The sequence below is a fragment of the Cobetia sp. 29-18-1 genome (assembly GCF_029846405.1).
Lineage (GTDB): Bacteria > Pseudomonadota > Gammaproteobacteria > Pseudomonadales > Halomonadaceae > Cobetia > Cobetia amphilecti.
The window spans coordinates 1-57671 of record NZ_JARWKS010000017.1 but is presented as its reverse complement, the minus strand read 5'-3'; the positions used below and the strand labels follow the sequence as shown (position 1 = coordinate 57671).

51 protein-coding genes and 1 pseudogene (1 of these 52 running past the window's edge) are annotated in these 57671 nt (G+C 62.4%); 16 read left to right on the top strand and 36 right to left on the bottom strand.

The window, feature by feature from the left end; all coding sequences use genetic code 11:
- The 11 genes from flgL to flgB form a co-directional block, all read right to left on the bottom strand.
- A protein-coding gene (flgL, locus tag QD208_RS13450) for a flagellar hook-associated protein FlgL (RefSeq protein WP_279837100.1) crosses the window boundary here: on the bottom strand, positions 1 to 545 show its 5' portion. The gene continues 715 nt to the left of window position 1, outside the view; only the first 545 of its 1260 coding nucleotides appear in the window; its start codon is at positions 543 to 545; its stop codon lies beyond the left edge, outside the window.
- Between the two features lie 10 nt (positions 546 to 555).
- Positions 556 to 2187: a flagellar hook-associated protein FlgK gene (gene flgK, locus QD208_RS13445; RefSeq protein ID WP_279837099.1), complete on the bottom strand. Its 1632-nt coding sequence runs from the start codon at positions 2185 to 2187 to the stop codon at positions 556 to 558.
- Between the two features lie 158 nt (positions 2188 to 2345).
- Positions 2346 to 3788, bottom strand: coding sequence for a flagellar assembly peptidoglycan hydrolase FlgJ (gene flgJ / locus QD208_RS13440; RefSeq protein WP_279837098.1), 1443 nt, complete (start codon positions 3786 to 3788; stop codon positions 2346 to 2348).
- Complete coding sequence (locus QD208_RS13435) at positions 3788 to 4873, bottom strand: flagellar basal body P-ring protein FlgI (RefSeq protein WP_176678373.1); 1086 nt, start codon at positions 4871 to 4873, stop codon at positions 3788 to 3790. The genes flgJ and QD208_RS13435 overlap by 1 nt, the downstream gene beginning before the upstream one ends.
- A 206-nt stretch (positions 4874 to 5079) precedes the next feature.
- Positions 5080 to 5757 carry a flagellar basal body L-ring protein FlgH gene (locus QD208_RS13430; RefSeq protein ID WP_279837128.1) on the bottom strand — a complete coding sequence of 226 codons (678 nt, stop codon included), beginning with the start codon at positions 5755 to 5757 and terminating at the stop codon, positions 5080 to 5082.
- A gap of 121 nt (positions 5758 to 5878) precedes the next feature.
- Positions 5879 to 6661 (bottom strand): flagellar basal-body rod protein FlgG, encoded by a 783-nt coding sequence (gene flgG, locus QD208_RS13425; protein ID WP_054556613.1) that lies wholly within the window; start codon positions 6659 to 6661, stop codon positions 5879 to 5881.
- 26 nt (positions 6662 to 6687) lie between these two features.
- Positions 6688 to 7455 carry a flagellar basal body rod protein FlgF gene (locus QD208_RS13420; RefSeq protein ID WP_279837096.1) on the bottom strand — a complete coding sequence of 256 codons (768 nt, stop codon included), beginning with the start codon at positions 7453 to 7455 and terminating at the stop codon, positions 6688 to 6690.
- A gap of 75 nt (positions 7456 to 7530) precedes the next feature.
- A complete protein-coding gene (gene flgE, locus QD208_RS13415) occupies positions 7531 to 8790 on the bottom strand; it encodes a flagellar hook protein FlgE (protein ID WP_279837095.1) in 1260 nt (419 codons plus the stop codon).
- A gap of 133 nt (positions 8791 to 8923) precedes the next feature.
- Entirely contained in the window at positions 8924 to 9613 is a 690-nt protein-coding gene (locus QD208_RS13410; protein WP_131432086.1) for a flagellar hook assembly protein FlgD, read from the bottom strand.
- Between the two features lie 54 nt (positions 9614 to 9667).
- A complete protein-coding gene (gene flgC, locus QD208_RS13405) occupies positions 9668 to 10144 on the bottom strand; it encodes a flagellar basal body rod protein FlgC (protein ID WP_279837094.1) in 477 nt (158 codons plus the stop codon).
- Positions 10144 to 10539 carry a flagellar basal body rod protein FlgB gene (gene flgB / locus QD208_RS13400; RefSeq protein WP_318833290.1) on the bottom strand — a complete coding sequence of 132 codons (396 nt, stop codon included), beginning with the start codon at positions 10537 to 10539 and terminating at the stop codon, positions 10144 to 10146. Before flgB ends, flgC begins: the two co-directional genes overlap by 1 nt.
- 578 nt (positions 10540 to 11117) lie before the next feature.
- Here flgB and flgA point away from each other — a divergent pair.
- The 3 genes from flgA (at position 11118) to QD208_RS13385 (ending at position 12801) form a co-directional block, all read left to right on the top strand.
- Entirely contained in the window at positions 11118 to 11747 is a 630-nt protein-coding gene (gene flgA, locus QD208_RS13395; RefSeq protein ID WP_279837093.1) for a flagellar basal body P-ring formation chaperone FlgA, read from the top strand.
- A gap of 305 nt (positions 11748 to 12052) precedes the next feature.
- The gene (gene flgM, locus QD208_RS13390; protein ID WP_279837092.1) at positions 12053 to 12331 is read left to right on the top strand and encodes a flagellar biosynthesis anti-sigma factor FlgM; all 279 of its coding nucleotides are present in this window, start codon (positions 12053 to 12055) and stop codon (positions 12329 to 12331) included.
- Positions 12328 to 12801, top strand: a complete 474-nt coding sequence (locus QD208_RS13385) for a flagellar protein FlgN (RefSeq protein ID WP_279837091.1) — start codon at positions 12328 to 12330, stop codon at positions 12799 to 12801. The genes flgM and QD208_RS13385 overlap by 4 nt, the downstream gene beginning before the upstream one ends.
- A gap of 227 nt (positions 12802 to 13028) precedes the next feature.
- On the opposite strand, the gene QD208_RS13380 is transcribed toward QD208_RS13385, so the two are convergent.
- The 18 genes from QD208_RS13380 to fliD form a co-directional block, all read right to left on the bottom strand.
- Entirely contained in the window at positions 13029 to 13469 is a 441-nt protein-coding gene (locus QD208_RS13380; protein ID WP_279837090.1) for a flagellar protein FlhE, read from the bottom strand.
- 232 nt (positions 13470 to 13701) lie between these two features.
- Positions 13702 to 15798: a flagellar biosynthesis protein FlhA gene (gene flhA / locus QD208_RS13375; protein WP_131432092.1), complete on the bottom strand. Its 2097-nt coding sequence runs from the start codon at positions 15796 to 15798 to the stop codon at positions 13702 to 13704.
- A gap of 185 nt (positions 15799 to 15983) precedes the next feature.
- Complete coding sequence (flhB, locus tag QD208_RS13370) at positions 15984 to 17327, bottom strand: flagellar biosynthesis protein FlhB (RefSeq protein ID WP_279837089.1); 1344 nt, start codon at positions 17325 to 17327, stop codon at positions 15984 to 15986.
- A 235-nt stretch (positions 17328 to 17562) separates the two neighbouring features.
- Positions 17563 to 18369 (bottom strand): protein phosphatase CheZ, encoded by an 807-nt coding sequence (gene cheZ / locus QD208_RS13365; protein ID WP_279837088.1) that lies wholly within the window; start codon positions 18367 to 18369, stop codon positions 17563 to 17565.
- A 111-nt stretch (positions 18370 to 18480) separates the two neighbouring features.
- On the bottom strand, positions 18481 to 18870 hold the full coding sequence (cheY, locus tag QD208_RS13360; protein ID WP_279837087.1) for a chemotaxis response regulator CheY: 390 nt from the start codon (positions 18868 to 18870) through the stop codon (positions 18481 to 18483).
- 167 nt (positions 18871 to 19037) lie between these two features.
- Entirely contained in the window at positions 19038 to 20213 is a 1176-nt protein-coding gene (locus QD208_RS13355) for a chemotaxis response regulator protein-glutamate methylesterase (protein WP_279837086.1), read from the bottom strand.
- A gap of 176 nt (positions 20214 to 20389) precedes the next feature.
- Positions 20390 to 21235: a CheR family methyltransferase gene (locus tag QD208_RS13350; RefSeq protein WP_279837085.1), complete on the bottom strand. Its 846-nt coding sequence runs from the start codon at positions 21233 to 21235 to the stop codon at positions 20390 to 20392.
- Positions 21236 to 21306: 71 nt separating this feature from the next.
- Positions 21307 to 23103, bottom strand: coding sequence for a PAS domain-containing methyl-accepting chemotaxis protein (locus tag QD208_RS13345; RefSeq protein ID WP_279837084.1), 1797 nt, complete (start codon positions 23101 to 23103; stop codon positions 21307 to 21309).
- Between the two features lie 280 nt (positions 23104 to 23383).
- On the bottom strand, positions 23384 to 23917 hold the full coding sequence (locus tag QD208_RS13340; RefSeq protein WP_279837083.1) for a chemotaxis protein CheW: 534 nt from the start codon (positions 23915 to 23917) through the stop codon (positions 23384 to 23386).
- Between the two features lie 81 nt (positions 23918 to 23998).
- On the bottom strand, positions 23999 to 26302 hold the full coding sequence (gene cheA / locus QD208_RS13335; RefSeq protein WP_279837082.1) for a chemotaxis protein CheA: 2304 nt from the start codon (positions 26300 to 26302) through the stop codon (positions 23999 to 24001).
- Between the two features lie 82 nt (positions 26303 to 26384).
- Positions 26385 to 27359: a flagellar motor protein MotB gene (motB, locus tag QD208_RS13330; protein WP_279837081.1), complete on the bottom strand. Its 975-nt coding sequence runs from the start codon at positions 27357 to 27359 to the stop codon at positions 26385 to 26387.
- 131 nt (positions 27360 to 27490) lie between these two features.
- The gene (motA, locus tag QD208_RS13325; protein ID WP_279837080.1) at positions 27491 to 28360 is read right to left on the bottom strand and encodes a flagellar motor stator protein MotA; all 870 of its coding nucleotides are present in this window, start codon (positions 28358 to 28360) and stop codon (positions 27491 to 27493) included.
- A gap of 269 nt (positions 28361 to 28629) precedes the next feature.
- Positions 28630 to 29196: a flagellar transcriptional regulator FlhC gene (gene flhC, locus QD208_RS13320; protein WP_054556600.1), complete on the bottom strand. Its 567-nt coding sequence runs from the start codon at positions 29194 to 29196 to the stop codon at positions 28630 to 28632.
- Positions 29193 to 29525: a flagellar transcriptional regulator FlhD gene (gene flhD, locus QD208_RS13315; protein ID WP_166018115.1), complete on the bottom strand. Its 333-nt coding sequence runs from the start codon at positions 29523 to 29525 to the stop codon at positions 29193 to 29195. The genes flhC and flhD overlap by 4 nt, the downstream gene beginning before the upstream one ends.
- A 927-nt stretch (positions 29526 to 30452) precedes the next feature.
- Positions 30453 to 32363: a hypothetical protein gene (locus tag QD208_RS13310; protein WP_279837079.1), complete on the bottom strand. Its 1911-nt coding sequence runs from the start codon at positions 32361 to 32363 to the stop codon at positions 30453 to 30455.
- 146 nt (positions 32364 to 32509) lie between these two features.
- Positions 32510 to 32845, bottom strand: a complete 336-nt coding sequence (locus QD208_RS13305) for a flagellar protein FliT (protein ID WP_279837078.1) — start codon at positions 32843 to 32845, stop codon at positions 32510 to 32512.
- A 2-nt stretch (positions 32846 to 32847) separates the two neighbouring features.
- The gene (fliS, locus tag QD208_RS13300) at positions 32848 to 33249 is read right to left on the bottom strand and encodes a flagellar export chaperone FliS (RefSeq protein ID WP_279837077.1); all 402 of its coding nucleotides are present in this window, start codon (positions 33247 to 33249) and stop codon (positions 32848 to 32850) included.
- A gap of 178 nt (positions 33250 to 33427) precedes the next feature.
- On the bottom strand, positions 33428 to 34885 hold the full coding sequence (fliD, locus tag QD208_RS13295; protein ID WP_279837076.1) for a flagellar filament capping protein FliD: 1458 nt from the start codon (positions 34883 to 34885) through the stop codon (positions 33428 to 33430).
- Between the two features lie 158 nt (positions 34886 to 35043).
- On the opposite strand from fliD, the gene rbsD reads away from it, so the two are divergent.
- The 8 genes from rbsD (at position 35044) to QD208_RS13255 (ending at position 44681) form a co-directional block, all read left to right on the top strand.
- A complete protein-coding gene (gene rbsD, locus QD208_RS13290; RefSeq protein WP_347882001.1) occupies positions 35044 to 35679 on the top strand; it encodes a D-ribose pyranase in 636 nt (211 codons plus the stop codon).
- Positions 35679 to 37310 carry a sugar ABC transporter ATP-binding protein gene (locus QD208_RS13285; protein ID WP_279837074.1) on the top strand — a complete coding sequence of 544 codons (1632 nt, stop codon included), beginning with the start codon at positions 35679 to 35681 and terminating at the stop codon, positions 37308 to 37310. Before rbsD ends, QD208_RS13285 begins: the two co-directional genes overlap by 1 nt.
- Entirely contained in the window at positions 37310 to 38287 is a 978-nt protein-coding gene (gene rbsC, locus QD208_RS13280) for a ribose ABC transporter permease (protein ID WP_107334720.1), read from the top strand. The genes QD208_RS13285 and rbsC overlap by 1 nt, the downstream gene beginning before the upstream one ends.
- Before the next feature lie 146 nt (positions 38288 to 38433).
- Positions 38434 to 39327: a ribose ABC transporter substrate-binding protein RbsB gene (rbsB, locus tag QD208_RS13275; protein ID WP_279837073.1), complete on the top strand. Its 894-nt coding sequence runs from the start codon at positions 38434 to 38436 to the stop codon at positions 39325 to 39327.
- Between the two features lie 166 nt (positions 39328 to 39493).
- Positions 39494 to 40519 carry a LacI family DNA-binding transcriptional regulator gene (locus tag QD208_RS13270; RefSeq protein WP_279837072.1) on the top strand — a complete coding sequence of 342 codons (1026 nt, stop codon included), beginning with the start codon at positions 39494 to 39496 and terminating at the stop codon, positions 40517 to 40519.
- A gap of 279 nt (positions 40520 to 40798) precedes the next feature.
- Positions 40799 to 41947: an MFS transporter gene (locus QD208_RS13265; RefSeq protein ID WP_279837071.1), complete on the top strand. Its 1149-nt coding sequence runs from the start codon at positions 40799 to 40801 to the stop codon at positions 41945 to 41947.
- Positions 41948 to 42187: 240 nt separating this feature from the next.
- Positions 42188 to 43405 carry a dicarboxylate/amino acid:cation symporter gene (locus tag QD208_RS13260; protein WP_279837070.1) on the top strand — a complete coding sequence of 406 codons (1218 nt, stop codon included), beginning with the start codon at positions 42188 to 42190 and terminating at the stop codon, positions 43403 to 43405.
- Positions 43406 to 43712: 307 nt separating this feature from the next.
- A complete protein-coding gene (locus QD208_RS13255) occupies positions 43713 to 44681 on the top strand; it encodes a hypothetical protein (RefSeq protein WP_279837069.1) in 969 nt (322 codons plus the stop codon).
- Between the two features lie 97 nt (positions 44682 to 44778).
- Here the strand turns inward: QD208_RS13255 and QD208_RS13250 are convergent, their stop codons facing one another.
- The 4 genes from QD208_RS13250 to QD208_RS13235 form a co-directional block, all read right to left on the bottom strand.
- On the bottom strand, positions 44779 to 45312 hold the full coding sequence (locus tag QD208_RS13250; protein ID WP_279837068.1) for a hypothetical protein: 534 nt from the start codon (positions 45310 to 45312) through the stop codon (positions 44779 to 44781).
- Between the two features lie 338 nt (positions 45313 to 45650).
- A complete protein-coding gene (locus QD208_RS13245; protein WP_279837067.1) occupies positions 45651 to 47180 on the bottom strand; it encodes a cytochrome c in 1530 nt (509 codons plus the stop codon).
- A 2-nt stretch (positions 47181 to 47182) separates the two neighbouring features.
- Complete coding sequence (locus QD208_RS13240) at positions 47183 to 48796, bottom strand: GMC family oxidoreductase (RefSeq protein ID WP_279837066.1); 1614 nt, start codon at positions 48794 to 48796, stop codon at positions 47183 to 47185.
- Positions 48797 to 48976: 180 nt separating this feature from the next.
- Complete coding sequence (locus QD208_RS13235) at positions 48977 to 49525, bottom strand: sugar dehydrogenase complex small subunit (protein WP_279837065.1); 549 nt, start codon at positions 49523 to 49525, stop codon at positions 48977 to 48979.
- A 582-nt stretch (positions 49526 to 50107) separates the two neighbouring features.
- On the opposite strand from QD208_RS13235, the gene QD208_RS13230 reads away from it, so the two are divergent.
- From QD208_RS13230 to QD208_RS13215, 4 genes are all read left to right on the top strand, one after another.
- Complete coding sequence (locus QD208_RS13230) at positions 50108 to 50572, top strand: carboxypeptidase regulatory-like domain-containing protein (RefSeq protein WP_279837064.1); 465 nt, start codon at positions 50108 to 50110, stop codon at positions 50570 to 50572.
- A 55-nt stretch (positions 50573 to 50627) separates the two neighbouring features.
- Entirely contained in the window at positions 50628 to 51362 is a 735-nt protein-coding gene (locus tag QD208_RS13225) for an AraC family transcriptional regulator (protein ID WP_279837063.1), read from the top strand.
- 202 nt (positions 51363 to 51564) lie between these two features.
- The gene (locus QD208_RS13220) at positions 51565 to 52722 is read left to right on the top strand and encodes a DMT family transporter (RefSeq protein ID WP_279837061.1); all 1158 of its coding nucleotides are present in this window, start codon (positions 51565 to 51567) and stop codon (positions 52720 to 52722) included.
- Positions 52723 to 52933: 211 nt separating this feature from the next.
- Positions 52934 to 53878, top strand: coding sequence for an EamA family transporter (locus tag QD208_RS13215; RefSeq protein ID WP_279837060.1), 945 nt, complete (start codon positions 52934 to 52936; stop codon positions 53876 to 53878).
- A 144-nt stretch (positions 53879 to 54022) separates the two neighbouring features.
- Here QD208_RS13215 and QD208_RS13210 read toward each other — a convergent pair whose 3' ends face one another.
- The 3 genes and pseudogenes from QD208_RS13210 to QD208_RS13200 all read right to left on the bottom strand — a co-directional run bounded on the left by QD208_RS13210 (position 54023) and on the right by QD208_RS13200 (position 56059).
- Positions 54023 to 54352, bottom strand: a complete 330-nt coding sequence (locus QD208_RS13210; protein WP_279837059.1) for a HigA family addiction module antitoxin — start codon at positions 54350 to 54352, stop codon at positions 54023 to 54025.
- Positions 54353 to 54366: 14 nt separating this feature from the next.
- A complete protein-coding gene (locus tag QD208_RS13205; RefSeq protein WP_279837127.1) occupies positions 54367 to 54516 on the bottom strand; it encodes a type II toxin-antitoxin system RelE/ParE family toxin in 150 nt (49 codons plus the stop codon).
- Between the two features lie 402 nt (positions 54517 to 54918).
- Positions 54919 to 56059: pseudogene (locus QD208_RS13200) on the bottom strand (IS3 family transposase).
- A 188-nt stretch (positions 56060 to 56247) separates the two neighbouring features.
- Here QD208_RS13200 and QD208_RS13195 point away from each other — a divergent pair.
- Positions 56248 to 57246 carry a hypothetical protein gene (locus tag QD208_RS13195; protein ID WP_279837058.1) on the top strand — a complete coding sequence of 333 codons (999 nt, stop codon included), beginning with the start codon at positions 56248 to 56250 and terminating at the stop codon, positions 57244 to 57246.
- Positions 57247 to 57671: the final 425 nt, after the last annotated feature.

Sequence of the window (57671 nt, the reverse complement as noted above, 5' to 3'; positions counted from 1 at the left end):
ACGCCGCCAAAGATCTGGCTGCCGGTATGATTGACCTCCATCAGGCGCGAGCTGTCGACGCGTTGCTGACGCTGCTCATCATCGCCGCGATAGCTGCCATCCTCGCCAAAGGGCGCCGTATCACCGCTCATGCCGCCGAACAGATAATTGCCGTTGCCGTCGGTGCTGTTGGCCAGCCCCAGCAACACTTCGCGACTGCCTTCAAGCTCGGTGGCCAGCGCATCACGGTCACTGTCACTGAGAGTACCGTTGCCCGCCTGCACGATCAGGCTCTGGACACGCGTGATGGTATCGGTGACCTGATTGAGTGCGCTTTCCTCGATGGAGAGATTGTTGCGCGCCGTGGTGCGGCTGTCGCTGAACTGTTCATTGACGGCCTGGGACTGCGAGATCGTCACCGCCTGGCTGGCCGCGCTCGGGTCATCCGAGGGATTGACCACGCGCTTGCCGGTGGCCAGCTGCTCGGACACCTTGGAGAACGCCGCCTGCTGATCCAGCATCGAGGTGACGCCCTGGGCATAGAGGGTTTGGGTACTGATGCGCATCACGGCCTCGTTAGCGGATGTTCAGAATGGTATCCAGCACCGTCGACGCGGTCTGGATGACCTGGGCGTTGGCCTGGTAATACTGCTGATAACGGATCAGGTCCGCGGCCTCTTCATCCAGATTGACCCCCGAGATCGACTGGTCTGCCGCCGACAGCTGCTCGGTCAGGCCCTGCTGAGCCTCCAGGTTGACCTGCACCTGACGGGTCTGGTTGCCGACCTGGCTGACCAGCGACGCGTAGTGATCATTGAAGCTGCCGGCGCTGCCCAGGGCGTCGCTGCTCTGCAGTGACTGCAGGGCGAGAATGTTGCGGTTGTCGAGACTGGCATCGCTTGAACCCGCCGCGATCTCGGCACCCTCGTCGATCGCGACCCCGAAGGTGTCGGCGATATTGCGTGTCGGCTGGATGGTGAAGCTGTCGCCGTCCGCCATGCCGGTGGCGGTGAACTCCAGGCCGTCCTGGCGCATCACGCCTTCGCTGTCCGGGGTCAGGGTCTGCACGGCGCCGCTGCTGAGGTTTTCCAGCTGATAGGTGCCGCCCTCAAGACTCAGGCGGTAGTCATCGCCGGTCAGCGCGACGCTGTAGAAATCGTCACCGTCCTGCTGGGTGGCGGGGGCGAATGTCACCTCAAGGTCCGCTCCGGCGGCATTGCCGCTGGCCGGCAGCACTTCCGGATCGCCGAGAGTGAAGAAGTCGCCCCCCGCGTTGCCATTGGCGTCGACACCGTCGGCGTGCTGGGCATTGAAGGTCAACGCCAGCCCCGCGGCCAACTGGCCGAGCTGATTCTGGGTCGGCTCGAGGCTGTCGGCGCGGAAGCTCAACAGCCCGCCCAGGGTGCCGCCTTCGAGCTGCGCCTCATCGATGGCGCTGGTCACGCCCGGCGCCACGCTGTAGGTGACCACCGAACGGCTCATGTCCTGCGGGTCTGGCTCCACGGCCAGTTCATAATTGCTGCTGCCGTTGACCAGCAGCTGGCCATTGCCGAGGCTGACGCTCAGCCGACCATCCTGCTCCTGCACCTCGACGCCGACCAGCGTCTGCAGGTCGGTCACCGCCTGATCGCGCTGGTCCAGCAGGCCCAGTGGTTCTTCGCCGGTACGCGCACGCGTCAGGGATATCTGTTCGTTGAGCGAGGCGATCTGGCTGGTGGCAGTGTTGATATCGCCGACCACATCGCCGAGCTGTGAATTGACCGCAGCGTCCATGTCATCCAGATAGGCGGAGAAGGCATTGAACTGCCCGGCCAGGCTCTCGGCGCTACCCAGCAGGCTCTCGCGCGCCGCCGGGTCACTCGGCTGACTGGCCACGCCTTCAATGGCGCCGAAGAACTCCTGCATCAACGGCGCCAGGCCCGCCTCGTCATCGGCGAGCAGATTGTCGATCTGACTGATGTTGGCTTCGTGGGTCTCAAGCGCCGTGCTGGCGCTCATGGCGCTGTCCAGCTGGGCCGAGAGATAGCTGTCGGTCTGACGGCTGATCGACGCCACGCTGACACCGCCACCACTGTTGCCATTCAACTCGACCGTTTCACGGCTATAGCCAGGCGTGTAGACGTTGGCGATGTTGTTGCTGTTGGTGGCAAGCGCCGTCTGGGCGGCTTGCAGACCACTGACACCGATACTCAACATGCTGCTGGCCATGGCGTTTACCTGAAAGGAACAATGGGAAAAGGGAGAAGATGAATGACGCCACACCGGCGTACGGATGCTGTAATTATCGGCGCGTCAGACGCCAACTTGAGGCCGCAGGCAGCAATAGTTGCCAGCAATTCATCAACAGTGAATCGTCATCAGCGGCTCTAGCGGAAGAGTGGCTCTGAACGGCCCATCGCCAACTGGATGGCACCTGATGCAGCGCCTTCACTGCCAGTACCGATCTCTTTATTCGTCGCAGACGCCACATCCGTCGCAGACGCCAGCTCGACCAGCGGAGCATCGCGCGCATCGAGGGCAAACAGCGGCGCGGAGGCCTCAAGCAGCCCGCGCGAGGAGCTGGAGTTGGCGGTTGCGACAGGCGCTGACGCAGGCACGGCATCGCGTGACGCCAGGCGGGTCTCCGCTGTCTCGAGCGGCCCGCTGGCCTTCAGCGGGCCGACACGACTCATGATCGAGATCAGCTTGTCGGCATAGTGCGGGTCAGTGGCGTAGCCCGCCTCCTGCAAGGCACGCGCCGCACTCTCGGCGTCCGGCGACCGGGTCACGTGGGCATAACGCTGGGCGCCGGTCAGCAGCGCGGCATGATCGCGCAGCGCACTGGCCTGATCGGGATAGACGCGGAAGCTGTCTTCGAGACGCATGCGGCGCCCATCGCGGTATTCGGTGGTCAGCACCGTGGTGCTGTCGCCCTGCCAGCTGCTGCCGGCCTTGATGCCGAACAGGTTATGGCTGTCGGTGCCGACCTCGGTGTGAATGCGGCGCTGACCCCAGCCCGTCTCCAGCGCGGCCTGCGCCAGAATCAATTCTGCGGGCAGCCCGCTTTCACGACTGGCCGCCTGAGCGGCGGGGCCAAATTCCGCCACGAAGCGCTGCACATTCTCGGGCTGACGACGTTGTTGCTCGCTGAGCGCTGCCATTTCGGTCACTGCCACCGGGCTGACGGTGTCAGACACGTCTTCCTTGCCTGTCGTCGCCATCGGCAGCTCGGCATAGACACCTCGCGCCGTGTCGCCGGGCGCCAGCGTATCGAGCATCGCCATGAAGCCGGCCACCTCATCTGCGGCGCGTGTCTCCACCGCCGCCTGCCAGTCACCTTCGCGAGCCGCGCCCCCCTCCAGGGTCAGACCCACCGCCGACAACCAGCCGTCGGCACCCTGTTCAGCGACCGACTCCCCATCGGCTGCTTCGCTGGGGGAGATTGCCCCAGGAAACGTCGTGTTGCTGTCAGTGCTCATCTTCGTGTCCGTGCCCGTCGCCGTGCTGGAGGACAACTGCTGAATCAGGATCTTCGACAGGCCGATACCGTCACCGACACTGGCCAGCTGCTGGGAAAGCTGCTGGTCCAGCATCGAGGTCATCATCTCTTGCTGCTGGGAGCCGGTCAGCGCTGATTTCTCGGTCGCCGAGCGCATCTGCTTGAGCATCATGTTGAGCATCAAGGCCTCGAATTGGCGCGCACTCTCCTCCAGCGCCTCCTGCTGGCGCTCGCCGCCACTGCTGGCCGCCCCCTTGAGGCTCGCCAGACCCTGGGTATCGAAGGCCAGACGACCGGCATCCACGTTGGCACCGCTACCAAGCACACTCATCAGATCACCTCGAGATCAGCACGCAGCGCACCGGCTGCCTTGAGCGCTTCCAGAATCGAGACCAGGTCCTGCGGCGTGGCGCCCAGCGCATTCAGCCCATCGACGACCTCCTGCAGGCTGGCAGTCCCCTCGACCATGCGCAGCGCACCGCCCTGCTGGTTCACGCTGATATCGGGGTCATTGACCACTGCCGTCTGCCCCTGGGACAGCGGCGCAGGCTGACTGATCACCGGATTGGCGTCGATCACCACCGACAGGTTGCCGTGGGTGACCGCAGCGCGCGCCAGGCGCACTTCGGAATTCATCACCACCGAGCCGGTCCGCGCATTGACCACCACACGCGCACGCGGCACGCCCAGGGCGACCTCGATGTTCTCGAGTCTGGCGATGAACCCGACACGCTGACTGAGATCACGCGGTGCCTGCACCACGATATCGCGACTGCTGAGCGGCGAGGCCAGCGAGCCCCCGAAGTTGCGGTTGATGGCGCTGGCGACGTTCTGGGCATGATTGAAATCGCCCTCGAACAGATCGAGATGGATCACGCCATTTTCATCCCCGAGACGCGTCGGCACGCCGCGTTCCACCGTCGCGCCACTGGGAATGCGCCCGGCGGTCAGCTGGTTGACCTGCACACTGGAACCGCCGGCCGAGGCACCGGCGCCACCGATGATCAGATTGCCCTGCGCCAGGGCATAGACCTGGCCATCCACGCCCTTGAGCGGCGTCATCAACAGGGTGCCACCGCGCAGACTCTTGGCATTGCCCAGCGACGACACCACGACATCGATGGGCTGACCGGAGCTTGCGAAGGCCGGCAGGCTGGCGGTGACCATGACCGCCGCCACGTTCTTGAGCTGCATGTTGGTACCCGACGGCACCGTCACGCCCAGCTGGGAGAGCATGTTGGTCAAGCTCTGGCCGGTGAAAGGCGCCTGGGTGGTCTGGTCCCCACTGCCATCCAGCCCCACCACCAGGCCGTAGCCGACCAGCGGGTTGTCGCGCACGCCGCGCACCTGGGCGAGGTCCTTGATGCGATCGGCCTGCGCCGATTGCAGCGTCAAGGTCAGGCAGCTCACCAGCATCAGGCAGGCGGCTAGCGCAGCGCGCCAGCGGGGATAAGGGAGCATCTCAGGCATCGGATAGCGACTCATGATGGGACAGCATGGTGAGAAATCGGGACGGGCCATTCAGGGCGGGGCAACTCGCGGCAGAACTCTTTACAGAACAAGCCTTTGCAGAACAGGTCTCTGCAGAACAAGGACATTGTGCGGCAATCAGCACGCCAGACTCAGAACGGCGCCAGATTGAGGAAGAAGCGCTGCATCCAGCCCATGTTCTGCGCCTCGTTGATATAGCCATCACCGACATATTCGATGCGTGCACTGGCCACCTGGGTGGATTGCACCGTATTGGCCGAGGAAATCGTGCGCGGATTGACCACTCCGGAGAAGCGAATCGACTCGGTGCCCTGATTGATCGCGATGCGCTTCTCGCCGCGCACCTCCAGATTGCCGTTGGGTTGCACCTGACTGACCGTCACGGTGATGGTGCCGGTGAAACTGTTGTTGGCATTCGAGCCACCGCTGCCGGTGAAATCATTCTCGCCCTCGATATCGGCATCGGTGCCATCCAGCAGCCCCGTCATGAAATCGGGGATGGCGGTCAGCGAGAAACCGAGGCTGCCGTCGCGGCTGGCATTGCTGGCCGAGCTCTTGCTGGCGCTGACATTCTCGTCGAGCAGGATGGTGATGATGTCGCCGATGGCACGTGGGCGGCGATCCTCGAACAGCGGCTGGTTGCCATACAGCGGCTGGAAGATGGCACCATTGGCCATCGGTTCCGGACGCGGCTGCATCGTCGATTCCATCGGCGTGGTATCGACCAGCGGCTCGCTGGGGATATGGGCACACCCGGCGCCTACCAGCGTCATGGTCAGCATCGCCAATCCGACCAGCGCGCGGCACATGCGACGCCAGCCAGGCAATGCCAATCCAGGCATCGCCAAGCCAATCTGGCGTGGGCAAACAGCTGACAGGGATGGCAGTGCCACCACCGGGAGATCACGCGAAAGCGACATGCGACAACCCTTACATCTGAACCAGACGCTCCAGCATCTGATCGGTGGTGGTCACGGCCTTGGAATTGATCTCGTAGGCACGCTGGTTCTGGATCATGCCCACCATCTCTTCCACCACGTTGACGTTGGAAGTCTCGACGAAGCCCTGATAGAGAGTGCCCGCACCATTGAAGCCCGGCACGTTGTCACTGCGCGGCCCGGAGGCATCGGTCTCGGAATACAGATTCTCGCCGCGACTGAACAGGCCCGTCGGGTTGATGAAGGTGGACAGCTGCAGCTGACCGACCTCGGTGCTGTTGGTGGAGCCGGGCTGGGTGACACTGACCACGCCATCGGAGGCGATATCGACACTCAGGGCATTGGCCGGAATGACGATCGCCGGGTCCAGCGGGTAGCCACTGGCGGTGACCATCTGGCCGGTGCTGTCGAGCTGGAAGGAGCCATCGCGGGTATAGGCATTGGTGCCATCCGGCAGCATCACCGCGAAGAAGCCCTGGCCATTGATCGCGACATCCTTGGAGTTCTCGGTCTGCTCCAGATTGCCCTGGATGTGCAGACGCTCGGTGGCCACGGTGCGCACCCCGGTCCCCACCTGCAGCCCCGAGGGCAGCTCGGTGGTGGCTGAGGAGGCAGCGCCGGGCTGGCGCATGTTCTGGTAGAGCAGATCTTCAAACACCGCGCGCGACTGCTTGAAACCATTGGTCGAGACGTTGGCCAGGTTGTTGGCCGTGACGTCCATCTGCATCTGCTGAGCTTCAAGGCCGCTCTTGGCTGTCCATAGGGCACGAATCATCAGGGGGCTCCGCCGTGATTACGGGGTCAGTCGGTACCAAGCAGGCTGTTGCCACGCTCGGCCATGCGCTCTGCCGTATCGATGCTCTTCATCTGCATCTCGAAACTGCGCGCGTTGTTGATCATGGCGACCATCGCGTCGGTCGCCGAGACGTTGCTGCTCTCCAGGGCGCCGGAGACGACCCGCACCAGCGGGTCGGCAGCCAGCGGTGGCGCGGCCTCCCCCGCAGCAGTCGGCGGCTGACGGAAATAGCCGTCCTCGCCGCGCACAAGCGCCGGACTGCCGGGAATGGCCTCGGGATTGACCAGCTTGAGCTGGGCCTGCAGCACCATGGTGTCAGGTGCATCCGCCGCCGAGCGCGCACTCACGCTGCCATCGGCGGAGATATGCACGATGGCGTTGAGCGGCAGTTCGATCGGCCCGCCATCGCCCATTACCGGCAAGCCGCCGGAGGTCAGGACACCATCGGCATCGATCTGCAGCGCGCCGTTGCGCGTGTAGAGCTCCTCGCCATTCGCGCCTTGCACGGCCAGCATGCCGGGGCCGTCCAGCGCGACATCCATCGCGCGATCCGTGGTCTGGATGGTGCCCTGGGCCATCGAGGCTCCCGCGGTGGTCAGCTGACTGGAGACGCGTGTCGCCAGCCCTTCGCCCTGCACATCCACCGCCCGCGACAGTGTCAGCATCTCGCGAAAGCCGATGGTCGAGAGGTTGGCCAGGTTATGACTGGCGACATCCTGAGCCGCCAGGCTGCGCTGGGCGCCGCTCATGGCGGTGTAGAGCATTCTGTCCATCAGCCGACTCCGATCTGGTCAGATAACACGCGCAGCGCTGGCGCTGTCAGGCGACATGGCATCAGTCAGTCCGGATCAACGCAGGTTGATCACGGTCTGCTGGACTTCGTCCTGCACCGAGATGGTCTGGGCATTCGACTGGTAGTTGCGCTGGGCGATGATCAGATCGACCAGCTCAGTGGTCAGGTCGACGTTGGAGGCTTCCACCGCCCCCGAGACCACATCACCGAATACCCCCTCGCCCGGCACGCCGACCAGCGGCTCACCGGATTCCGCAGTCGCCAGCCAGCTGTTGTCACCGTTGGGCTTGAGGCCCTGATCGTTGGCGAAGTTGGCCAGCGCGATGGTGCCCAGCGTCTGGGTCAGTTCATTGGAGTAACTGCCGATCACCCGCCCGTCACCGTCGATGGAGATGCCCACCAGGCTGCCCGAGGTGTAGCCGTTCTGGGATAGCGAGGTGACTTCGTAGTCGTTGGCGTACTGGGTGCTGCCCGTCAGATCGATGCTGAAGTTCATGTCTTCGGCACCGTTCGTGAGGGTGTAGGTCTTGGCTGTCTGGGTATAGTCGCCGCTCAGCTGGCCATTGGTGGCGAAGCTGATCTGCTCCACCTGGACATCGAAATCCACCGTCGGGGTGATGCCGGCATTCACATCCGACTGGTATTCGGCCGACTTGCCGGCGAAGTCCATCACATGTTGAACATCCCAGGTGTTGCTGCCTGTCTTGGTATAGAACGATGTCACGACATGCTCGCTGCCCAGGCTGTCATACACGGTCATCGACGACGCGTAGTCATAGCTAGTCGGATCCATCGGATCGAAGGTCGTGGTGGTCGGCTCGGCTTCGGAATCCAGATTGATGGATATCTGCGCGCCATAGATGCTGTTGGCGAGGTTGTCCTGGGTCGCACTGGCCGCCAGGGGCGCGGTCGGTACCTGCAGCACCACGGGCTCGCCAGTGACCCGCTCGCCGGCATAGCCCGTCAGCTGGGCACCCTGCGTATTGACGATATAGCCATCGGCATCGACATTGAGCTGGCCATTGCGCGAATAGACCACCTGACCGGAGCTGTCGGCAAAACGTAAAAATCCTTCGCCGGAAATCGCGATATCGAGATCACGCCCAGTGGTTTCCAGCGAACCGGTCGAGAAGTCCTGGGAGATGGAGGCAACCTGGACCCCGATACCCGCCGCCTGAGAACTGGCATAAAGATCCGCGAACTGGGTCTCGGAAGACTTGAAACCCACCGTTTCCGAGTTGGCGATGTTGTTGCCGATCACATCCAGATTGGTTGCCGCCGCACTCAAGCCGCTCAATGCCTGTGAAAACGCCATGGTCTGTCCCTTTGATCGCGATGAAGATGAAAGCCCGAGACCTGTCAGCGAGCTCGGGGGGCGGCCAAACGGCCTGAAACTGGTGGCCCGTCCGGCGGGCTCGTTGGCGCTATCTCGCCGCCATGGGCTCAGGTCAAAGCACCTGACGCACGGCGTCCAGACTGACGACACCCAACACCGGACCCAGGTCCAGCTGAGCCCCGCTGTCGGTCTGATTGACGCCGCTGACTACGCCATAGCTCAGCGTCTGCAAGTCGTCATAGCTCTCGCCTGCCCGCTCGGCCGTCACGGCCAGCTGGTAGGAGCCATCGGCGGCTTCAGTGCCATCATCCAGCAAACCGTCCCAGACGAAGCCATGAATACCCGCCTCCAATGCGCCCAACTCGAAGGTCTTGACCACACTGCCATCCGCACCCAGCACCTCGACGGTGGCGTTGTCGACGTCATCGGCCAGCTCAAGACCGAAGGGTGTCGAGGTCGCGTTGCCCACCAGCACCGCATTGCCGCCGACCAGCACACCCTGATCGAGCAGACTGGCCGCCTGCAGTGCTTCACTGCTGGAAATCTGTGCCGTGATGCCTTCAAGCGTGGTGTTGAGCTCTTCGATACCGCTGACGGTGCTGATCTGGGCCAGCTGCGCGGTCAGGTCGGAATTCGACACCGGGTCCATCGGGTCCTGGTTCTGCATCTGCGCCACCAGCAGGGTCATGAACTGATCATTGAGCTCCTCGGTACTGCTCACCGACTGCGTGCTGTCGGTGACGCCGGAGGTCGTGGTGGTCTGGTTGATGCTGTTGAGCACACTGGTGTCTAGCGTCGCCATGCGGTTACCCGAAATCAGAAGAAGCGGTCAGAAGGCCAAAGCTCTGAGCGAGGGTCATTCCCCCAGCGTCAGCGTCTTGCGCAGCAGGGACTTGGAGGTATTGAAGACCTCGACATTGGCCTCGTAGGACTTGGAAGCCGCGATCATGTCGACCATCTCGGCAACCGGATCGACATTGGAGAAGGTCACATAGCCCTGCTCGTCGGCGAGGGGATGCCCGGGGCGATACTCCTGGCGCGCCGGGGCATCGCTCAGCTCCACCGAGCTGACCCTGACACCCCCGAGGCCTGCACTGCGCGACGCCATCTGTGTCGCCAGACCGCCACCGGCCAGGTTGGCCGTCGCCAGCGAGGCATTGGCCTGACGCGCGAGAGGCGCATACTCGAACACCACCTGACGCGCCTGATAGGGCTTGCCATCCGGGCCCGCCACGCTGTCGGCGTTGGCCATGTTGCTGGCCACGGCATTGATGCGCTGCGACTGGGCCGCCATCGCGGAACCCGCGACGTTGAAGATGCTGAACGCTGCCATCAACTGTTCTCCGATTGCATGGCCAGACGCAGGCCCTGGATCTTGCCGGTCAGAAGCTCAAGGCTGGCCTCGTAATGCAGACTGTTGTCCGCGAAATTGACCCGCTCCACATCCATGTCGACGGTATTGCCGTCCAGACTCGGCTGTGTGGGCACGCGATAGAGCAGGTCCGCGCCCAGCGAGAGACCCGCCCCGCTGGCAGCCTGGTGGCCGGCCTGGGTCGTATTCAGCGCAAGCGGCCCCGGCGCGGCATTGCCCGCCGTCGCCTTGGCCAGGGTGGCGGAGAAGTCGATATCGCGCGCCAGATAGCCCGGCGTGTCGGCATTGGCGATATTGGTGGCCAGCACCTGCTGACGCTCGGCGCGAAGGCCCAGCGCCTGCTGGTGAAAGCTCATGAGGGAATCAAGTCGATCAAACATGGAAGTGCCCCGCTGTCGGCACCTCGCCCTGATGTGAGCGAGGGAACATCCATCGATCAGCTCACGCGTAGGGGAGCATGACGGAAAGCAGGACTGAGAATAGTCAGCCAGCGCCAGGATGAAGGTAAGAACAAGCCACTTTATCGCGGCTATTTCTGGCCATGCCGGTGTCGGGGGCGGCTTACAATCTCTCGCGGCACTGATCCAGCGCCCTGAACCTTGTGCCCTGAACCAGGGGCGCTTGACCCCGCCTTCCGCCCCGGACGCCACTCGCGATGAGAGACAGCATGCCGAAAATCAGCGTAGCAAAAGGCCTGTCTGTGGCTAGAGGACTGGCGACGATAAAAGGCCTTTGGCGCACCATTGCAAGCACCGGGCTATTGGCCCTGCTGCCCGTGGGCACCGCTGTGCATGCCAACACTTCAGACGCGATCGGCTCTGCCATTCAGCTGTCTGCCGCCCAGGCATCAGCATCAGTCTCAACAACAGCCTCAACAACAGCGCCATCAACCAAAGACGCGCAGACACGCGCCGTCGAGGCCCTGCGCTGGCAATTGAGCGACTTCTTCACCGCCGAGGACAGCGGCCCCGTCAGAGTGCGCATGCCCGGAGAGCCACCACTGGGCGCGCCCAGCGAGGCCTCCGTACAACTCGAGCTACGTCGCCTGCCCGCCCGCCTGAAAGATTGCTCGGCACCCCAGCTGAGTCTCAACGCCGCGCGCAGTGACCGCCATGCACCGGGCCTCAAACGTCTGCAGCTGCTGTGCGCCAACGGCCAGCAAGATATCGTCAGCGTTCGCATGGAACGCTACGCTTGGCGCCAGAGCACGCCACAGCCGCTTGCCAGCGGCACGCCGCTGGCACCCGCGAGATTGACGCCGGTACTGACGCCACTGGGCAAGTTGCGTGGCAATGGTTTCGAGAGCGCCGCGGCACTGTCAGGCTTCGAGGTACGCCGCCGCCTACGCGCCGGCGAGGTCATCACCCGCAACAGCGTGCGCGCCATCCCGCTGGTAAACTTCGGCGATACCGTGACCTATCAGGTCAGCGGCACAGGCTTCAGCATGCAGCGCAGTGCGCGGGCACTGGAGGCTGGGGGGCTCGATGAGCGCATCCGCATCGAACTCGCTCCGGGCGACTGGGTGCGCGCCCGCGTCATCGGGCCGCGGCGGGTAGCGCCATGATGACTTCAGTTGAGTTGAGATGAGTCGCGCCGAGCCAACTCGAATCATCCTGTTAACTGCGCAAGTCCAGCCACGACACGCTGACGCGCCGGAACGAGACGCTGACGCTCAAAGGCCGAAATGCTTGATACTGACAAGCCGCCACCCGCACCAGATACCTCATTCCTGAGGAACCATATTGCCTGTGTGGGGTAAAGCTTGTGCTGGCATGGCCGATAGTCGATTCAAGCGCGCAGATGACGCACGCAACCCATCCATGACAGGCTCGTCGTCGAGCCCGGCCCGACGGCCAGAGAGGACAGTCAATGAAGATTGAACATGGCGGCCCGATACAGCGCAGCGACACTCAAGCCCCGCGCGAACTGCGCCCCGAGACGGCCAAGGACACTACCGCCACCACGGCGGCGACCTCCACGTCTGACTCGACCCAGGTCGAGCTTTCCAGCAGCGCGATCGATGCAGGCCAGGACATCGACCAGGCGCGCGTCGACAGCCTCAAGCAGGCCATCGCCGATGGCAGCATCAAGATAGATGTCGACCGCATCGCACAAGGGCTGATCGATGCCTTCGAAGGTGACGCATGACACTCGATGACGCCTCGACAGCCTTGCTGGGCGAGATATTTTCCGGCCTCGAGCAGGAGCTGAATGACTTCATCGCCCTGCTCGAGGAAGAACAGCGCCTGCTGGGCCAACGCCTACCGAGCGCGGCAGACCTTGAGGCCTCGCGCGAAGCCAAGCTGGCCAACGCCGCCCGTCTGGAAGCGCTGGAGAGCCGCCGGCGCGGCTGGCTGAGCAGCGCCGGGCTCACCAATGACCCACTGGAACTGCATACGGTGCTCGCCAGCCAGCCGGTACTGGCCACCCAGTGGTGGCATCTGGTGACGCTGACGCGCCGCGCCCAGGCACGCAATCGTCTGAATGGTGAACTGATCGGTCAGCGCATGGCACTGCACAGCAAGATTCTCGACAGCCTGCATCAACGTGCGCCCGGCCATTACGGCGCCGATGGACGGCCGGCAGCGGGGACCTCACGCCTGAACGTCTCGGCCTGACTGTCCTGGCCTGAGCGTCCTGACTTGAATACCTAAGGCGTGAAGCCCGCGGACTGCCCCCCGACTGTCTTTACTTTTACTGACCCAGAAACACGCGAGGCCCGGCATTCTGCCGAGCCTCCAGATACAGCTGATTCATTCCACTCGCCAGCCAATCAGCCAGCGATCGTCAGCCACTCATCGCCAGTCATTCAAAGACAGCCCCCTTTCGCTGACAACGCTGCCTGTCACGCGCCTTCCAGGCTTTCGACGTCGATCACCAGCTGGATGTCATCCAGATGTGCCGCCGGCTTGAGTACACCACGCCCATTGCGATAGACCTTCAGCGAGAATGGCGCCGTCGCCAGCTCCCGGGTGGGCAGGGTCAACTTGCCACGCCTCGCCTCGAGCATGGCGCAGCGCTCTTCCAGGCAGAGCATGATCTGCCATTCCCCCGGCGCACTCGTAAGCGAATAGCGCCAATGAATCGCGGTGACGCGCGTCCTGTCAGGCGCCATCAGCCCTGAATCACGCACGGCATCTGCCACTGCCAGAGGGCGCATATACCAATGCCCCCGCTGAGCGATGGTCAGCGACTCGACGGACATCATCACTGCCGCACTGGCTGCCTGCGCCGGCGCAGCCAGCGTCGCGGCCCACAGCGCTGCTGCCGTCATCAAGGCCACCATCGGTGCCGTCCTGCTTCCAAGCTTCGCACTCAGCTTCGATCTCGACGCCACCCCCGCCCAGGCCTTCTTCCACCCTGTCGCCACTCGCCTTCTTCTCTGCACCGCTGACTCCTTCAGATCCGTCTTGCTGCAGACGCTCGACACACCCCTTGCCGGCGCCTTCCCTGTCGCACTTCTCTGCCTTTGCGGCATGTTGTTGTCTTGCCCGGTGGTGAGCCGCGCCGCCCTGACGTCACGCCGCACGCCCCCCGATCATCTGGGTGACCCGCAGCTCGCGGTCATCGGGAATCTCTGCCTGGGACAGCACCGCCAGACTCTTGAAGCGACGACGCAGGAAGCGCCCCACCAAGGGTCGCAGCGCATGCCCGACCACCAGTACGCTGGGCTCGCCATTGGCGTCCTGCGCGGCGACGGCATTCTCGGCATGCTGCATCAAGGTATCGGCAAGGCCGGGCTCCAGCGCATTGCCACTGCTCAAGGCCTGCATCAGCACCTGCTCGAGCTGCGCCTCCAGACCGATCACGCGCAAGACGCGCTCGGCGCCGAACCAGTACTGGGTGATGGCACGCCCGAGCGCGACGCGCACCATGGCAGTCAGGTCGTTGGGGTCCTTGCTGTGCGGGGCATGCTCCGCAAGCGCCTCGAGGATGGTACGCATGTCGCGTATCGAGACCTCCTCATCCAGCAGGTTGTGCAGGATACGCTGCAGGGTGCCCTGACTGATCAAGGCCGGCACCACTTCCTCCACCAGGCCGCCATCCTGCGGGCCCAGCTTCTCGAGCAGCTTGCTGACCTCACTGCGCCCGAGAAGCTGATCGGCATGGCGGGTCATCAGATGATTGAGGTGGGTCGTGATCACGGTCGGGGTGTCGACCACCGTGTAGCCATAGACCTGGGCCTGCTCGCGGGTTTCCGGCTCGATCCAGGTGGCAGCCAGGCCGAAGGCCGGCTCGGTGGTGGCCACGCCCGGCAGCTTGCCGGACACCTTGCCCGGATTGATCGCCAGCCAGCGGCCCGGATAGGCCTCGCCCCGCCCGACCTCGGCACCCTTAAGGCTGATGACATACTGATTGGGCCCGAGCTCGAGGTTGTCGCGGATATGTACCACCGGAGGGAGAAACCCTATCTCCTGGGCGTACTTGCGACGCACCCCCTTGATGCGCGCCAGCAACTCACCGCCCTGACGCATGTCGACCATTGCGATCAGGCGATGACCGACTTCCATCGCCAACGGCTCCACCAGTCGCACGTCATCCCAGCTGGCCTCGCTGACCTCCTGCACGGCCGCCGCAGGCGCGGGCGCCGCCTCTTCCTTCGCCTCGCTGCTGACCTCCTTCTCGCGCTGGGAGGCCCACCACCCAAGCCCCGCCAGCAGCAAGGTGAAGAGAATGAAGACCATGTTGGGCATGCCCGGCACCAGACCCAGCAGCCCCATCACGCCAGCGGCCAACCACAGTACCTGCGAGCTCTTGAACAGTTGGCCGATCATCTGCTGACCGACGTCTTCATTGGTGTTGACCCGCGACACCATCACGCCCGCGGCAGTCGAGATGACCAGCGACGGAATCTGGGCCACCAGGCCGTCACCGATGGTCAGCAGCGTATAGGTGCGCGCCGCATCGGACATGCTCAAATCGTGCTGACCGACCCCGATGATCAACCCGCCGATGATATTGACCACCATGATCACCAGTCCCGCCACCGCATCGCCGCGCACGAACTTGCTGGCACCGTCCATCGAGCCGAAGAAATCGGATTCCTGTGACACTTCCCGGCGGCGCTCGCGCGCCTGGTCTTCGCCGATCAGGCCGGCGTTGAGGTCGGCATCGATCGCCATCTGCTTGCCGGGCATGGCGTCCAGCGTGAAGCGTGCGCCGACCTCGGCGATACGCCCGGCGCCCTTGGTGATGACCATGAAGTTGATGATGACCAGAATCGAGAACACCACCAGGCCGACGGCGAAGTTGCCGCCGACCAGAAACTGACCGAAGGCCTCGATGACCTTGCCCGCCGAGTCACCGCCGTTGTGACCTTCCAGCAGCACCACCCGCGTCGAGGCGACATTGAGCGACAGGCGCAGCAAGGTCGAGAACAGCAGCACCGCGGGGAAGGCCGAGAAATCCAGCGGCTTCTGCGCAAACATGCTGACCATCAGGATCATGATCGACAGCGCGATATTGAAGGTGAACAGCAGATCGAGGATGAAGGGCGCCAGCGGCAACACCATCATCGACAGGATCATCATGATCAGCAGCGGCCCGGCCAGCACCTTCAGCTGGCTGGAGGTGTTGAGCCCCACGCGGTCAAACAGTGTCAGCAAGGTATTCATGCAAGCGGCTCATCGATCGTGGAGGGCGTTGCGTGTGCTGCGCAGCGGCCCGAGCTTGGGGAGCAGAAATGGCGGTCAGTCATGGGGTTCGGGCAGCAGCATCAGCCAGCAGGACGGTTATCAAGTTCGGGCCTCAACTTCGATCAGCCACGTCGGTCATCAACTTCGGTCATCAACTTCGGTCATCAACTTCCGACACGAGGATCCGTCGGCGCATCAACGTCCGGCCCGGGCTTGGCGCTGGGCTGGAACACCGCCCCGGCATCGGCGTCATCAGAGGATGTCGCGTCAGAGGGCGGCGCGCCTGCGGCTGATACCTCAGCTTCGGCTGCCGGCGCCCTGTCATCACGCTCGGCGCCTGGCGGGCCAGCCTCCTCAGCCGCGCCTTGCGTCTCCTCGGACACCTGATACTCATCGGGAACGGACAGATCTGCCGGCAGGCTCGGGCGCAGGCCACCCTGCTGGCGCGCCCGCTTGAGTCGCATCGCCCAGGCTAGCACCTCGGCGATGACCTGGTAGAGCGCAATGGGAATTTCCTGCTCGAGATCGACATGGGTGTGCAGGGCACGCGCCAGGGGCGGCGCACTCAGCATCGGCACCTCGTTCGCCTCGCCCACTTCACGAATGCGCAGTGCCACCTCATCACGCCCCTTGGCCACCACCCGCGGTGCGCGCATGTCGCCCTCGTGATAGACCAGCGCCACCGAGTAGTGCGTCGGGTTGTTGACGATGACATCGGCCGTGGGTACGGCGCTCATCATGCGCGCACGCGCCATGGCCTGTTGCTGCTGACGGATGCGCGCCTTGATCTGCGGGTCGCCATCCGTCTCCTTGTGCTCGCGCTTGATCTCCTCGAGGCTCATGCGCAGCTTCTTGGCGTGACTCCACAGCTGGTACGGCACATCCATCAGCGTCGGCACGATCAGCATCAATATCGCCAGCGCCGTACAGCGCGCCACGATCGCCAGCGCATCCGCCATGGCGTTGCCCAGCGGCATCATCATCAGCGCCATCAATTCCTGGCGCTGGGCATGCAGATACATCACTACCACGCCACCGACCAGTATCGACTTGGCGATGGTCTTGAGCAGCTCGGCCAGCGCCTGGGAGGAGACCATCCGGCCCAGCCCCTTGACGGGATTGAGCTTGCCCAGCGACGGCGCCAGCGACTTGGTGGAGAACATCCAGCCGCCCAGCAGCACCGGGCCGACCAGCGCCAGCACCATCAGCAGGGCGAACAACGGCAACAGTGCCAGCAAGGCCTCCTGGCCCAGCATCAAGGCGTTGGCAAGCATCACGCGACTGTCGAGTGCCTGAGCGCGATCAAAGCCGAACGAGGCGCCCAGCACTCGCTCCAAGGTGTCGCCAAGCGGCCCGGCCAACAGCCACAGACCTGCCGCACCTCCGCCCAGCAACAGAAAGGTCGCAAGCTCCCGCGAACGGGGCACCTGCCCTTCCTCGCGGGCCTTCTGTATTCGGTGGGGCGTGGCGTCTTCTGTCTTGTCGTCGCTGCTCTGCTCGTCAGCCACCGGCTACTCCGCTTGCCTGGGATCGCATCTGCCTGGACTGCCGATGAGCATGACGCTCGCTCACACTGGCGCGCACGGCGAATGCATCATGCCGAGAATGGGCCTCATTGTGCCAAGCACGGCGGGGATCAAAGCGCGGAATAGCGCCCAAAAACGCCCTTGCCCGCCACACGGGACGTGGACGAGCAAGGGGATGAAGAACAAGGACCAGCAGGTGCCACTACCGGGAAGGCGGTTAGAAACCGAGGCTATCCAGCAGGTCATCGACCTCATCCTGACTGGCGACCACCCCCGGCGCATCGGCTCGCACCTGGGGGCCATTGAGCAAGGCGCCAGACTGGGCGTCCCAGTCGCCGGGGGTTGCCTGCTCATCCAGCGCCGAGGCTGAAAGCTCTGCTGCCGAAAGCCCCGCAGCGGCCACCTGCCCGGAAGACGCCATCGCCGAACGTGCATGGCCCTCCGGGACATTGTCGAGCAGCAACTGCAACAGCTGCATCTCGATCTGCTGGATGACATCCATCATGCGCTTGATCACCTGGCCGGTAAGGTCCTGGAAATCCTGCGCCATCATGATCTCGAGCAATTCACTGTTGGTGGCGCTGGTCTGATCAGGCACCACGGCCAGATAGGCACGCGTGTCGATCACCAGCTCACGCGCCTGATCCAGGGCCACCGGCTCGGCAAACCAGGCGTCCCAGCGCCCGCTGAGCGACTTCGCCTCACTGGCCAGGGCATCCTGCAGCGGCTGAGCCCGCTCACAGGCATTGAGGGCACGATCTGCCGCCTGCTCCGTCTTGCTGGCCACATAATTGAGGCGATCACGAGCATCGGGGATCGCCTCGGCAGCACGTTCGATCTCGCGATCCAGCCCCAGCTCACGCATGTTGTCGCGCAGCATGCGCGTCAGCTGGCCGATACGCCGAATCAGGTCTTCGCTGCTATCCCCCGTTCTGGCGAGGTTGGCTGCCCCATCGCGCGCCCTCACACCAGGATCAGCGCCCGAGGATGACTGGGGTTCAGATGATGATTCCAGATGACTCATGACACCCTCCTTGATGTGACCAACTACGCTGACCGCACCAGCCTTGCCTGACCAGCGCGGCCCGACCAGCATGACGCGACCAGCGTGGCCCGGCCAACGTGGTCCGATGGCTCAGAGGCCGTGTTTCTCGAAGACCTTGCCCAGCTTCTCTTCCAGCACCGCCGCCGTGAAGGGCTTGACCACATAGCCACTGGCACCGGCCTGGGCAGCGGCAATGATGTTTTCCTTCTTGGCCTCAGCGGTGACCATCAGCACCGGCAACGTGGCCGTGACGGGATTGGCACGCACGCGTCTGAGCATCTCGAGCCCATCGAGGTTGGGCATGTTCCAGTCGGAGATCACCAGCTCGAAGCTGCCTTGATTCAGGAACTCCAGGGCCTGTTGCCCATCTTCGGCTTCCTCCACATTGGTGAAGCCGAGCTCCTTGAGCAGGTTGCGCACGATCCGACGCATGGTGGGAAAGTCGTCGACGACGAGGATTCGCAGGTTCTTGTCGGCCATCAGCGGTCGGGCTCTCTTCCAGAATCACATGAGGGAACGGCTGAAAATTCCAGCCTTGTGAGGGGGTTATCGGCCACGAGCAGGAAGACTTTACCCTCTGCGCCCATCTTCTCCTTGCCGGCAACTCACACCCACTTAACCTCCACGCCCAGGCAGATCGAAGCGGTCTAGACGCGCTGCGAACGCCCGGCCAGCTGTACCAGGTGGAGCAGTTGCCCACTGATGCGACTCAACGGCAATACGCTTTCCGCGGCCCCGAGCTCGACGGCTTCCCGCGGCATGCCGTAGACCACGCAGCTTTGCTCGTCCTGGGCGATGGTGTGGGCGCCGGCTTGGCGCATCTGCAACAACCCCCGCGCGCCGTCGCGACCCATGCCGGTGAGGATCACGCCCACGGCGTTGCGACCGGCCACCCGCGCCACGGAATCGAACAGCACATCCACTGATGGGCGGTGACGATTGACCGGCGGACGCTGATCGAGGGTGACCACATAGTTGGCCCCGCTGCGCGACAGCGTCAGGTGGGCGTCGCCAGGCGCGATATAGGCATGCCCCGGCAGGATGCGCTCACCGTGCACGGCTTCCTTGACGGCGATACGGCACAGTCCATTGAGTCGCTCGGCGAACGAGCGCGTGAAGCCCGGCGGCATGTGCTGAGTCACCAGAATGGCCGGCGCATCCGCCGGCAACGACTGCAACACCGCGCGTATCGCCTCGGTCCCGCCGGTCGAGGCCCCCACCGCGATCAGCTTCTCGCTCGACAGCAATGGCCAGCGGCTGGCAGCAGCGGTCACAGGCGGCACCGTGTCCTGACTGACCGGGGCGGCGACTGACCTGTCTGCCAGACTGGACTGATAAGGATGGGACAGGGCCGAATGGGACAGAACCGAGGCGGCCTGTGCACCGCCAGCAGATGGCGACGTCCCGGCGCGACCCGCAGACCGCACACGCGCCCGCGCGGCGGCGCGAATCTTGTCGGCAATCGTCTCGGCATACTCGAGCATGCCACCACGTATGCCCAGGCGCGGCTTGGAGACGAAATCCACCGCACCCAGCTCCAGCGCGCGTAGCGTGATTTCCCCGCCGCGCTCGGTCAGCGAAGACACCATCACCACCGGCATCGGCCGCAGACGCATCAGGCGCTCGAGGAAGTCCAGCCCATCCATGCGCGGCATTTCCACATCCAGCGTCAGCACATCCGGCTCGTGACGCTTGATCAGGTCTCGCGCGACCAGCGGGTCCGGCGCGGTGGCCACGACCTGCATGTCAGGCTGGGCATTGATGATCTCGGCCATCAACTCACGAATCAGCGCGGAGTCATCGACACACAGCACACGGATCATGCGCCCCGCCCCGGCCTGGGGTGTGCCTGCGCCAGCAGCTGCACTTGAGTTCGAATCTGACCTTGAACCAGCATTGGAGCTTGAGACCGAGCATGACGATGAAGCGGGAGTAGGCATCCAGACACTCCTGGAGAGTGGGTAAGGGAAAGGAAATCATCACCAGCCATCACGACGCATCACGCGCCCTCCGTCCGGCGGCGAGACAGGGTATAGACCGTCTGGCCGCGCAGCGTGAAGGCATCATTGAGCCATGAGAAATTCTCGGAATGACCGGCAAACAACAGCCCATCGGGCTTGAGCATCAGTGCGAAGCGGTCCAGCAAGCGTGACTGGGTCTGCTTGTCGAAGTAGATCATCACGTTGCGACAGAAGATCACGTCAAAGCCGCTACCCAGGTCCCAGTGGCTATCCAGCAGATTCAGGTGGCGAAAGCGCACCAGCTGCTTGATCTCCGGGCGCACCCTCACCTGCCCCTGGCGACTGCCGCTGCCACGCAGCATGAAGCGTTTGCAGCGTTGCTCACCCAGTTTGGCGATGCGCTCGAAGGGGTAGATGCCGAGTTCGGCTTCCCGCAGCGCGTCCGTGTCGATATCGGTGGCGATCAGCTCGACCTGATTCGCCGCGGCTCCCAACACCTCGCGCAGCACCATCGCGATGGAATAGGGCTCCTCCCCGGTCGAGGCGGCCGCACACCAGATACGTAGCGGCGCCCGCTGACCCGACGTCCGGCGTTGCAGGCGCTCGCGCAGGAAGTTCTCGAGCATGACGAAGTGATGAGGCTCGCGAAAGAACGCGGTCAGATTGGTGGTCAGCGCATTGATGAAGGCAGGCCACTCGTCGTGATCACTGCGACTCAGGCTGGCCTCCAGCATGGTCAGATAGTCATGAAAACGCGTCAGACCATGCACTCTGAGCCGGCGCGACAAGCGGCTGTAGACCATCTCACGCTTGTGACGCGCCAGCACGATGCCGGCGCGCTGATAGATGAGGCGCGCGATGCGCTCGAAGTCGTCATCGGTCATCACCAGGTCCCGCCCGAGAGCGTGGGAGGCCGGTGACGGGGCGGGCCAGACGGGTGGCGTCGTGAGATCTGTCACCGTCGCGGGCCCTGTGAGCCGCCAGGCACCTGCGCTCGAGTCGCGGCCTGAGCGTGCACAGAAGAAGACTGCTCGGCTGAGGCGTCCCCCGGCAGGCGCGCAGGAATCTGCTCCGGCCCTTCGCCGCCAAAGCGGAAGACGTTGACCGCATGCGACAGCCCCGCGACCGAACGCTCGAGATCCTGCGCCAAGTGAGCGCTGCTCATCACACGCTGAGCGTTCTGCTGGGTGGCCTGGTCCATCTCGTTGATGGCGGTGTTGATCTGCTCGATGCCGCCGCTCTGCTCACGCGAGGCCGAGGAGATCTCGGCGATCAGATCATTGACCCGCGAGATGCCGGTCACGATCGCCTCCATGGTGCCGCGCGCCGCCTCGACCTGATCCCCGCCATCGATGATCTCCCGCTGGGTGGTGTCGATCAGCGCCTTGATCTCGCGCGCCGCCTCGGCGCTGCGGGAGGCCAGATTGCGCACCTCACCAGCCACCACGGCAAAGCCGCGACCATGTTCACCGGCGCGTGCGGCCTCCACCGAGGCATTGAGGGCCAACAGGTTGGTCTGGAAGGCGATCGAGTCGATCACCTTGATGATGTCGGCCATCTTTTCAGAGGTGGCGGTAATCCCCTGCATGCGCACGACCACCGCCTGCATCGCCTCGCCACCTTCATTGGAGGAGCGCGTGGCCTGATCAGCCAGTTGCGAGACCTGGATGGCATTGTCGGCATTCTGGCGCACGGTGCCGGTCATCTGCTCCATGCTGGCCGCCGTCTCTTCCAGCGATGCTGCCTGCTGTTCGACCCGCGCCGAGAATTCCTGATTGCCGTGCGCCATGTCGCCAGCGGCAGGCCTGACCACATTGATGCCCGCATTGACCTCGCTGACGATGCCGACCAGCGACTTGCGCATGCTGTCCAGCGCTCGTACCAGACGTGCCATCTCATCATTGCCCGCCAGCGTCATCGACTGGGAAAGATTGCCCGCGGCGATCTGGCGTGCGAAATCCAGGGTGCTGCGCAGCGGACGCACCAGGCTGCGGTAGGTACGCAGTGCCAACCACAGCGACACCACGCCCACGCCAGCGAAGGCGGTCCACAGCCCCCACTCCAGACGCGCATGGCTCGCCTCAAGCGCTTGTTGGCGCTGCTCAAGCGTCACCAGCTGTGCCGCGGGCAGCTCGGTGGCAAGCTGGGTCAGCACCGCGCGCGCATGCGCCTGGCTATCGGCCAGCACCTGCAGCAGCTCGCTGCCCATCAAGACTCCGGCCACCAGCGGCAATGCGGCCAGCAGCGCGATACGTGGCGCCATGCGCCACTGGACGAGACGCTGGAAGGCCCCCGTGAGGCCGGCACGCACGATGCGGCCCTTGCTCAAACGATAGTCGCGCTTGCCCTGCTTGAGGCCCGCGTAGACCTGCTCGGCCTGGGCGATCTGCTCGCGACTGGCCTTGACGCGCACCGAGGCAAACCCCATCACCTCGCCCTGCTCGATCAGCGGCGTCACACAGGCGTCGACCCAATAATAGTCGCCATTCTCGCGTCGATTCTTGACCAGTCCCTGCCAGCTTTCGCCTTGCTTGAGCGTCGCCCACAGATTCTCGAAGGCGGCTTCTGGCATGTCGGGGTGGCGCACCAGATTGTGCGGCGCACCGATCAAGGCATCACGCGTGAAGCCACTGACCTCGATGAAGACAGAGTTGGCGTAGGTGATGCGTCCCTTGAGATCGGTACGCGAGATCAGGTAGTCATGCTCACCAATGGGGTATTCCCTTGCCGTCACCGGCTGATTGTTTCGCATTGCCCTTGCTTAGCCTCGTACTCGTCACAGCGTGATCGTCATTGACCCGGCGAGACCACTGACCGGCAGCATGACCGTCATTGCCCGGTACAGCCGCCCACGACCTTGTGGTGCACACCTTATCGGCCGCTGTCGGCAGTTCTTGAACGCAGAACGCCGCTGACCAGCAGGCCAGCGGCGCTCGAGACGAAACAGGTGGAAAAGCTCGCGAGATCAGGCGAGCACACGCCGCAGGCAACATGCCGCCTATTGCGCCTGACTCATGCCGCGAGACAGCAGGTCATGCCGGCTGCGTCGCGGGCTCCATCAGCGCCATTTCATCACTGGTCATCATGTGCTCGATATCCATGATCAGCAGCATGTGATCGTTGACGGTCGCGAGCCCCGCCAGGAAGTCACTGTTCATGCGCGCACCGAATTCCGGCGGCGGCAGCACCTGATCGGCCGCGAGACTGATCACATCGGAGACGCCATCGACGACGATGCCGACTACACGCTCACCGATATTGATCACGATCACCACCGTCTGCGCCGTGTATTCGGCCTGACCCAGCTGGAACTTCAGCCGCAGATCGACGATCGGCACGATGACGCCACGCAGGTTGGTCACGCCCTTGATGAAGGCCGGTGCATTGGCGATACGCGTGACGTTCTCGTAACCGCGAATCTCCTGCACCTTGAGGATATCCACGGCGTAGTGCTCCTCGCCGAGGCTGAATACCAGGTATTCGCCGCCGTCATTGACCTTGGAGGCGTGGTCCTGCGCCAGGCCGACATTGGACGTCTGCGCCGCGGCAACTTGAGTGTGAGACATGCTCATCTCCTGTCTGTGATGGGGTGACGCTTCGCGCCGAGGCGCAAGGGGCGAGTGTGCGGCCGGTGAACGGCCATCGTCTCAGCTGACGATGGCGTCCTGGGGCATGGCGGACTCAGTGGCGACCTCTGCCTGCCTCTGCACCGCTGGCATCTGGTTGGCGAGGCGATGCAGGTCCGAAACATCCAGAATCAGCGACACCCGCCCATCGCCCAGGATCGTCGCCGAAGAGACGCCCGGCACCTTGCGATAATTTCTTTCGAGATTCTTGACCACCACCTGCTGCTGACCGATCAGCTCATCCACCAGCAAGGCGTAGTGGCGCCCCTTGCCCTGCACCACCACCACGATGCCCTGCTCCGGCTGCGTCTGGGCGCCAGGTACCGCGAACACCTCATGCAAGGCAACCAGGCTCAGGTATTCGTCCCGCACCTTCAGCAGGCGATCATTGCCGACCATGCTGAACAGCATGTCGGCCTGCGGCTGCAACGACTCCACCACCACCGACAGCGGCAGGATGTAGATTTCCTCGCCGACGCGAATGGCCATGCCCTCGAGGATCGCCAGCGTCAGCGGCAGCACGATACGCGTGGTGGTGCCCTGCCCGGTCACGGAGGCAAGCTCCACGTGCCCGCCCAGCGCCTGGATATTGCGCTTGACCACATCCATGCCGACTCCACGCCCCGAGACGTCACTGACCTGCTCGGCCGTCGAGAAGCCGGGGGCGAAGATCAGCTGCCAGACCTCGTCGTCGCTCATGCCATCGCTGACCGCCAGGCCGTTGCTGCGCGCCTTGGCCAGAATGCGCGCGCGATCGAGCCCGGCGCCGTCATCCATCACCTCGATGACGATATTGCCGCCCTGATGGCGGGCAGACAGCGTCAGGGTGCCGTGGGCGCTCTTGCCACTCGCCTCACGCTCGCTGGGCGATTCGATGCCATGATCGAGGCTGTTGCGCACCAGATGGGTCAGCGGATCGATGATGCGCTCGATCAGGCTCTTGTCCAGCTCGGTGTCATGCCCCTGGCTGACCAGCTCGACCTGCTTGCCCAGCCGCGAGGCAAGGTCGCGAATCAGGCGCGGAAACCGCGAGAACACGTAGTCCATCGGCATCATGCGCACCGACATCACTGCTTCCTGCAGGTCTCGTGCATTGCGCTGCAGCTGGCTGATGCCACTGACCAGCGCCGCCTGATCCGGCGGCGTGGTCGCCGATGCCGTCTGCTCCAGCATCGACTGGGTGATGATCAGCTCGCCGACCAGGTTGATGATGGTATCGACCTTGTCGACGCCGACACGGATGGAGCCTTGCTCAGCAGGCGCATCAGTAGCACGCCGCCCCGACTGGCTGCGTCGCTCGCCACTCACCGGGGTAGCGGCAGATGGCCCTGCCGCGCCAGTGGACGACGACTCTGCCGCGCCAGCGGTAGAGATACCTGCCGAAGAGCCTGTGTCGACTGTCGCTTCAGCGGGCGCTGGCTGCATGCCAGCAAGTTCGTTTGCTGCGTCGTCAGCCATGCCGTCGGCGACGTCCTCGGCCTGCTTTTCAGTCAGCTCTTCAGTCAGCGCTTCAACCAGCCCATCCGCTACGCCGCCCACTACGCCATCAGCTACGCCATCAACCTCCGCTGGTGGAGCAGGTGTCGCGGGCTCGATAAGAATCTGCTCCGGCTCGATGACGAAGCACAGTACCGCTTCGATATCCGCGGCGCTGACCGTGGTACTCACGATGACGCGACATACCTGCTCGTCACCGCTGCTGGAGATGACCTCTCCGAGGTTGGCCAGCTCTTCGATCAGCAGTTCACGCTCGCGGTCGGCGACGAACATCAGAGTGACCGAGAGCAACGGCAAACTTGCGTCGGCGCTGGGCTGTGACTCGAGCGTAGACGGCGTGGCCATATCGCTGCCGACTGGCGCAGACGCTTCGCCTGACGGCCCTGGTAGGCTCGGGTCATCAATATCAGATGGCACTGGTTCGCTCGAGGCATCCATCACCGACGACTCCTCGCCCAGCTGCTTGAGCACCGCGACGATATGCGCGTAGGCCTCAGGGTCGGGGGACTGGGCATTGCGATAGGCCGCCAACTGGTCGTCGAGCATGTCCTTTGTCTCCAGAAAGCGATCGATATGCTGAATGCTCAACCGCAACTCGCCTCGGCGGGCACGGTCCAGCAGGTTCTCGAGGTGATGGGTGGTGTCCTGCAGGACCGTGAAGCCGAAGGTCGCGGCACCGCCCTTGATGGAATGGGCCGCACGAAAGATGGCGTTGAGCTGCTCGGCATCCGGCGCCTCGACATCCAGCGCCAGCAGCAGGCGCTCCATCTCGGCCAGCAGCTCCTGCGCCTCCTCGAAGAAGGTGTCGTAAAACTCACTGATATCCATGCATGTTCTCGCTGGCTGTCATTGCGCTATCACACGGGAAGCGGCGCCGCTTAAGTTCTGACATGAGACGCCTTGAGCGCACTCAGCTGTCCAGCCCGGAGGCGACGGGGCTGTCGGTGACATGACTGCCAGCGACGGGATTCGTCACGCGTACCGGGCTTGCCAGCTGCTCGAGACGCTCGCGCAGGCTGTTGATGTCCTCGGCGGGCTGGGGATTGACGCCGTTGCTGTCAGTGATATCGCGATAGGCCGACTGGCTGAGCACCATCAGGCTGATGCGACGATTGATGGCGGCCTCAGGGTTCTGGCTGTCAAGGCTGATGCGCGAGCCCATGCCGACCACGCGCACGATGCGCTCATAGGGCAGCCCACTGTTGCCCAACACGCGGCGCGCGGCATTGGCGCGATCGGTGGAGAGCTCCCAGTTGCCGTAGCCGCCTTCACCGACGAAGGGACGATTGTCGGTATGCCCGGTGATGCTCAGATGATTGGGCAGCCGCTTGAGAATCGGCGCCAGCAAGCCAAGCAGCTGCGAGAGCTGTGGCGAGGGTTGCTTGCTGCCCAGCGCGAACATCGGGTGCTGATCACTATCGGTGATCTGGATGCGCAAGCCTTCCGAGGTCAGCTCGATCTGCAGCTGCTCGCGTAGCTCGGCCAGGTCCGCATCATCGGCCATGCGCTGCGTCATGGTGGTGTCGATCTCGTCGCGAATGGCGGCCATGCGGGAATCATCGGCCAGCGCCTGGCGCTGCAGGCGTTGCAGATCAGCGCCCTTCTCGCCCTGGGTCTGCTCGGCCATGAAGCCGCCACCGGGAATGGCACTGCTGGAGGCCGAATTGCGATCGCCCCCCAGCAGAGAGACTTCCAGCGGCGCACCGAAGTAATCGGAGATTTCCCGCAGGTCGTCGTCCGAGGCATTCGAGATCACCCACATCACCAGGAAGAAGGCCATCATCGCGGTCATGAAGTCGGCGTAGGCAATCTTCCAGCCACCACCATGATGCCCTTTGACGATACGCGGCCGCTTGATGACGATGGGTCTGCGCTCTTCACTCATCGAGACCTCCGAGCTTCAGTCCAGAAACACCCACTGCCTCGACCGCGACAGCCAGCGACACCTGTGCCACTGACACGCAGGAGACGGACACGCTTGCGACTGACGCACTTGCGAGAGACAGCAACGCCATATCAGCCCGCACCCTTGTTCTTGATCTCGCGCACATGCTCTTCCAGCTCGTTGAAGCTGGGGCGCTCGGCGGTGAACAACGCCTTGCGGCCGAACTCCACCGCGACCTGCGGGGCGTAGCCATTGAGCGAGGCCATCAGGATGACGCGAATGCACTGCATCATCTTCACGGCCTCGTGCACCTCGTGCTGGATCTTGTTGGCGACCGGCGTGACGAACCCATAGGCCAGCAGGATGCCGAGGAAAGTGCCGACCATGGCGTTTGCGATCAACACACCCAGCTGGGCGGCGCCCTGGTCCGCCGAGGCCAGCGCATGCACCACCCCCATCACGGCGGCGACGATCCCGAAGGCCGGCAGGCCATCGGCCACCGCCGAGAGGGAATGCACTGGAATCTCGGTTTCGTGCTTGAAGGTCTCGATCTCGTGCTCCATCAGCGACTCGAGCTCGAAGGGGTCCATGTTGCCGCTGACCATCAGGCGCAGGTAGTCGGTGATGAAATTCATCAGAATGGGGTCGGAGATCAGGCGCGGATACTCGGCGAACAAGGCGCTTTCCTGCGGATTGTCGATGTCCTGCTCGATCGCCAGCATGCCCTGCTGACGGGCACGCGACAGCAGCAGATACAGCAGCCCGATGACTTCCATGTACAGGGACTTGTTGTAGCCACGCGTGCGCTTTAACTTCGAGAATGCCTTGCCGGTGGCCTTGATGGCCTTGCCGTTGTTGCCGGCCAGAAAGGCGCCGACGGCAGAGCCACAGATGATGAGCAATTCCGCGGGCTGCATCAGCACCGCCAGGTGCCCGCCCACCATCAGATACCCGCCCAGGGTGGACCCGATGACCACTAGATAGCCTATGAACAACAACACAATAACCCCCTTGGCATTCGGTCAACGTCGCATGAATCTGACTATCGGCGTCGCTGAGCATGTCTTTAGGGTCACGGCGGAATATTCGTTGAGGCAGTCGCTGTGGAAAGCACCATGCTCGAACAGTCGGTATTGAGCCAGGCGTCAGAGCAATGGCGCACAACGCAAGAAGGCCTGCCCGGGGATGGGCAAGCCTTCTGGTCTTTGCACGCTCGTCTTGCTCGTTCGCCTGGCGCAATCCTGCCGCCTTCACTGACACGAGACAGCTATCAGCCGAGGCTAGCGACGGCTGCCGACTGCTCCAGTGCCAGCTCTTCACGGGCCTTGCGGCGGGCTGCCGTTTTGCCGGCACGCGATGGCGGCTGACAGATGCCACACACGTAATCATGTGATGGCGTGTGGGCGTGCACCACGAAATGGCCACTGCAGGTCTTGCAGCTGGCCACTTCCAGCAGATCGCTTTCGAAAAAGCGCACCAGCGTCCAGGCGCGCGTGAGCGCCAGCACCGGCTCGTCTTCGCCGACATGCTCCAGGTAGAAGCGATATGCCTTGACGAAGGCATTCATGCGCGATGCGCCCTGCGCCTTGAGCCGACGGTAGAAGCCATGGAACAGCGACGCATGCAGATTGGGCTGCCAGGTCATGAACCAGTCGGTGGAAAACGGCAGCATGCCCTTGGGCGGCGAGACACCCCGAACTTCCTTGTACAGTTTGACCAGACGCGCGCGGCTGATCTCCGTTTCCGTCTCAAGCACCTGCAGGCGGGCCCCCAGTTCGATCAACTCTACTGCCAACTGCAGCTGTTGCAGTTCATCGACGAGACTTTTCTGGGTCATCCGCTGACTCCCCCCTGGCGAAGTCCAGCATCGTTCTGGCGCGCATTCAGCAGCATGGCAGTGTGCATCGCGCTGAAATCCTGGTCGCGTCCACCCTGCAATACCCCCTTGAGCTGCGAGGCATCATCCAACGCCAGCTCGCACAACAGTTGATTGCAGGACGACAACGACACCAGCTGACTGACACTCATGCCAGACAAAAGATCCGCCATCTCTTGATCGAGACCCAGGCGTACCAGCGCCATTTCCGTATCTTCGACCAACAAGCGCTGCACAAGCAGAAGATACGACAGATTGACACTCTGTATATCATTGAGCAGTGAGGACATCATGATTCCCTGAGTGGTCTGATCGTCCCGAGCTACCGCCAACCCTGGCACTCGACCGTCATCCCTTATGGTTTTGATATAATGTAACGAAATACTCACGGCGCCGGACCAGTGGCGCCATGCGGGCTAGTGGCTTCATGACCAAGTGAGCCACCTTCTTTGAGATGGCGATTCTAATACTTAATCACGTAATGAACCAGACTCTTCATCAACATTTTTTTACATACCACTACGTCACATGCACAAAAGCTGCATCAAGGCGCCGAAATGGCAGCAGGCTGCGTCAGAAAAGCCCTCAATCTTGTCTTCAAGACGACTTGCATAATCACGATGCACCAGATTTGTCATACAAAGCAATAGCAAGCGGATGGTGCGCACAGTGTGTTGCATTTTTGTGAAAAGCAGCACTGCCCATTTCCCGCCACCCGGGGCATGCCTTGTACAATATCGAGCAATTGCCCTATACGGGCCGCCAACAGGCAGCAAGTTACCCCTGCGTAAAGGCGAGGAATAACGCAATGTCAGCACTTGTCCAGGATGGGCTATCTGCTATTTCAACGCGGTGAGAGGACCCGCCAGCGGCTCGCCCAAATGGGCTTCTCTCGCCGCTTCAACAGAATAAAACATTGCATATGAGGGTTCTGGCACAAACAACATGCAGGATCGAGCTGCATTTTCACGGCGACCCTCGGCGGAGTTTCAATACCGTATCCACGCAAGCAGTTCGCCTGAGTGACGTTTTATTTAAATCTTATAAATAAATTATATTTCTCGATATCTTGGCCTATGGCGTGACGCCTGAAGTGTCACTTCACACCTCCACAGTCGCCATGCAGTGGCATGCCATAAAAACATTCGCCAGGGCTCAATGAGCAAGAATCGTACAAGGATGAAACATCATCCTTCAGGGCGGGACATTCGAGGGTTTTACTCGGAAGGCGTCTTCTGTGAGCGATGCCTCTCTGCCCATAGCTCGGCGATCTTGACGACGACCTGCATCAAGGCTGTGGGCAATTCCTTGCGTGCCGGCAGCCCGGTGGCCAGCATTTCGACCAGCTCGGGCATTTCATGCACGCTCAGGCCCAGCGAATTGGCCCGCTGCTGGATGCGCTGCCCCAGCCTCTCACCCTGGGTATGCATGAAATCCGTCGCTTGCCCTGCTGTGGCCCGGGGGGCATCGACAGATGTGCCATCAGAAGGCGCGGGCGCCTCATGGTCACGCACTGCATCGCCGGGGCGTACGTGCACCCTGGGCGCTATCCCGGCCAGACCTTGCGCGAGCGCATGCCGCATGTCGCGCAAGGATGTATCACGCTCGACTGTGCTGCTGGAAGGTTGCGTCAGACGCTCGATCTCGACCACCAACGCCACAGGCGCATCGAGCTGATACCAGGTCAGGTTCACTGCAAGCGTTGCCCGCGCGGCAGCATCACTGCTCTCACTACTCTCACTACTCTTGCTTTTCTCACCACTCTCACTTTCTGCACTGTTTGATGCTTGCGTCTGCTCTTCGTCCTGCTCCGCATTGTCTTTCGCGGCAGAATCCTCTGGCTCAGCAGTCACCTGTGGCTTGTGATCGTTGCCCTCCTCGCCACCTCTGTCGCCTGCCACCAATGTCAGCGACATCTTCCACTGTTGAGCATCACCGTGATCACTGCGGCGACTGTCGGGAGTGGCGTCATGCGCAGCCACGGGCATCACGGCCAATGGCGCTATACGCCGCTCCTCCTCATCTTGCAAGCGGTGCCGATAAGGCGGCCCCGGAAAATAGAGGCTGAAGAAGACATGCAGGCCGGGCATCAACAGGCCCTGCCAATTAAAGGGCTGACCCAGAATCAACAACAGCTGTTGCTGTACCAGCCCGCTGGCGAGGGCGTCTGAGCCAATCGCCTGGCGAGACACTTCCGACGCGGCAGGTTGAGTGACGCCCAGTTGCATGTTGGCACGATAGGCGCCCAGTGCACTGGCTTCATGGGCGCTGGCGCCCTGTCTAGCCGCGTCAATGCCACCCGGCGGCAACATGTCACTGCTCGGGCGAGCCATGCCCGGGCGCGACTCACGGCGCAGCTCTGCTCTCATGTCTCGCATGCGCCAGACAAAGGCGTCCTCGCGCGCCGCCTCCCAAGGGATGAAGCGCGCCTCCGCCAGCACCGGCCATTGCCGCCAGGCCAACAGAGCCTCCAATCTGGCATTGGCAAGCTGCGGATGACCGGCGAGGTCGGCCAATCCCAGGCGATTCTCGACCCAGGCGAGCAGGTCCGCCTCGTAGAAGAGCCCGCTCTGGTGAATCTGCTGGCTCAAGGCCGCCGACAGACTGAGAAGTGATGCGCTGGACAACGCCATGGGCGCCAGAAGACCGGGCAAGGGCTGGCCGCGCGCCAGCAGAGAAACAAGTGACTGCCCTTCCGGCAGCGCCAACCCGACCCGCGCAGACGCTGAGCCACTGGCTACCAGCTGTGACAGGGCATCGAGCAGACGTGACATCGTCTGTGTCTGCGTCGTCAGTTCGACGGAAGCACCGGGCAATGGGAGGGAAGAGGAGGCTGACACGAGAGCGCCAGTGGGAGAAGTGGAGGCTTGCGAGGGTGTCAGCAACGCTGCGCCAGCCTCCAATGACGACGATGCAGGCCTTGCGCCTGCTCCCGCGCCTGCCTGGAAGAGCAGATTTGCGCCATTCTGGCCGCCACTGCCCTTGCCATCTTCCGCCCCCAGCCCCTGGCGCGACTGGAGAGCGGAGGTCGGGAAGACGACACCGGAGTCCGCCGGCGGCGGGCGTTGTGCCGCCCTCCCCAACACCTGATGGAGCAGACTATCGATCAAGGGATTGATGCCGCTCATGTCGTGCAATCCTCATTGCCAGGGAGGCCGCTAGGGAGTCATGCGCGAGGCCTTGGAGGCTCGGCTCTCTCCATGCCCGATCAAGCCTTGCTCTGCTGAGCTTGGACGCCACGATCGTAACTTGCCTGACCTAGGCTGTTCTGACCCTAGCTGCTTTGGCCATAGCTGCGTGCCAGCTTGCGGCGCGTACCCACATCCCCGAGCACTTCCTGCAACTGGCTCTGGCGCGCCTTGAGCTGGACGGTCAGCTCTGATTCCAGCGTGGTCAGCGTGCGCAGACGTTGTTCCAGCGCCCTGCGCGTCTCGGCGTTGCCACCTCGCGGCATGCGCAGCTGCTGCATCTTCTCGATATAGCTGGCCTGCCCGCCGAGAACCGCGGGCCAGTCACCCAGGCGTGCTGAGCGCAGCATGGCATTCATCTGCTCCAGCAGCTCATCGCATTGCTGGAAGGTGTCATCGGCGAGCAGTGCATTGCTGTTCATGGTCAGCCCAATCCCTTGTCGTGTACGGCAATCTGACGCCAGGCGTCTCCCAGCTCGTTGAGCAGGCGACGCGCCTCGTCGAGCTTTTCCGGGCTGTTGCCCAGGTTGGCCTGCATGATCAGGCGCGCGATGTAGTCATACATGCGATCGAGATTGGTCGCGACCTCATTGCCCTGCTCATGATCCAGGCAGGCACGCAGACCTTCAGTGACGATGCTAGTCGCCTTGGCCAGCGACTGTCCCTTGGCAGCCACGTCGCCGGCTTCCATCTGCAGACGCGCCGCCGCCAGCGCGCGATCGGCTCCCTCGAACAACATCACGATCAACTGGTGTGGGCTGGCGGAAAGCACACCGGATTCCACGCCGACCCGGGCATAGGCATTGGCGCCACGATAGCGACTCATGGTGATTGGGTTCCCTTGTTCATGGCGTTTGTCAGTATCTCTGTCAGATATGGAGCCGTCGCCGGCATGCCGTCTCTACTGCGGGCATTGCCGGACTCATCGAATCTCGCGGCGGATGGCCAAGGCCTGAGTCAGTGACCAGTGGTCAGGCCCATGACTCATGGGCATCAGCCATCTATCAGCCCGTCATGTCCCAACTGTTTTCCAGCGTTTCCAGCTGACTGGTCAGGTAGTCACTGGTAGATGTCAGGTTGGCCACCAGGATGTCGAGCTCAGTGAACTGTTCCCGATATCGCTCGATGGTGGCCTCAATGGTGTCTTCGGTCTGCTCATACTGACTGGCGAGACTCTCAAGCGACCCCTCAATGCCTTCCGTGGTGCTTTCCAGCGTGCCATCTTCCCCGACCACCTCTTCAAGCAGACTGGACATCTGGCTGGCGAAGCCGCTGGTGCCCGCCTCATCATCGGAGATGAAGAATCCCGACATCGCGGCCAGCTGCTCACTGTCGGCGGCCTCGATCACAGCGCTGTCGAATTCGAGCTTGCCATCGTTGGTACGGCTCACTCCCAGCGAGGAGAGCGCATAGAAATCGCCCTCACTGGTAAAATTCAGCGCCGAGGTCAGACGACTCTCGATGGTGCGCAGCGTCGAATCGCCCAGCAATTCCCCCGCGGTCCCTTCATCGGCATTGAATGCGGTGTAATTGTCGATGGTGTCCTGAAGATCGTTGTAGGCATTGACGAAGGTTTCCATCGCCTTGCTTACCGACTCGGCGTTCTCCTTGACGGTGACCACGCTGGCTGTCGTGTTCGTCTCGCTCAGCGTCAGGGTCAAGCCATCCACGGCATCATCGATGACATTGGAGGTAGCTTGCATGCTGATGCCATTGACGCTGAACTCGGCATTGCGCGCCGCGACAACTTCCTCCATCCCGCCAGTGGCCGGATCATTATTCGTCGGGTCATAGCTCGCCGGGTCATGGCTGAGCAAGCTATCAAGCTCTGCCACCTCGCCGCTGGTCGAGAGGCTCATCACCGCTTCATTGCCCGTCTCATCCGAAGTCATCACCAGGCGATACGGCGTGTCGGAGCCATCATTGACGATCGAGGCCGTGACACCGAGGCCCGCCTCGTTGATGGCATCACGAATGCCTTCCAGCGTATTGTTGCTCTCATCGATGACGATGCTGGCGCTACGCTCGGCGTCTGCCGCATAGCTGCCATCACTGGCCAGCGTGCCCAATGACAGCGTCAGCGTGGTCGCGGTGCCATCTCCCATGGCTTCATCACGACTCGCCTGCCCCGTCGTCGCCAGACTCTGCGCCTGCGCCAGCTGGGTGACAGCCACCGAATAACTGCCCGCACTCACTTCCGAGGTTGCCGTGGCACTGACGCCCGAGCCACTGGCGGTGGTCGTCATGCCGGCATAGGTCTCGGCATCGGCCAGCGCCGCGGCGGCGGTATCCAGGGATTCCAGGCGACTTTGAATCGTGCCCCAGGCCGACAACTCGGCCTCGTAACTTGCCTGCTGGGTCTCGATTGGCGTGAGCTTCTGACGCTCTGCCGTCTCCAGATCCGTCAGCAGACTGTTGAGGTCGAGCCCAGAGCCAATCCCCAGCGATGAAATCGTCGCCATATGCACCTCTCGATAGGGTGAAGGTATTTTCACATGCCCGCTGAACCGCCATCAGGCGAAAAAGCACGCATACCGGGCGTATTTGTCTGTCTGAGTGTTGTGGCTATCGGCACAGGGTTCGTGAACTTGAGGGCTTTCTTGTTCAGACATTTTCTTGTGTGAGCGCCTTCTTCTTTCGATCACCCTCTTGTTTGATCACCTCCCGAGCACACGCCGCATTAGACCTCAGACTACAGAAAGGTAGTCACCCTACAGCGCCTACGACGTATCGCTTACCGCACCGCAAACGTTTGCGGTTCATAATTGGCGCCATTGTGAACCAGCGGATTCAGACACTGGATCGACTCATTCCTGCTTTACCCAAGGACTGCGACGTGAAACGACACGGCATCTTGAACGGACCTCTCAGTGGCCACCTCGCCCGTCTCGGCCATACCCACACCGTGGTGATCGCCGACGCCGGCCTGCCGATTCCCGAGGGCGTGCCCTGTGTCGATCTCGCGGTGATTCCCGGCCTGCCCGCCATGCTGCCGGTGCTGGATGCCCTGCTGGCCGAGCTGTGCATCGAGGCCACGACCCTGGCCGAGGAGCTGCCGGTCAAGAGCCCCTCCTTCCATGACGCCATCGTCGAACGCCTGGACACCCTGGACCGCCTGTCCCTCGCGCCGATCGGCCGTAAGCAGCTCAGTCATGAAGCCTTCAAGGCAGCGCTGCCCGAGGCAAGCGTCATCGTGCGCACGGGCGAGTGCACGCCGTACGCCAACGTGATCCTGCACTGTGGAGTGCCCTTCTGATGCAGAGCCATGCACAACCGCGGGTGCTGATGGCACTCAAGGGCATCGACAAGGGCTTCTCCGGGGTCAGCGTGCTCAAGGGTGTCGACTTGACGCTGCGCGCGGGGCGCGTACATGCGCTGGCCGGCGAGAATGGCGCGGGCAAGTCGACGCTGATGAAGATTCTCTCCGGCGTCTATCGCTACGACGCCGGCACACTGTGGCTGCGTGACGAGGAAGTGGTCTTCACCACCCCGCGTCAGGCGATGGACAGCCGCATCGCCATCATCCACCAGGAACTCAATCTGGTGCCGGGCCTGTCCGCCGGCGAGAACATCTTCCTCGGCCGTGAACCGCGCACCGCGCTGGGCACCGTCGACTGGAAGCGCCTGCACCGCGATGCCCGCCAGCTGCTCGACCGCCTGCGCCAATCGCTGGATTCCCGCACCGCCGTCAGCGAGCTGAGCATCGGTCAGCAGCAGATGGTCGAGATCGCGCGTGCACTGTCGCTGGACGCCGAGATCATCATCATGGATGAGCCCACCGATGCGCTGACCGACATCGAGACCGAAATCCTCGCCGAGGTCGTCGCGGAGCTACGCGCCGAAGGCCGCTCGCTGGTGTTGATCACTCACCGCCTGAACGAGATCTTCAGCATGTGCGATGAAGTCGCCGTGCTGCGCGATGGCCAGATGATCCACCAGGGGCCGACGGCAGAGCTGGATGAGGATGGACTGATTCGTCTGATGGTCGGCCGCGAGCTGGCCGAGCGTTATCCCTACACGCCCGCCAGCCCTGATGGCGAAGTGCTGCTTGAGGTGAAGGATCTCGAGGCGCCGGGCGTGAAGGGCATCAGCTTCTCGGCTCGTCGTGGGGAAGTGCTCGGCTTTGGCGGCCTGATGGGCGCTGGGCGTACCGAACTGGCCCGCGCACTGTGCGGCGATACCCGCATCAGCGCCGGCAGCGTCCAGCTGCATGGCCAGCCGGTGCGTTTCGCCTCGCCGGCCGAGGCATTGGCCGCGGGTCTGGTGTATGTGCCGGAAGACCGCAAGCAGGCGGGCCTGATTCTCGCCCACTCGGTGGCCAGCAACATGTCGTTGAGCGCCCTGCCGAGCTTCTGTGGCGCGTTCGGGCGCATTCGTCATGGCGAGGAAGCCGCCGCCGTCGAAAGCTTCGTCAAGAGCATGCAGATCAAGGTCAGCAATACCGACCAGCCGGTCGACACGCTGTCCGGCGGCAACCAGCAGAAGGTGTCGCTGGCCAAGGCACTGATGCCGGCGCCGGAGCTGGTGATTCTCGATGAACCGACCCGTGGCGTGGATGTCGGCGCCAAGCGTGAGATCTACCTGCTGATCAACGAGCTCAAGCGCCAGGGCAAGTGCGTGCTGCTGATCTCCTCTGAGATGCCCGAACTGCTCGGCCTGGCCGATCGCGTTCTGGTGGTCGCCGATGGGCGTATCTCCGGCGAGTTCAGCCGCGAGAACGCGACCCAGGAAGCGATCATGACCGCGGCCTCAGGCCTCGAGAGCCCCCTGAGCAGCGGCAACGACTCCGCGAATGGCACGTCAACTTCCAGCGCTGCATCACGCGATACCGCCCGCCCGTCTTCTACACCCGACTCCTCCGCTTCCCGCCACGAGATGCCGAACTGATGTCTACTCCTTCTTCCTCTGCCGCCAGCGGCCGCCGCCTCGACGTCATGCGCCTGCTGGTCGATAACAAGGCGCTGATCGCGCTGGCCCTGTTGATCGCCGTGAGTGCCGGCCTGTCCGACAACTTCCTGTCGTCCGACAACCTGCTCAACGTACTCCGCCAGACCAGCATCAATGCCATCATCGCCATGGGCGTGACCTTCGTCATTCTCACCGCGGGTATCGATCTGTCGGTCGGCGCGGTACTGGCGCTGACCGGCGCCTTCGCGGCCTCGATGACCGCCGCCGGTCTCTCCCCCTGGCTGAGCGTGCCAGGCACCATCATCGCCGGTGCTGGCCTGGGCGCCATTTCCGGCCTGTTCGTCGCCTTCGGTCGCATCCAGGCCTTCATCGTCACGCTGGTGGCGATGACGGTGCTGCGCGGTGCCACGCTCGTCTACACCGATGGCCGCCCGGTCTCCATCGGCGTCAGCGAAGCCGCCGACAGCTTCTGGAATCTGGGTGGCGGTTACTGGCTCGGCGTGCCGATCCCGATCTACATGATGTTCTTCGTCTACGTGCTGTGCTGGGGCGTGCTGCATCACACCCGCTTTGGGCGCCACGTCTATGCGGTCGGGGGTGGTGAGAAGGTCGCGCGTCTGTCCGGCATCAACGTCAATCGCATCAAGATCAGCGTCTATGCCATCGCGGGTGCCTTCGCGGCACTGGCAGGTGCCATCCTCGCCGCGCGCCTGGGCTCGGCACAACCGAATGCCGGCACTGGTTACGAGCTGGATGCCATCGCGGCAGTCGTCATCGGTGGCACCAGCCTGATGGGTGGCCGCGGACGCATCTTCGGCACCTTGATCGGTGCACTGGTGATCGGCGTGCTCAACAATGCGCTGAACATCATGGGCGTCTCCAGCTATTACCAGATGATCGCCAAGGGGGCCGTCATCCTGCTCGCGGTACTGATCGACAGCCGCGCGCAGAAATAGCCTGTTAGTACGCAGAAGCAAGCAACAGCAAACCCGTAAAACACAGCACGATTTCATTCCCGGCAGCATCGAAGACCCTCGCCCCCGTGCGCCAACCACGGGGGCCCCTCTACCGGGTCGCCGACGACAACGAAAGGACCATCGCCATGAAGAAACTGCTCACCTCCACGCTGACGACCGCCATCACTGCCGCAGGCCTGAGCATGATGCCGGTGCAATCCGCCATGGCCGACAAGATCGCGCTGGTGGTCTCGACGCTGAACAACCCCTTCTTCGTCAGCCTCCAGCAGGGTGCCAAGGACAAGGCCGAAGAACTGGGCCACGAGCTGATCGTGCTGGATTCCGGCGATGACGCCGCGCGTGAGCTGTCCAACGTCGAGGACGCTCTGTCCCGTGGTGTCGATCTGCTGCTGATCAACCCGACCGATTCCGATGCCGTGGTCTCCAGCGTGCGCACCGCCAATGGCCGCAATGTGCCGGTGGTCACACTGGATCGCAGTGCCAATGGCGGTCGGGTCGCGGCGCACGTCGCCTCCGACAACGTCGCCGGTGGCGAACTGGCGGGCAATTTCATCGCCGATAAACTCGCAGGCAAGGGTGAGATCGTGCAGCTGGAAGGCGTCGCTGGCGCCTCGGCCACGCGTGATCGCGGTGAAGGCTTCATGAAGGCCATCGATGGCCAGTCAGGCCTCAGCCTGGTGGCCACGCAGCCAGCTAACTTCAACCGCACCCAAGGTCTGAACGTGATGGAGAACCTGCTGCAGGCGCATCCGAGCGTGAATGCCGTCTTTGCCCAGAACGATGAGATGGCGCTGGGCGCCCAGCGTGCCCTGCAGGCCGCCGGCAAGGACATCCTGCTGGTCGGCTTCGATGGCACCGATGAAGGCATCAAGGCCGTGCAGGCCGGCAAGATGGACGCTACCGTCGCCCAGCAACCGGCACTGATCGGTAGTCTCGGCGTCGACACCGCCGACAAGCTGCTCAAGGACGAGGACGTCGAGAAGACCATCTCCGTGCCGCTCAAGCTGATCACCGAATAAGGGGTCACACGGCTCACGCAGCCTGCATCGCGAGACAGGACGCCGGCCACTGGCCGGCGTTTTTCCGTCTTTTCGGTCTTTTCCATCAATGGCGTGTCCTGCTCGCCTCGCGCTCAGTGACGCCCGCTCGGCTTTCACCATCAGGCTCACCACCAGGGACAGAGATGTGATTCGACTCAAGGATGTGGCGGCACACGCTGGAGTTTCGGTAACCACGGTATCGCATGTCGTGAATGCCACCCGCCCGGTAGCCAGTGCGACCGAGGCCCGGGTACGCGAATCGATCGCCGCGCTCGGCTATCGACCGGACAGCGTTGCCCGCGCGCTGAAATCCAACCGCAGCCGCACCCTGGGGATGATCGTCACCAGTGCGCATAACCCCTTCTTTGCCGAGGTGATCCGTGGCGTCGAGGACCGCTGCTACCAGGCGGGCTACAGCCTGATCCTGTGTAACAGTGACGATATCGATGCCAAGCAGCTCAGCTATCTCGAGACGCTGCGGGACCGACGCATCGATGGCCTGGTGGTGATGACCGCCGAGAACGGTGCCGGATTTCTCGAGGCGCTCAGTGCCCTGCCACTGCCCACGGTGATGATGGATGCCGAGCCCCAGCCGGGCTGGGACATGACGGTGGTCAATGATGATTCACGCCTGGGGGGCAGGCTTGCCATCGAGCACCTATTGACGCAAGGAATCGAGCGCATCGCCCTGCTGACCGGGCCTCGTGATCATGCCCGTTCCCGCGAGCGCCTGAACGGCGCACTGGACGCCCTGCACGCGGCCGGCCTGGGGCTCGCCGAAGATTGGCAGATCGCGACCCAATTGATGCTAGCCGACGGTCATCGCGCGGCCCACCTGCTGCTGGCCAATCCAGCGGACAGACCTGATGCCATCTTCGCCTTCAATGACCTGCTGGCGCTGGGCTGTCTGCGCGCCGCCCAGGACCTGGGCCTCAAGGTACCGCAGCAACTCTCTATCATCGGTTACGACGATATCGAGATCAGCGCCTACCTCTCGCCCGCCCTGACCACCATCCGTCAGCCGATCTATGCGCTGGGCACCACAGCAGTTGATCAGTTGATTGCGCGCCTGAAAGGGACCCCCTTCCCGGGCCAGACCCAACTGGCCCCCAGGCTTGTGGAACGCGATAGTGTCGCGCGGCCAGGCCAGTGCCTTCTGGGCCACGTTTGAGCACAGCCAGGCTAGATCACAGATCTATACCGGATGAGCATCAAACATATCAAACAACAACATTTCTCTTATAGGTGAACACTGCCTACTCTGCCCCTCGTGAATCACCGCTGCCACGCTTGGCAGCACGAACATGAGGACACCCAGGTGACAGGCACTTCCCCTTCAAGCACTTCCCCATCGGACACTGCGCGATCAGATACTGTCCCGTCAGGCACAGCCTCGCCGACATCGACACCAGACGTCGACAGCACGCCCGCCATTGGCCGTGGGTTGTTGATGCTGATGGCCATCGCGGTCGCTGCAACCGCCGCCAATCTGTACTACAACCAGCCGCTGCTGGCGGAGATGGCCCGCTCACTGGGCGTGAGCCAGGGCATGATCGGCCTGATCCCCTCCGCGACCCAATTCGGGTATGCCGCCGCCATCCTGCTGATCTCGCCGCTGGGCGACACCATGGACAGACGCCAGCTGATCCGCAATCTGTCCATCACCCTGGCACTGGCCTCACTGGGCATCTTCCTGGCCCCCAGCTTCTGGCCGCTGTTGCTGGCAAGCTTCGTGGCCGGACTGGGTGCCAACATTACCCAGCAGCTGATTCCGCTGACCGCCTCGCTGTCCACCCCGGAGACGCGCGGCATGAACATCGCCACCCTGATGACGGGGCTGACCATCGGCATACTGCTGTCACGCACCCTGAGCGGCAGCATCGGCGGATATTGGGGCTGGCGCAGCGTCTTCCTGGTCGCGGCCATCATCACCGTCATCATCGGTGTGCTGCTGCATCGTCACCTGCCCAGCCGCGCGCCTGCCGTGCAGATGGCCTACCCCAGACTGATCGCCTCGATGGGCACACTGCTCAAGCAACATGCCCTGCTGCGCGAATCCGCGCTGACCGGCGCGCTGTGGTTCGCGGCCTTCAATGCCATGTGGGCGACGCTGGCGATTCACGTCACCGATGCGCCGTTTGACTACAGCGTCCAGCAGGCGGGGCTGTTCGGCATCATCGGGCTGGCGGGCATCTTCGGTGCCAAGGCGGCGGGCCGACTGGTCAATCGTGTCGGCGCGGGGCGTCTGATCAGCTTCGCCTTGGTGATGGTGGTGGCGTCCTTCGCGGTGCTCGGCCTCTGGGGTGACAGCCTGGCCGGACTGATCGTCGGCATCATCCTGCTGGACCTGGGCGTCTTCGCGGCCCAGATTCCCAACCAGGTGCGCGTGTTCTCGATCGACCCAAAGGCCCAGAGCCGCATGAACGCCGTCTATATGCTGTGCTACTACATCGGCGCGGCAGCCGGTTCCGCCATCGGCGTCAAGATGATGAGCGTCAATGGCTGGCAGGGCATGTCGATGTTCGGACTGGCATTGGCAGCGGTGGCACTGGTTCATCATGGTGTGAAGCAGCGCCGCTCGGCCTCTTCAATTCAGTGAGATCAAGACAGTGAGACGAGAGGGCAAGCGAAGCGGTGAGCGGTTGAAAGCCTGAGATGACGCCTGGTCAACACCTCGAGTCATGGGCATTCACACCCCGTGCCACGGCAGCTGGCCAGGCGCCTGAAATGGTGGCGCAATTCAGGTAAACTCTGCGCGCCATTTCGGTGCGTCGCCGAGGTGGTACGCGATTCACGACCCGTTATCGGGGCAAGAACCCGTCAAACCCTCGAGATCCACATGAAGCTCATCGTCAAACTTATCCTCGGCATCATTGCCGGCCTGCTGATCGGCCTGATGGCCCCGGATGCCCTCGTACGTGCCGCGCTGACCGCCAAGGTCATCATCGGCCAGCTGATCAACTTCACCATCCCGTTGATCATCCTGTTCTACGTCATGAGCGGCATCGCGTCGCTGCCGAAGAATTCCGGCGCCATGCTGGGTCGCACCGTCGGCATGGCCTACGGGTCGACGATTCTGGCCGGCATCTTCGCCTTCCTGGTGGCCAGCAACCTGCTGCCCGGCATGCTGTCCGGTATGGCGCCGGTCGCTGAAGGCCGCGATGCCCTGACTCCCTTTCTCGATCTCGAAATCCCCGCTGCACTGCCGGTGATGACGGCCTTGGTGCTGGCCTTCGTGTTCGGCGTGGTCATCAGCCGCCGCGAACTGCCGACCCTGAAAAGTGCCGTCTTCGAATCGCGTGAAGTGGTCGAGGTGTTCCTCAATCGCGTCATCATCCCGCTGCTGCCCCTGTTCATCGCCGGCACCTTTGCCGAGATGGCCTACGAGGGCAAGGCGCTGTCGACACTGGATACCTTCTGGAAGGTGCTGGTACTGGCGATCGTGATGCACTGGATCTGGCTGAGCACGGCCTACCTGATCACCGGCCTAATCCAGCGTCGTTCTCCGCTGGGCCTCCTGCGCAACATGTTGCCGGCCTACCTGACGGCGCTGGGCACCATGTCGTCGGCGGCGACCATCCCGGTCAGCCTGCGTCAGACCAAGGCCAATGGCGTCAGCGATGAAGTGGCCAACTTCAGCGTGCCGCTCTGCGCCACCATCCACCTGTCCGGTTCCACCATCACGATCGTCACCTGCGCCACTGCCGTGATGATGATGAGCCACAACTTGGCACTCGCAAGCCTCGGCGAAGTGATTCCGTTTTTGATCATGCTGGGCCTGACCATGATCGCCGCGCCCGGAGCACCGGGTGGCGCGGTGATGGCGGCGCTTGGCGTGCTGGGCAGCATGCTCGGCTTTGGCGAGGCGGAACTTGGCCTGATGATCGCGCTGTATCTGGCTCAGGACAGCTTCGGCACCGCCACCAACGTCACCGGCGATGGCGTGATCGCACTGTGGGTCGACCACTTCGCGCGTCGCGATGGTGTGGTCGCCGAGCGAGGGGCTGATGACAGCACTGCACAGCGCGACGCACAGGGAGTACGTTCTCAGTCATGAAGCATAATGACTGATGCGTAACAGGCACTATCAAGGCCCTGCTCTCTTCACAGAGGCAGGGCCTTTTTTTATGGCAACCTTGCCTACCGTCACCCTCTACCAGCAGGTGAGACATGACGCCGCGCCGTGCCTGACACCCGCAGGCCAAACGGCTACCATTGGCGCCCACGCGCGAGTGCTGTCATCGCTGCCGTACGCCATCACCCTGTTACCGTTGCCGGAGTGCCAGATGTCCCTGCTTTCCCCTGCACTGTTCTGTCCTTCGATATCACTACCGATATCTCGCCCGCGCCTGGCACGCATGTTCGTGACCCTATCGCTCACCACTGCCAGCCTGACCCTAGCCCAGCACGCCAGCGCGCTGGACGTCGGCATGCCCGCCGATGGCGGCGTCAGCGTCAGTCCCGCTGTGATGCTTGAAGCCGAGGGCACCCTCGATGACCAACTGAGCAGCCCGCTGATGCTCAAGCAGTTCTCAAGCCACGAGGCCGTGGAGCAAGGGCTGAGCGATGGCAGCCTCGACGCCGCCTACCTGACGCCGCAGATGCTGAAGGCTCTGGCCGAAAGCGGCATGTCACTGCGAGTGCTGGACGGCGCGGATCTCGACGATGTCAGCCTGGTCGCGCGTGACGAGCTGATCCGCTACACAGAATTGTTCGAGCCGCAGGAGCTGCTGATCCGCTTCCTCAATGACACCACCCGTGCGGTGCGAGTGGTGATGAGCGATGGCGATGCACGCTCGCATCTGGCCTTGAAGCAGTGGGTCGAGGTCAGGGTCGGCTCCAGCATGCAGCTGGTCAGCCCGCGCTCCCTGGAAGAGCTCGAAGGGGATGAATATGTCGGTGATGCGCCCCAGGCGCTGATCAACAGCCGCAAGATGCACGCTGCCTTCCTCAACGGCGATGACGCGACACGTCTGGTGGCCTTGCATCCGCTGTCCAAGGACTGGCTGCCGCGCGCCGACATGCTCGACCTGCCGCGCATGCTGCTGGTCAGCCGTGCCGATATCGAAGATGCGAGCCTTGGGGCCGAGCTTGAGTCGTTGGCCGTCGCACACACCCGCATGCAGCAGACCCTGCACGGCGAGGAGCCGATGAAGCTCGCCTTCACGCTCAAGCAGGCCTGGCCGGCGGATGCCGGTGAGGCGCCGAGCCTGCCCAGAGTAGTGCATGCACTGAACGGGCGTTCTATCCCGACCGCCGACATGCGCATCGCCCTCAAGGACTGGCTGGGCGAGCAACAGTCAGCGGTCAGCTGGCCTGCTCTTCAGAAGTAGCCCCAGCAATAGACCCAGCAGTAACGCCTGTAACAGGGCAAATGACAGACACAAAAAAACCCGCCGATTGGCGGGTTTTTTTCGATCACGGCAACAATCAGGCGTCGAGTGCTTCAGCGATCTGGGACTGAGCTTTCGGGCCGATGCCCTTGACTTCAGAGATCACGCCATCAGCGTGCGCCTGACGGACCTTGGCGACGTCATCGTAGCCAGCGTCGGTCAGAGCGCGGATAGCAGCAGCGTTGAGGCCGAGGTCTTCCAGAGAAGCTGCGTCGGCTTCTTCAGTTGCTTCCTCGACGGCAGCGCCCATCGGCATCATGCGGGACTGGGCGATAGCCTGTTCGCGTGCCAGACGTGCCTTGTACTGCACCAGCTTCTGGTTGAACTCGTGTTCGACCTGCTTGCGGTGCTTGTCAGAGGCTGCGGCTTTCTCGCTCAGGCGTTCGTTGCGAGCACGCAGGTCTTCGACTTCCTTCTTTGCCTTGTCACGGGCATTGCGGAGCTTGTCGGCTTCTTTGCTGGCTTCACGCAGCTGACGCTCCAGCTCCTTGATGCGGGCGTTCTGGTCCTGCTTGGTGTCCTGCTCCTGAAACAGGGATGCAAGCTGGTCGTCAAGATTAGCGTCGGTCATACTGCTATGTTGCCTCGAATAATTGATAAAGAGCTAAAGTCTGGGCGCACATTCTACCGCAGTTCTTCAGTTTGTGCTGCATTTGAGCGCAACCCGAGCGGGATGAATGTGAATCGGGGGTCCTACATGGGGCAATATTACCCCAACTGTGTGACATCGCCAGTCACGGATGACACTGAACGCTAGATGAAACGGCACTGAACGCACACGACAACCGCTCTATCGGTGACATGGCGCTGGTCACGAAAAAGACAGCCCGCTTTCATGGGCTGTCTTTTTCGCGGTTACCCAGCACTTGTGCAGGCCTGTCAGCAGAAACCTCAGTGTCTGCACAGACCTCAGTGCTTGCGCCAGTCCTCGAGCTTGTCGCTCAGCTGCTGACGACGCGTTTCGGGCGATGCCAGCATCTCTGACTGATGACCTTCCCCGAAGCGATTCTCGAGATAGTCCATCAGGTTGATCAGCTCATCGTCGGTCAGGCTGTCATCGAAGGCCGGCATGAAGACACTGTGGCCATTGTTCTCACGCTGCACACCGTTGAGGATTGCCTGAGCCAGATTGTCCGGATAGACACTACCGGTCACGCTGTTGTGGAACAGCGACGGGTAGTAGCCATCCTGGGTGCCGGCGCCATCCGCGCCGTGACACATGGCGCAGTGTCCCAGATACAGACGCACGCCCGGAGTGGCATCGGTCAGCTGACCGATCAGGTCTTCATCATCGGGGCGCTTGTCCAGCGGCTGACCGCGCAGCAACAGCACGTCATCGGCCGGTGCACCCTGATTGAAGCGCGTGGCGACCTGCGGCTCGCTTTCGGCCTCGCGATCGCCATCATTGACCGCCTCGCCCTGCTCGCCCTTGCCATCCACCGCCGGAATCGACTTCAGATAGACCGCGATGGCGCGCAGGTCATCTTCGCTCATGTGACGCATGGAGTGTTCGACCACATCCGCCATCGGGCCGCCAGCCTGCGCCTTGCCCTTGAGGTTGCCGGTCGCCAGATAGGTCTGGATATCCTGCTCGCTCCAGCTGCCCAGACCATCCTGCATGTCCGGCGTGAGGTTGAAGGCACGCCAGCCTTCGATCATCGCTCCGCCCAGATAGCCTTCTTCATCACCGGTCAGGGCCGTTTCCTGGAAGGCGAAGCCACGCTCGGTGTGACAGCTACCACAGTGGCCCGGCCCCTGGACGAGATAGGCACCGCGGTTCCAGTCGGCACTCTTGTCGTCGTGGTCCTGCCACGGCTCCAGCGGCGAGAAGATCTCTTCCCACAGTGCCATCGGCCAGCGCATGTTGAGCGGGAACGGAATCTCGCTTTCGCGGTTGGGCGTGCTGCTCGGCGTCACCTCATGCATGTTCCAGGCGTAGAGCGCCTTGATGTCCTCAGCCGTCAGACGGGCATAGGACGGGAACGGCATCGCCGGATAGAGGTTGTGGCCATCGGCAGCCTCGCCCTCGCGCAGCACACGGGTGTACTCCTCGAGGGTGTAGTTACCGATGCCGTGCTCGGTGTCCGGGGTGATGTTGGTGGCGTAGATCTCGCCCACCGGTGTCTCGAAGCCGAGACCACCGGCATATTCATCGCCGTCCTCGGTGCTGTGACAGGCCGCGCAATCGCTGGCGCGCGCCATGTACAGGCCCTTCTCGATCAGCGCGGGGTCATTGGTGGCAGCCTTGTCGGCTTCCACCTGTCTGGCGTGCTCGTCATCACCGCTGCCACAGGCGCTGAGCAACAAGGCACTGGTGCTCGCAATGGCGGCCAGGCGGACGGCACGAGTCAGGCGTGCGGGGCGAAGGATCGGGCGGGCACCGCGACCTTTCTCATCAATGGCATCACGGGTGCCAGCAGTACGGGCTTGCGGGACCATGCTTATATTTCCTGTTCGAGCAGATCGGCAATACGCAGAGACAACGCCGCGATGGTCAGGGTGCAATTGACCGACCCGACGGTGGGCATGCTGCCGGAGCTGGCGACAAACAGGTTGTCATGGCCATGCACTCGGCAATCGCGATCCACCACGGAGTCTTTGGGGTTGTCTCCCATCAGGGTCGTACCGCAGATATGCTGGTTGTTGGAGAACTCATCACGGAACGCGATGTCGGTGCCTCCCATCAGCTGAGCGATACGCGCATATTGTTCACGGGTATGCGCGGCGCTGCGCTTGACGTAATCATCGATAGCATAACGGAATTCCGGGCGCGGCAGGCCGAGAGCGTCACGTTTTTTTGACGGCGTGATGCGATTGGCGGCCTCCGGCAACAGCTCGTGGAAGCTGTCGAACTGCACATAGCGGCTGGCGCGGTTATCGATCTGGGCCTGCAGATCCGCGCCGAGCCTGAGCGGTGTTTCCGACAGCACTTCGGTCGTCATCTGCTGCGTGCGGGCAATGTTGGACAAATGCAGCTTCTTGGACGCGAAGTCCTTGCGGAAGTCGCCATCGCGCCAGGTGATGATCGAAGTCATCTCCTGAGGGCCCCGCCCGGCCCACAGTGGCTCATCGGCCAGAAAGCTCACGCCGGTGCCGGGATGGTCCATAAGATGCCGACCGACCATGTCGTTCTGGTTACCCACCCCATCGGGGGTATGGGCGTTGACCGACATCTGCATCAGCTTGGGCGTCTCGATGCCATTGGCCGCCAGCACCACCCGCGCCGCGCTCAGACGATGCTGCTTGCCGTCGGGGTCCAGATAGCGCACCTCGCGAATCTTGCCGCTGGCGTCGCTTTCCAGGTGATGCACGATGGCATTGTCGATCAGCTTGGCACCAGCACGCTCGGCCTTCTCGACATGGATGATGCCGGAATACATCGCGCCGATCGGGCAGATGGGCATGCAGTTGTTGTTGCCGCAGCAGGTCGGGCGCTCATCATAGGGGCGGCTGTTGCGTGCCACCGGCTCGGTGACCATGTCGAAGCCGTGGGGGTTGATGCGCTCGCTGACCCGCCTCTCATTCCACGACAGAGGTAGCGGTGCCATCGGATACCCGGTGCTGCGCGGGCTGCCCAGATCGACATCATTCGGTCCCCAGACACCCAGCGCGACCTCGGCACGGAAGTAATAGTCTTCCAGGTCGTCATAGCCGATCGGCCAGTCGCGCCCAACGCCAAACTGGCTCTTGAGCACGAAATCGCTGGGCAGAAAACGCCAGGATGACGCCGCCCAGTGCCAGGTAGTGCCGCCGACGGCGCGAATGTACTGGGCGTCGTAGGCCTGCTCGCCCTTCTGAACCAGATAATCGGCATTCTCGCCGTAGAGCATTGGATGGGGTGCTGCCTTGCTGGCAGGATAGGGCCCCATGAAGTCCATCTTGTTGGCCTGGTTGCGGAAGCGCTCGACGATCTGCCAGCGCTTCATGCGCGGGCCTGCTTCCAGCATGATGACCGACTTGCCGGCCTCGGCCAGGCGATGTGCGATCAGGGCACCGGCGACACCAGACCCGACCACGATCACATCGGCATCATACGAACGGGATTCCTCGGCCATGCAGGATTCTCCTCGGGAAAATGGGAACAGCAACAGGTGCGGTCAGGACGCCCCTGGAAGGTCTAGCACGCAGGCGATTTACGGAGCTGATGCCATGCTCGGTCAGAAACTGATGACCAAGGACGGAATCAAGGCCCGACTATCCGCCACGCGCTAGCCTGGGAAGAAAAGAGTGGCCACTCAGGCCTTGGGTGCCTCTGCCCAGAACCCCGGGCGGTTGGGGCAATAGGTACGCACCACCTGCACATCGCGCGGCCCGGCATACATGCCAGCGCGTTCGAAGGCGATGACCTCGGCGGCGGGGTCACTGATCGACTTGCCGACCGTGCCCAGCATCCAGGCCTGCAGCAGACGGCGTACCAGCGCCATCTCGCCGTCACTCAGGTCTTCCTTTGTCACGTACTCTCGCGACTCGCCCAAGGCCAGCAAGCGGGTCTTGAGGGCCGGCAAACTGCCGACACCGGGCACTCCCTCGGCCGGAATTCTCGCCATCGCTTCGAAGTAGCGCTGACCCAGCCGTTCATCCAGGGTCTTGTCGCTGAGCAGCCAGCGCGACAGGACCATGAACGTCGCGAAGGCACTGTCATCCTGCGTCTGTTGCTCGTCAGCGACCGTCTCGGCCAGGGCCTGGAGGGACAGTCCGCCGAATACGGCAATGCCTGCCCCACCGAGCCCCAGCTTCAATAGTTGGCGACGTGAAGGATCAGTAGCGCTCTGGGATGTCGACATGCGGCCCTCCCGGACAATGAATGGTTCACCCAACGCCAGCGCACAAGGCGGTAATGCCATCTGTGAGCTGCACTCGAATAGCATCCGAACAGCACCCAAGTAGGCCCTTGAGCGGTTTTGAACATCTTTTGCGCAGTTCTTGCACAGGGTTTGATGAGCAGCATGGTAACAAGCGCCATCACCTTATAGACAAACGTATAATGAACAAGGAGTTCCTGTTTAAGCAACTCCAGAGGCATGCTTCACGCAACCCAGCCTGCTCACAGACAAACGCTTCCTGCTGGCCTACTGACAAGGGTCGGTCGAAACCGCGAGAGTTACCAGCGGATGCCCACGAAGATCGATGCCTGACGGAAGAGTCACCCGCGCCTGTCTCCCGCTCACCGGCAGTTCCCTGAGTGTGCTCGGCGCAGTAGGATGGGGGCAAAGGCAGCAGCTGTGGCCATGCTCGCTCACGAGCCGACGCCCGCGCCGCCCATCACTCGACTTCAGGGAAGACTCGCCATGCTTCGTCACTTACGTACTCCACTCGCTTTGCTCATGTGCACCGCCGTTCTTGCCGGGTGTGAAAGCGCCTCGCGCATGGCCGACAGCATTTCACTGCCGGACTTCGGCTCCTCCTCGCAGACCGAACAGGGCGAGCAACGCGTTCAGCGCACCGTCGCCTTCCCGGAGGCCGAGTACGCCAAGCTCGACAAGACCGGCACCTCGGTGATCAAGGGTCGCATGTCCTATGAGTGGCAGGGCCAGACGATCCATGCCAACCGGGCGGGCATCTCGATCGCACCGGTCACCACCTATTCAGCAGAAGCCGCGGAACTGGCGCTGGCGGGCAAGACGGCGTCTCGCGCCGACCCGCGTGCCCAGGCCTATACCCACATCGTGCGCACTGACAGCAATGGCTACTTCAATGCCACTGGCCTGCCGTCCGGCACCTTCTATGTCGCCGGTGTCATTCAGTTGCCGGACGGTACGCGCAGCCCGCTGATTCTCAGTCAGGTGCAGGTGGGCCGTGGCCAGACCCGCAGCATCGAGCTGAGCCGCTGATAACTCGCGTGTACATCTTGCTGCCCTTGCATCGCCGGATGATGGCCACCGCACCATGACGACACTCTCGCTGCGCGCCTATACCCCGCAGGCCACGAGTCATGACCACGACCACCACCAGCTGGTGCTGCCGATCCGAGGCCATCTCGATATCCAGGTCGGCAGCCATCACGGCACGGTGGTCACGGGAGAGTGCGTCATCATTCGCCCCGGCGAAGCGCATCAATTTCATGCCAAGAACGCCGCGCGCTTCATCGTCGCTGATCTCGACTACCTGCCCGACAATCTCGCCGCGTCACAGCGCGTGGTGTTCTCGATCAGCACCCTGCTGATGAACTACCTGCTGTTTCTCGAAGCGCAGCTGCAGGGTGAGGTCGACAAGCACATCGATCAGCTCTCCATCGCGCTGTTTCTTGGCCTGCTGGAGAAGCAGACCTGTGATCAGCGCGTCGATCGTCGTCTGCTCAGAGTGCTCGACGTCATGAACGCGCAGCTGGCCCAGCCCCACGATGTGACATCCCTGGCCCGACTCGCCCACCTGAGCCCGACCCAGTTCCACAAGGTGTTCCGCGACAATCTGGGCGTCAGCGTCAAGCAGTACCTGACCGCCAGACGCATGGAGCGCGCGCGGGCGCAGCTGATCCATACCGATCTCAGCGTTCAGCAGGTCGCCGAGGCCGTCGGCTATCAGAACCTCTCCGCCTTCTCGCGGCGCTTTTCCTGCTACTTCGGCCAGTCGCCACGCGAGATGACGCGTCAGTATTCGAGCCTCACTCCCCCGAATGACTGAATCACTGAATGACCGACTGACTAACTCGATCATCTGAACAACCGATTGAGCACCCGAACCCAGCAGTCAATCACCGCACTCTGGCGGTATATGACGTTTTGCTTCTCCTGGCAGATCAGAGCGTAGTTTCAGCACAATATATCCTCGCGATGAGGCGTAATCTCGTGCACACCGAGACACACTTCATTGCGAGCCATCCACCATGCAGCACTCCTTCTCCCGGACGCCCTTCCGCCCAGCGCTGGAACGCCAGATCGGCAATCTTTCTGTCCTCACGGCCGCCCTGCTATGGGGCACGACCGGCACCGCCGCCCACTTCAATCAGGATGTCAGCCCGTTGGCCACCGGCGCCTTCGCCATGGGCTTTGGCGGCATTCTGCAGGCAGTGCTGTCGCGACGAATCCTCCATGAGGAGCTGGCCGCCCTGCTGGTCCACAAGCATCTCGTGCTGTGGGCGGCGCTGTTCATCATCATCTACCCGCTGGCCTTCTATTCGGCCATGGAATACACCGGCGTCGCGATGGGTACCGTGATCACCATCGCCACGGCACCGCTGGCGGCAGCGGTGCTGGAATATGTGCTGGATCGCAAGCGCGTCAGTGCGCGCTGGTACGCGGCACTGATGCTGGGCATGGCCGGTGTGGGGTTGATGGCCATGGGCGAGACACGCCTGGCAGACACAGCGGCAAACGCCACTGCCAGCGGCGTTGCCAGCGAGAGCCGCAAGCTCATCGGTATCGGGCTGGGCGTGCTGGCCGGCGCGAGCTACGCCACCTATTCTCTGCTTGCCAGACGCATGATGCTGCTGGGCGTGCATCGCCGTGCGGCCATGGGGGCGATGTTCGGCTGTGCCGGCGTCATGCTGTTGATCGGCCTGACCATCAGCTGCCTGTTCCTCGATCCGCGCCTGTTCGCCACGCCGGTGAATTCCGCGGTCGCCATCTACATGGCACTGATCCCGATGCTGCTGGCCAGTCTCATCTTCGGACGCGGGCTCGCCAGCGTGCCCATCAGCCGGGTGACGGTACTGACCATGTTCGAGCCGCTGGTGGCGGGCCTGTTGGCCGTCATAGTGGTCGGCGAGCAGTTCACGCTGATGGGCGCCATCGGCATGGTGCTGATCATGACCTGCCTGATGCTGCAATTGCGTCCGCAGGCAACGCAGGCGTCGATGGCCAGCCCGCAGGCAGACCTCGCGGCTTGGACGACACCTGACACGGCCTGCGACGGTCAGGCTGATACACACGGCGACACTGTCCATTGGGGTGAGCGTGATCCGTGGAGCGATACCGAGCATGGCCGCGATGCCAAGCAAGAGCCGGAGCAAGGATCGGAGCCATGGCAGCGTCATGACGCCTGACGGCGATGAGGGAATTGTTGGCAAGCCACATTGAGCGCCCTGAGCGGTCGCCAGCTGGTGTGGCGACACACTTGACCGAAAGTGGTTTCAGCACACTTTCGCCAGCGCTTATGCTGCGACTGAAAACGGCTAAGGGATTGGCAAGACACGCAAGGACATCACCATGACAATCACACGCTCTGATATCGCTGGGTCTGCAAGAGCAACCGACATGGGAAGCCTCGCCGTTCTGTTTGCCGCGCTGCTATGGGGCACCACCGGCACGGCGGCCCACTTCAATCAGGATGTCAGTCCGCTGGCGACCGGCGCCTTCGCCATGGGCGTCGGCGGCCTGCTTCAGGCAGTGATCGCACGGCCCAATATCATGGGCTGCCTAGGCCTTTTGATGGCGCAGAAGCGCTGGGTATTGCTCGGCGCCGTGTGTGTCGTCATCTATCCGCTGGCCTTCTACTCCTCGATGCATCTCGCCGGCGTCGCCATCGGCACAGTGATCACCATCGCCACGGCGCCACTGGCCGCAGCGATTCTGGAGCGCCTGTTCGGCCACCACCGACTCACGCTGAGCTGGTATCTCAGCCTCGCGCTGGGCATTGCCGGTGTGGTGATGATGGCGATGGGCGAAACGGCCACTCATGGCGGAGCCATTGCCACCATCAGCGCCGGCGGGGACCCGATGGCGACAGGCACAGGGAGCGTGCCAGACGCTGAGTGGCAACGCCTGACCGGTATCGTACTGGGCATCATCGCCGGCACGACCTACGCCGCCTATTCGCTGATCGCACGGCGCATGATGGACCACGGCACCCACGCCCGCGCCGCCATGGGCAGCCTGTTCGGCGTCGCCGGTGTCGCGCTGATCGCAGGCCTGGGCCTCAGCCTGCTGGTGGCCGACCCGCGCCTGTTCGCCACCCCCGGCAACACATCGGTCGCGCTCTACATGGCGCTGGTGCCGATGTTCCTCGGCTATATCGCCTTCGGCTACGGCCTCAAGACCGTCGCCGCCAGCAAGGCTACCCTGCTGACACTATTCGAACCGCTGGTCGCCGCGCTACTCGCCGTCACCATCGTCGGAGAATATATCGCGCCCCTCGGCTGGCTCGGAATGGTGCTGATCGCTGTGTGTCTGGTGATTCAGGTGAAGCCACCAACCGCCTGATCAAACCGAGCTGCTTGGTGAGATGACCCCAGATACAAAAAACACAAAACCCCAGCCTGAGTTTCAGGCTGGGGTTTTGTGTTTTTGGACATGAACTCACAGGCTCATGCCGTCTCAATCAATCGCCGTGAAGAGCGCGCGACGTCAATGCGAGGCAAGCTCGGTGGCATCAACTTGCGGCGTTATCCGGCGTACGCCCTTGGCATCCTGCGCGTAGGCACGATGACGCACATCCCAAAGCTCCACGGCATGCTGGATGTTGAGCCAGAACTCCGGCGTATTGCCTAACGCAGCCCCCAGCTTGATGGCCATCGGGGCCGTCAAGGTCCCCTTGTCATGCACGATACGGCTCAGGGTATTTCTGTGCACTCCTATCGCCTCGGCCAGGGTGCGGTTGTCGATGTTCATCGGCTCCAGAAACTCTGCCGTCAACATCTCTCCTACCGTCAGTGGGCGCCGCTGGGTGTGTCTCATCACTGCTACCTCCTCTAGCCCTTGTAAGCATGCGGGTCTAGATATGTTTGATGGGCAATCCCTGCCTCCCATCGAAAGATGAGTCGATACTGCTTGTTGACACGAATCGAGCAATAACCTGCGAGATTGTCCTGCAGATGCTCGAAACGATTACCCGGTGGAATCTCCCCATCCGCACCAGACCTCCTTCAGACTCTCATCACAGCTAACCTGCTGCGATATAACGGCTTTTACCTCAGCAGGGTGTCACGATTCGGTGTAACGATTCGGGACAAGCCATGGGTTACGGAACTTACCTCACACGCAGTCGCCACCAGACCAACTGGTATGCACGGATCGCAATCCCCCGCGACCTCCGCGACCGGTTTAAGCGCCAGCGTGAGATCAGAAAGCCCCTCAACACTACCTGCAAAGCAACCGCTAAGCGGCGAGCCATGGCGGTCTGGCTGGCCTACCAGGACGTGTTCGACGCACTGAGAAACGGACTGATAGTGAAAGACCTGAACCCAGACTGGGGCGCACTTGTGTAGCGGTCAAGTGCTTTTGGCCACCGAACTTTGAGCATTCTAGTAGTTCTTTTCTGCCAAATTCGGCGGTAACCCATCGTTATGCTTGTGCGGCCTGAGGCTGCTGTAGTAACCGATCAAATAATCAGTGACAGATCGCTTCGCCGCAGCAACATCGGGATAGCCGATCTCTGGTATCCATTCCGTTTTCAGGCTTCTGAAGAAGCGCTCTGTTGGGGCATTGTCTCAGCAATTGCCGCGGCGACTGAGACTCAGCGTCATTCGGTAGCGCCAAAACATCTGCCGGAATGCCAGGCTGGTGTACTGGCGGCCCTGATCCGAATGAAACAGGATGTTCGGTGGCTCTCCACGCGATTCGTAGGCCATGGTCAGCGCCTTCTTTACCAGCTCCGTATTCGGCGATAGAGACAATGCCCACCCCACGGGTTTACGAGCATACAAGTCGATGACCACCGCCAGATAAGCCCAGCGTGCCCCTACCAAAATATAGGTAATGTCGCCGCTCCATACTTGATTGGGCCCCTTTACATCGAACTCCCGATCAAGAACATTCGGAACATCCAGGTGTGGCTGATCAGCCTTCTTGTAGGCGTGGCTTGGCGGCTGCGAACTCATCAGTCCCAACTGCTTCATCCGCCTGCTGGCCCGATAACGACTCAACTGTATTCCTGCCTGCGTGACCATTTTTGCGATGCTGCGAGCGCCGGCAGAGCCGTTACTGACGGCATGCGCCTCGACAACCTGATCCAGCAGCTTCTGCTCAGTCTCACAAGGCCTTCTATCCCGACCACGCCAAGCCCGGTAGCTACTGCGATGCAACCCAAACACCTGACACAAGTGCTGCACCGCATAGCTCTCTCAAGTCGCTCGATTATCGAGAATTGCTCAGGGAGTTCGACATAAAGAGAGCGGTAGCCTTTTTTAATATTGCCTTCTCTTCTTCCACTCGCCGCAGCTTGCGCTTCAGTTCCTGGATCTCACGCTGTTCCGGCGTCAGAGCCTCACCTTTCAGTGGCGCCTTGCCTGCCCGCTCAGCTCGAAGCCTGCGAACCCAATATTCCATGGTGGATTTGCCAACCCCCATGGCCTCACACGCCGCCTTCAGCGTGTAACCCTGATCGACCACGAGTTGGGCCGCTTCCAATCGAAATTCCGGGCTAAACGTTCTCTTCTTCGTCATCATTTGCACCTGATTGTCTCTGTGAGGCCATCATACACTCAAAGTCAGGTGGCCAGATTCACTGTGCCACTACACTTGCGGGCATTTTACCTTCCACCCAGAGGCATGAAGCAACGCCATCCCCTCGGCACACCAACCAGGAAAACGGCACTAGGTCGCAAGAATAAGCGCCATCAGGTGATGGATTTGTGCTGCGCTACATGGGCACGCAGTATCGAGGAGCTAAGCTTGACCCACAAGCTGACTTGGCGGCTATTACGGCCCTAATGGACGAAATAGACAACCGCTGCCATCACCGTTCATCGTTTCCTCTCCCTCAGACTGAGCCAGCCAGCACCATGCAGCTGCAGAGCCAACCCAAACGCACCTTCACGCAGGCCGCAGATGATTACATCGAGCAGTATCGGAGTAACCGCGAATACGATGGCTCGCTTCGCGGCAGCTCCTACGATAAAACGAAGCGGGCTGTAGCCTTCTGGAAATACTATTTCAAGGGCGTGCGACTGGATGAAATCGACATCACTGTATGCCGCCGAGCCGAGCGAGACTGTCGCAACTACCCCAAGAACATCGACTCTGATAAGGCTGCCCCAATGTGTCGAGAGAATCACGGGCTGAAAACGACTGGCGTCCAAGCAACAAAGACCCGGCTGAAGTCTCTTCGGAACATCTTTGCCCACGCACTCAAGCACCAGTGGATTCCGTCAGACCCAACATCGATCATCGACACCAGACAACGGCGAGGATCAAGCGACACCGACAAAGAGCCATTCACCATTGAAAAACTTCAGGCGATCTTCCCCGGCTCAGACTACGGAATCGACTTCTTCCCCAGGCAAGCAACTCGCGTCAGGCAGTATGACGCCACCAAGTTCTGGATTCCGCTGATCGCTGCCTTCATTGGCGCAAGACTCGGTGAGATCATTCAACTTGAGCTTAATGACACCAAACAAGATGACAGCGCAACGTGGCATTTCCACATCACGACGGAGAGCGACAACGAAGACAGCGGAAAAGAGCTGAAGACGGTGAGTTCTCGGCGGCGAGTGCCGGTTCATCCACAGTTGATAGAGATCGGCTTGATGGACTTCGTTAAGGAGCGCCAGCAGCACAGTAGTAAACCGACTGGGCTATTCGATCATTACTGCCTACCACCCCGCCCCAAGGGTGCCAAGATAACGACTTAGTTCAAGGGCGGATCGAATGGCAAAGACCATAACGGCAAGCCTCGCCTCCGCTCTGGATACATTGAACGCCGTGGCCTGAATACAAGCCCCGAGCAACGAGGAACACAGACCAGCATTTCATTCCACTCGTTCCGACATGCCTTCACTGATGCAGCACGACGGAAGCAATTTCCTAACGGCGACTGGATACGCGACGACGACACACAATGGGTGCTCGGTCACGGCAAAGTGCAGACGACCGGCAGATACGGTCATGGCCAAGACATTGAGTTCCTGCGCATCATCGTCGAGGCTGTCGCCTATGAGGGCGTGGACTTCGCGGCCATCAAATGGTCAGCGTTCAAGAAGCGCTGGGGGTGAAGGCCGTTAAGGAAACACTGCACAAATCCTGCCGTTGGTGCCTGATCGCCACCGACGGGGTAGAA

Excerpts from the sequence above, each read along its gene's own strand:
- QD208_RS13420 (WP_279837096.1), bottom strand. The coding sequence starts at position 7,455 with ATGGACAGAATGCTCTACACCGCCATGAGCGGCGCCCAGCGCAGCCTG.
- flhD (WP_166018115.1), bottom strand. The coding sequence starts at position 29,525 with ATGTCCTCACTGCTCAATGATATACAGAGTGTCAATCTGTCGTATCTT.
- flgE (WP_279837095.1), bottom strand. The coding sequence starts at position 8,790 with ATGGCGTTTTCACAGGCATTGAGCGGCTTGAGTGCGGCGGCAACCAAT.
- motB (WP_279837081.1), bottom strand. The coding sequence starts at position 27,359 with ATGAGTGAAGAGCGCAGACCCATCGTCATCAAGCGGCCGCGTATCGTC.
- flgC (WP_279837094.1), bottom strand. The coding sequence starts at position 10,144 with ATGGCAGCGTTCAGCATCTTCAACGTCGCGGGTTCCGCGATGGCGGCC.
- QD208_RS13225 (WP_279837063.1), top strand. The coding sequence starts at position 50,628 with ATGACGACACTCTCGCTGCGCGCCTATACCCCGCAGGCCACGAGTCAT.
- QD208_RS13385 (WP_279837091.1), top strand. The coding sequence starts at position 12,328 with ATGACACTCGATGACGCCTCGACAGCCTTGCTGGGCGAGATATTTTCC.
- cheA (WP_279837082.1), bottom strand. The coding sequence starts at position 26,302 with ATGGATATCAGTGAGTTTTACGACACCTTCTTCGAGGAGGCGCAGGAG.
- QD208_RS13435 (WP_176678373.1), bottom strand. The coding sequence starts at position 4,873 with ATGCTGGTGAGCTGCCTGACCTTGACGCTGCAATCGGCGCAGGCCGAT.
- QD208_RS13215 (WP_279837060.1), top strand. The coding sequence starts at position 52,934 with ATGGGAAGCCTCGCCGTTCTGTTTGCCGCGCTGCTATGGGGCACCACC.
- QD208_RS13230 (WP_279837064.1), top strand. The coding sequence starts at position 50,108 with ATGGCCGACAGCATTTCACTGCCGGACTTCGGCTCCTCCTCGCAGACC.
- QD208_RS13410 (WP_131432086.1), bottom strand. The coding sequence starts at position 9,613 with ATGGCGACGCTAGACACCAGTGTGCTCAACAGCATCAACCAGACCACC.
- QD208_RS13265 (WP_279837071.1), top strand. The coding sequence starts at position 40,799 with ATGCTGATGGCCATCGCGGTCGCTGCAACCGCCGCCAATCTGTACTAC.
- flhA (WP_131432092.1), bottom strand. The coding sequence starts at position 15,798 with ATGAATACCTTGCTGACACTGTTTGACCGCGTGGGGCTCAACACCTCC.
- QD208_RS13380 (WP_279837090.1), bottom strand. The coding sequence starts at position 13,469 with ATGGTGGCCTTGATGACGGCAGCAGCGCTGTGGGCCGCGACGCTGGCT.
- QD208_RS13260 (WP_279837070.1), top strand. The coding sequence starts at position 42,188 with ATGAAGCTCATCGTCAAACTTATCCTCGGCATCATTGCCGGCCTGCTG.
- QD208_RS13350 (WP_279837085.1), bottom strand. The coding sequence starts at position 21,235 with ATGACCGATGACGACTTCGAGCGCATCGCGCGCCTCATCTATCAGCGC.
- QD208_RS13310 (WP_279837079.1), bottom strand. The coding sequence starts at position 32,363 with ATGAGCGGCATCAATCCCTTGATCGATAGTCTGCTCCATCAGGTGTTG.
- QD208_RS13305 (WP_279837078.1), bottom strand. The coding sequence starts at position 32,845 with ATGAACAGCAATGCACTGCTCGCCGATGACACCTTCCAGCAATGCGAT.
- QD208_RS13210 (WP_279837059.1), bottom strand. The coding sequence starts at position 54,352 with ATGAGACACACCCAGCGGCGCCCACTGACGGTAGGAGAGATGTTGACG.
- QD208_RS13345 (WP_279837084.1), bottom strand. The coding sequence starts at position 23,103 with ATGCGAAACAATCAGCCGGTGACGGCAAGGGAATACCCCATTGGTGAG.
- QD208_RS13355 (WP_279837086.1), bottom strand. The coding sequence starts at position 20,213 with ATGATCCGTGTGCTGTGTGTCGATGACTCCGCGCTGATTCGTGAGTTG.
- rbsB (WP_279837073.1), top strand. The coding sequence starts at position 38,434 with ATGAAGAAACTGCTCACCTCCACGCTGACGACCGCCATCACTGCCGCA.
- cheY (WP_279837087.1), bottom strand. The coding sequence starts at position 18,870 with ATGGCCGACAAGAACCTGCGAATCCTCGTCGTCGACGACTTTCCCACC.
- flhC (WP_054556600.1), bottom strand. The coding sequence starts at position 29,196 with ATGACCCAGAAAAGTCTCGTCGATGAACTGCAACAGCTGCAGTTGGCA.
- QD208_RS13285 (WP_279837074.1), top strand. The coding sequence starts at position 35,679 with ATGCAGAGCCATGCACAACCGCGGGTGCTGATGGCACTCAAGGGCATC.
- flgJ (WP_279837098.1), bottom strand. The coding sequence starts at position 3,788 with ATGAGTGTGCTTGGTAGCGGTGCCAACGTGGATGCCGGTCGTCTGGCC.
- QD208_RS13240 (WP_279837066.1), bottom strand. The coding sequence starts at position 48,796 with ATGGCCGAGGAATCCCGTTCGTATGATGCCGATGTGATCGTGGTCGGG.
- QD208_RS13245 (WP_279837067.1), bottom strand. The coding sequence starts at position 47,180 with ATGGTCCCGCAAGCCCGTACTGCTGGCACCCGTGATGCCATTGATGAG.
- QD208_RS13250 (WP_279837068.1), bottom strand. The coding sequence starts at position 45,312 with ATGACCGACGCTAATCTTGACGACCAGCTTGCATCCCTGTTTCAGGAG.
- flgG (WP_054556613.1), bottom strand. The coding sequence starts at position 6,661 with ATGATTCGTGCCCTATGGACAGCCAAGAGCGGCCTTGAAGCTCAGCAG.
- flgB (WP_318833290.1), bottom strand. The coding sequence starts at position 10,539 with ATGAGCTTTCACCAGCAGGCGCTGGGCCTTCGCGCCGAGCGTCAGCAG.
- flgK (WP_279837099.1), bottom strand. The coding sequence starts at position 2,187 with ATGGCCAGCAGCATGTTGAGTATCGGTGTCAGTGGTCTGCAAGCCGCC.
- QD208_RS13430 (WP_279837128.1), bottom strand. The coding sequence starts at position 5,757 with ATGTGCCGCGCGCTGGTCGGATTGGCGATGCTGACCATGACGCTGGTA.
- fliD (WP_279837076.1), bottom strand. The coding sequence starts at position 34,885 with ATGGCGACGATTTCATCGCTGGGGATTGGCTCTGGGCTCGACCTCAAC.
- flgM (WP_279837092.1), top strand. The coding sequence starts at position 12,053 with ATGAAGATTGAACATGGCGGCCCGATACAGCGCAGCGACACTCAAGCC.
- QD208_RS13235 (WP_279837065.1), bottom strand. The coding sequence starts at position 49,525 with ATGTCGACATCCCAGAGCGCTACTGATCCTTCACGTCGCCAACTATTG.
- QD208_RS13340 (WP_279837083.1), bottom strand. The coding sequence starts at position 23,917 with ATGTCTCACACTCAAGTTGCCGCGGCGCAGACGTCCAATGTCGGCCTG.
- cheZ (WP_279837088.1), bottom strand. The coding sequence starts at position 18,369 with ATGAGTCATCTGGAATCATCATCTGAACCCCAGTCATCCTCGGGCGCT.
- QD208_RS13220 (WP_279837061.1), top strand. The coding sequence starts at position 51,565 with ATGCAGCACTCCTTCTCCCGGACGCCCTTCCGCCCAGCGCTGGAACGC.
- fliS (WP_279837077.1), bottom strand. The coding sequence starts at position 33,249 with ATGAGTCGCTATCGTGGCGCCAATGCCTATGCCCGGGTCGGCGTGGAA.
- rbsC (WP_107334720.1), top strand. The coding sequence starts at position 37,310 with ATGTCTACTCCTTCTTCCTCTGCCGCCAGCGGCCGCCGCCTCGACGTC.